The following is a 57,671-nucleotide window of genomic DNA, read 5'->3' as shown; positions in this document are numbered from 1 at the left end:
CGCGCGGCGAGCAATGCGTCGGGCGGCGCCAGGCCGTCGCGGAGATCCAGCACGACGAAGTCGTTACCCGCGCCGTGCATCTTGGTGAAACGCATGGACGTCTCCCGCGTGCGGGCCGGCTCAGCCATTCCCGTCGGTGGCCGGCACCGTGGCGGGATCGATCGGCGGTTCGGCGGGCACGGGCGTCGTCTCGGGGGTCGTCGCCGGCGTCACCGGCGCTTCTTCCGCGGGCTTTTCCGGGAGGAACAGCGGGCCCTTGGCTCCGCAGGCGGACAGGACCGCCATCAGGGCGGCGGCGGCGAAAAGACGGGCGTTCCGGTTCATGCGGCGAGTATAGCCACAGGCCGATGAACGCGGCGGCCGAAGGTCAGCGCGGCGGCTCCGGCCGCAGCCACAGCCATGTGCCGACCACAGCCATGCAGGCGACCGGCAGCGCCGCCATCCACCAGCGGTGCGAACCGGTCCAGCGCATCAACGCGAGCAGGATCACGGCGCTGAAGAGCATCGTCCACGTGGCTGCCCACTTGGCGCGCCGCGACACCGCGCGATGCCGGTGCCAGTCGTGGATCATCGGGCCGAAGCGCGGGTGTGTGACCAGGTAACGATGCAGCCGATCCGACCCGCGCGAGGCCGCATAGGCCGCGATCAGGATGAAGACCGTCGTCGGCAATCCCGGTACGAACACGCCGAGGATGCCCATGCCCAGGCTTGTGTACGCCAGCAACCACCACGCCCAGCGGAACCGGGTGGGCCTGGGATCGGGCAGATCGCGGGGTTTGGGGGGAGACGTATCGTGCACCGCGCCCTTGTACCCCAAATCCGCCGCCGATGGCGCGAACACGACGTGCGCGCAGCGGACGACCGCGCCCCACCTCGCCATGGCCCACCTCTCCGTTCCGCTGCGGCTCTCCCCCTGTTATCGGCGGGAGAGCCGCGAGACTGGAGCGCCGCCGGTCGGCCAGAGCCGGAAACGAAGAAAGCCGGGTCGCCCCGGCTTTCTTCGCGCCTCGCATCGCTGCTTACTTCGACGCGACGCCCAGCTGGTCCAGCATGAAGGCGAACATTTCGGCGCGCTCGCGGTACTGGCGGAAGCGGCCGGACTTGCCGCCGTGGCCGGCTTCCATGTTGGTGCGGAACACCACCGGGCCCTTGCCGGTGTTGAGGTCGCGCAGGCGGGCGACGTACTTGGCCGGCTCCCAGTACTGCACCTGCGAATCCCACAGGCCGGTGCCGACGAACATCGACGGGTAGGCCTTGGCCTGCAGGTTGTCGTAGGGCGAGTAGGTCAGGATGTAGTCGTAGTAGCCCTTCTCTTCCGGATTGCCCCACTCGTCGTACTCATTGGTGGTCAGCGGAATGGTGGGGTCCAGCATCGTGGTGACGACGTCGACGAACGGCACCAGGGTCAGGATGACCTTGTACTTCTCGGGGGCCATGTTCGACACCGCCCCCATCAGCAGGCCACCGGCGCTGCCGCCCATCGCGGCCACGCGGTCCTTGGCGGCATAGCCTTCCTTCACCAGGTAGTCGGTGACGTCGATGAAGTCGGTGAAGGTGTTGACCTTGTTGTAGAGCTTGCCGTCGTCGTACCACGCGCGGCCCATTTCCTGGCCGCCACGGATGTGGGCCAGCGCATACACCACGCCGCGGTCCAGCAGGCTGACGTTGGTGATGCTGAAGTTCGGGTCCATCGACGCGCCGTAGCTGCCGTAGGCGTACTGCAGCATCGGCGCCTTGCCGTCGCGGGCGACGTCCTTGCGGTACACCAGGGTCACCGGGATCTTCGTCTTGCCATCGCGGGCCGGTGCCCACACGCGCTCGGTCACGTACTTCGAGGCGTCGTAGCCCGGCACCGGCTGCTGCTTCAACTGCCGGCGCTCGCCGGTCTTGGTGTTGATCTCGTAGGTCGTGGCCGGGGTGGTCATCGACGTGTAGCTGTAGCGCAGCCAGTCGGTACCGGTTTCCGGATTGGCGGACAGGCCCATCGAGTAAGCCGCTTCGTCGGCCTTGACGTAGTCGCTGCTGCCATCGGCCTTGATCACGCGCAGGCTTTCCAGCGCATTGGCGCGTTCGGCCACCACGCTGAAGCCGTCGAACAGTTCGAAGCCCTCGACGAACACGTCGGCGCGGTGCGCGATCCAGTCCTTCCAGTCCTTGCGCGAGGTCGAATCGGTCGGCGCGGTCACGATCTTGAAGTTGGTCGCGCCATCGGCATTCGTGCGGATCACCCAGCGGTCGCCGAGGTGGTCGGCCTGGTACTCCACATCGCGCTCGCGCGGGGCCAGCACGGTGAACACACCCGGACTCGCGGCCGGCGTGCAGCGCATCTCGGACGACACGGTGCTCTCGACGCTGATGCAGATGAACTTGTCGTCGCGGCTGCGGCCGATGCCCATGTAGAAGCTGTCGTCTTCTTCTTCGTAGACCAGCTTGTCCTGGCCGGCCGGCGTGCCCAGCGCGTGAGACTTCACCCGCTTGCTGAGCAGGGTCTCCGGATCCTTGTCCACGTAGAACAGAGTGCGGCCGTCATCGGACCAGACCAGGTTCGGTTCGGCGTTGGTGACCGTGTCGGGCAGGATCTCGCCGGTCTGCAGGTTCTTGAAGCGGATGGTGTACTGGCGGCGGCCGTTGGTGTCGTCGGCATAGGCCAGCAGCGTGTTGTCCTGGCTGACTTCGTAGTCGCCGACGTTGTAGTAGTCCTTGCCGGCGCCCAGCGCATTGACGTCCAGCAGCACCTGCTCACCGGTGAAATCGCCGGCTGCGTTCGCCGCCTGGATCGACACCGCATCGACGCCCGGGCCGTCCTTGCGACGGGCATGCACCGGGTAGTCCTTGCCGGTCACGAAGCGCGCGTAATACCACCAGCCGCGCTCACGGTACGGCACGCTGGCGTCGTCCTGCTTGATGCGGGCGACGACCTCGTTGTACAGCTTGTCCTCCAGCGGCTTCAACGGCGCCATCACCGAGTCGGTGTAGGCGTTCTCGGCGTTGAGGTACGCCAGCATCTCCTTGTTCTCGCGCTTGTCGTCGCGCAGCCAGTAGTACTCGTCGTTGCGCTCGGCGCCGTGCGGGGCCTTCACGACGTGCGGCTTCTTGGCCACATCGGGCGCGGTGGCGGTGGCGGCAAGGGCGGAGGTGATCGGGGTGCTCATCAGGACGGTCGCGGCAAGCAGGAAGGAGGTCGTCTTCATGGATGGGGTCCGGGAATGCGGGATGCAATGGCAGCGCCCCTCCGCGAGGGAGGGGCGCCGGGGACTTACTTGGCCAACTGTTGCCAGAGGAAGGTGTAGGCCAGCGCGCTCATGTGCGCCGCCTGCGCGTTGTTCGCCGCGCCGCCGTGGCCACCTTCGATGTTCTCGTAGTAGCGCACGTCCTTGCCCGCTTCCAGCATCTTGGCGGCCATCTTGCGGGCGTGGCCCGGATGGACGCGGTCATCGCGGGTGGAGGTCATGAACAGCGAGGGCGGGTAGTCCTTCTTCGCGTCGAACAGGTGGTACGGCGAGAAGGTCTTGATGAATTCCCAGTCGGCGGTGTCGGGGTTGCCGTACTCGGCCATCCACGACGCGCCCGCCAGCAGGTGGTTGTAGCGCTTCATGTCCAGCAGCGGGACCTGCACCACCACCGCACCGAACAGCTCCGGGTACTGGGTCAGCATGTTGCCGGTGAGCAGGCCGCCGTTGCTGCCGCCCTGGATGCCCAGGTGCTTCGGCGAGGTGATCTTGCGGGCGACCAGGTCCTGCGCGACCGCGGCGAAGTCCTCGTACGCCTTGTGGCGATTGGCCTTCAGCGCGGCCTGGTGCCAGCGCGGACCGTACTCGCCGCCGCCACGGGTGTTGGCGACCGCGTACACGCCGCCCTTCTCCAGCCAGCCCTTGCCGACGCCGCCGGAGTAGCCGGGGGTCAGCGAGATCTCGAAGCCGCCGTAGCCGTACAGCAGGGTCGGGGTGCTGCCGTCATACTTCAGGCCTTCCGGGCGGACCAGGAAGTAGGGCACCTTGGTGCCGTCCTTGGACGTGGCGAAGTGCTGTTCGATCTTCTTGCCCGAGGCATCGAAGAACGCCGGCATCGACTTCAGCTGTTCCGGCTGCTTGCCGATCTCGGCGAGCGACAGCGTGGTCGGGGTCAGGTAGTCGGTGACGGTCAGCCACACCGCATCGCTGTCGTCGCTGTCCACGTCGCTGACGCCGATGGTGCCGAACGACGGCGCGCCGACGAAGGCGCTGGTCTTCCAGCCCGAGGCCGACGGCGTGAGCACGCTCAGGCGGTTCTTCACGTCTTCCAGCACGTTGAGGACGAGGTGGTTCTTCGTCCAGGTGAAGCCGGCCAGCGAGGTCTTGTCGGTCGGGGTGAACAGCACGTCGAAGTCGCGCTTGCCTGCCATGAAGTCGTCGAACTTCGTCGCCAGCAGGCTGCCCGCGGCGTAGGTCTTGCCGCCGACGGTCCACGCTTCGCGCAGTTCGAGGGTCAGCCACTCCTTGTGGACGCCCTTGTTGGCCGAATTCTGGACGTCGATCTTGGCCAGCTTGCCGTCGGCACCGCGCAGGTACAGCTCATCGTTGTAGAAGGCGATCGTGCGGCTGACGAAATCGCGCTGGAAGCCCGGCGTGTCGTCGTGGAACGCGGCGATGTACATGTCTTCCGCCGTGCCTTCGTAGACCACCGAGGCCGACGCCAGCGGCGTGCCGCGCTTCCATTCCTTGACGATGCGCGGGTAGCCCGAGCTGGTCAGGCTGCCGGCGCCGAAGTCGCTGTAGACGTAGACGGTGTCGGCGTCCTTCCAGCCCAGCGCGCCCTTGGCTTCGGGACGGTAGAAGCCATCCTTCAGGAACACCTTGTTGGCCAGGTCGAATTCGCGGGTCTCGTCGGCATCGGCGCCACCGCGCGACAGGGCGACCAGGCAGCGCGTGTAGTCGGGCTTGCGGCAGTCGGCGCCGTGCCAGACCCAGTTCTTGCCCTCGGCCTTGTTCAGCGCATCCAGGTCGAGGACGGTCTCCCACTGCGGCTGGGCCTTGCGGTACTCGGCCAGCGTGGTCCGGCGCCAGACGCCGCGCTCGTGCTGCTTGTCCTTCCAGAAGTTGTAGTAGAAGTCGCCGATCTTCTGCACGCCGGGGATCTTGGCGTCGGAATCGAGGATGGCGCGGATGTCCGCTTCCAACTGCTTGAAGGCCGGGGTCGAGGCGATCTCGGCCTCGGCCTTGGCGTTGACGCCCTTCACCCAGTCGAGCTGTTTCTGGCCTTCGACGTCTTCCAGCCAGGCATACGGGTCGTTGGACACGTCAGCCTCCTTGGCGTGGACGGGGGCGGTCATGGCGCCCGCAACGGCAAGGCCGGCGGCCAGGCAGGCATGGGTGAGTCTGGGCATCGGGAGTGGCTCCGGAGGTGCAATTCATGAACCTCTCACGCTAGCACAAGGCCCGGAGGCCACCCCATGCCGAAGGTCAGGCCGCCTTGGCCAAGCCCGGGTGGCGGGCGCGCAGGCGGCGGGCCTGCGGGGTGCGGCGGCGGGCGGCAGAGCGAAACCGATGCGCTGCCGCAGGCAGGCGGAACCGGTGCAGCGCCCACCATGCCGTGGCCGGCATGCCCACCAGCCACAGCGGCAGCCATCCCAGCGCGTCGGTGCTGGCGCGCGCCAGCGGCACCAGGAGCACCAGCGCCAGACCCGTCAGCACCGCCCGACGCAGCACACGGTCCAGCGCGGCGTCAGGGCGATCGGAAGCAGCAGGGCGGGACGACGTGAATGAGGCGATGGACATGGCGAGTAGCTCCCGTGAGTTGATGTCGGCACGACGTCACACTCGCGCACCTGCATCTCACGGGTTGCGACATCCCCGGTTAACATCGCCGTCGCATCCTGATGACTAGCGTGTCCGTATGACAGGGAGAAAGGAGTCCCGCATGCCCATGTCGTTGTTCTCCCGCGTCGCCCGTTGTGCCCTGATCGCCCTGCTGCTGGTGCTCGTCGCCGGCTGCGCCAGCCGCGGCGAGGCGCAAGCGGGTCCGGCACCCGTGGACCTGCCCCGCTTCATGGGCACCTGGCATGTGGTGGCGCACATTCCCTACTTCGCCGAGCGCGGGCACGTCGCGGCACGTTACGAGTACGCCTTCCGCGACCGCGACAAGGTCGGGGTGGCCTACCACTACCGTGAAGGATTCGACCAGCCCGAACAGGTGCGCGAAGCCCGCGCGTCGGTGAAGGAAGCCTCCGGCAACCGCGAGTGGACGTTGTGGTTCGTCGGCGTGGTGCCGGCCAAGTGGCGCATCGTCGACGTGGCCCCCGACTACTCCTGGGCACTGATCGACTACCCGGGCCGCGACATGGGCTGGATCCTGGCGCGCGATCCGGTGATGGATGACGCGCAGTACCAGGACCTGGTGAAGCGCGCGCGCGACCACGGCATCAATGCCCGCCAACTGGTCCGCGTACCGCAGCTGCCCGCACAGGTAGGCAAGCCGGGCTTCGGCGAGTCGAAGGGGCCCTGAGGCTCGGTCGGACCGCTTGGCGGCTTACTTTTTCTCGTAGTTCGACAGCGCGAGTTCCAGCAGCGCCTTCGCCTGTTCGCGCAGCACGGCGGGTTCGACGATCTCGGCGTCGGCACCGTAGTGGAGGATGTCCATCAACAGCTCGCGCGAAACGCTGTAGGGAATCTTGAGCTCGTAACGGCCGTCGGGCAGGTGGCGGCCCTGCTGTTTGGAATGCCATTGCTCGTCGGCGACCCAGCGCGCGGCCTTGGCACTGAACAGGATCGTCGCCCAGCCTTTCGGTTCGCCGGAGAAGATCCCGTAGCTCGATGCCAGGTGCTGGTTGAGTTCCTCGTTGGGCAGGTCGCGTGCGGGTTCTTCAGCCAACCGCGCGTTGCCCACGCGATCGACGGCGAAGCTGCGCAGCGCGTTGCGCTCGTGGTCCCACGCATCCAGGTACCAGTTGTCGCGGTAGTGGGTGATGCGCTGCGGCGACACCGTGCGGCGCGTCCGCTCGTCGGTGGAACGCGCGCGGTACTCGAACTGCAGCTGCTTGCGCTCCAGCACGGCCGAGGCGACGGTGCGGAAACTGGCCTCGTCCAACTTGCGGCCGCGATGCGGGATGACCCGCACGCGGTCTACCGGCCATTGCGACACGCCGGCATGGTCGGCCAGCAGTCCTTCGATGCGCTTCTGCAGCGGTGCCAGCGCGCCCGAGAGTACGCCGCCACCGGTACGGACCAGCAACTGCTGGGCGGCGAGCAAGGCATACAGTTCTTCCGAGCTCAGCCACAGGCCCGGCAGCTCGAAGCGTTCGCTTTCCGTGGCGTGGTAACGGAAGCCCGCTTCGCCATCGCCCTCGATGGGCGCCATCAGCGCATCGCGCAGGTAGGCCAGGTCGCGGTAGACGGTGGCGCGCGAACAGCCAAGCTCCTCCTGCAGGCGCTTCACCGTGACCGGGTAGCGCGCCGCCTTGAGGATGCGGTGCAGGGCGGTAATCCGTTCGATCTTGTCCATGGGGGGCACGGCAGGGGGCGTGGCCGGATTATCGCCGACGGGTGGCCGTTTTCGCCGCCCGCCTGACGTTGAGCGGAATACAGGGGACAAGCGCCGGCGGCGCCTTGGGCCCGTGCGGTGCCAGGCGTCCCGGCGTGTTTGCGCCGCCGGGACACCCTCAACGCACGGACCCAAGGCGCTGCCCCTTCGACGAGGCCGCCGCCATGCCTTTGCGTACCGCCCTGCTGTCCACGGCCACCCTGCTGATCCTGTCCGGACTGGCCGCATGCCAACGCACACCGCCCGCGGCGGGAGACGCGACCGCTTCCACCGTTGCGCCGGTGCCGCCGCATCGTGTCTCTGCGACGGATGCCGTGGCGGAGGTGAAAGCGTCGATGCACCGATTCCTGGATGCCCGCAGTTTCCATGCACGGATGGAGATGGATGGCGCGCACCCGATGACCAGCGAAATGGAGTACGTAGCCCCCGACCGCTATCGGATCACCCTGCCCACCGGCACGCAGACCGTCATCGGAAGCATGCTGTACATGCAGGTGAATGGCCGGTCCACGCGCGTTCCGCTGCCTCCCGAAACCCTGGCCCCCTGGCGCGATCCGCTCAAACTCCAGCAGGCCCAGCAAGGCCTCTCCGCGGACTTCCTCGGTGAGACGGAGATCGATGGCGTGTCGGCCAAGCACTACCGCGTCCGCAACACGGTGCCCGAGCCGGTAGCGTTCGAGTACTGGATCGGAGCCGGGGGCTTGCCGTTGCGGCTGCGCCACGACGGTACCGACAACGACGGCCGCGCCTACACCGTGGTGCAGACGTATTCGCGTTACGACGATCCGGCGATCGCCATCGAGACGCCTCGCTGAACGCTCGCATGCCCGAGGGTCAGGGCCGGCGCCACAACCGTGACTACGGTCGCCGTCCGACGGTTCATCCGTGGCACAATCCATGTCGCAAACCTGAATCGGAACAAGCACTTGGCTTGTGACTCCGTCGGGTGGCGCCTACCATGTAACCGATTACACCCTCCCCCCGAGGCCCCATGTCCCCGTCCGTGCTCCCTTCTCTTCTGACGCTCGCCCTGCTCACCGGCCTGGCCTCGCCTGCCCAGGCTGCCGATGTGCTGCTTCCGCGCAACGAGAAGGTGGATGCGACGAAGGCCACCAAGAGCTTCGGCAAGGAAGCCACCACGCTCGTGCCCGTGGCGGCCATGGCCGTGCGACCGATTCCGGAAGCCCCGCCCGCTCCGCCCCCGCCCACGCCCAAGCTGACCGGTGGCGGCGAGCTGGGCTTCGCGGCCGCCAGTGGCAACAGCAATACCGAAAGCTTCAACGGCCGCTTGGACCTGACCTACACCGACGGCGGTGCCTGGCGGCACAGCGCCAGCCTGTTCGGCCTGCATTCGCGCTCGGAGTACACCCGCACCGGCGACGACGGCAGCATCGTGCGCGACACCCGCACCACGGCGAACCGTTACACGGTCAACGCCAACAGCGCCTACCTGATGGACGATCGCGGCACGCTCAACACCGCGCTGCGCCACGAGGAAGACGACTTCGGCACGTACAGCCGCCAGCAGTCGCTCAGCCTGAGCTACGGCAACCGGGTCATCGAAAACGAGCGCGCGCACCTCGACCTGCAGGTCGGCCCCGGCTATCGCCGTGCCTACGACACCGTCGACGGACGCACCGAGGCCAGCTTCATCGGCCGTGGCCTGATCGACATGCGCTACGCGCTCACCGACAGCACCGAGATCGTCAACAAGCTGCTGGTGGAATCGGGCGAGTACAACACCTTCGCCCAGAACGATCTCGGCGTGTCGGTGACGATGAACTCGCATCTGGCCCTGAAGGCGGGCTGGCAGGCGCGCCACAACAGCGACGTGGCCGAAGACATCAAGAAAACCGACACGCTGACCACGATGAACGTGGTCTACCGCTTCAAGTAAAGACCGGTCAGGCCAGGAACGCGCCCGCGCCCTGGTCCAGCAGCTGCGCAGCCACGCGGCGCCCCAGCGCCTCCGGATCGCTCGCAGCGCCCTCGCCTTCGGCCCGGATCACCTGGCCCTCCGCGGCGGAGCCCACCAGCCCGGCCAATACCAGCGCGTCGCCTTCGCGCTGCGCGAACGCCGCCACCGGCACGTGGCAACTGCCGTGCAGCGCGCGGTTCATCGCGCGCTCCGCCTCCACGCACAGGCGCGTAGCGGCATCGTCCAGCGGTGCGAACAGCGCGTGCACGTCGGGATCTTCCGCGCGGCATTCGACCGCGATCGCCCCCTGCGCCGGCGCAGGCAGCCAGTCCGGCGCCTGCAGTCGCGCGCGGATGCGTGCATCGAAGCCCAGACGCTGCAGGCCCGCGCAGGCAAGCACGATGGCGTCGTAGTCGCCCGCATCCAGCTTGGCCAGGCGCGTGTTGACGTTGCCGCGCAGGTCGAGCAACCGCAGGTCGGGCCGCAGCGCGCGCAATTGCGCCTGCCGGCGCAGCGACGACGTGCCCACGCGCGCACCGTGCGGCAACGTGGCGATATCGTCGTAATGGTTCGACACGAAGGCGTCGGCAGGGTCGGCGCGCGTGAGGATCGCCGGCAGCGCGAACGGGCCCTCGAGTTCCATCGGCACGTCCTTCAGCGAGTGCACGGCGCAGTCGGCTTCGCCGCGCAGCATCGCGAGCTCCAGTTCCTTGAGGAACAGGCCCTTGCCGCCGATGGCCGCGAGCGAGCGGTCCAGCACCTCGTCGCCGCGCGTGCTCATCGGTACCAGTTCCACGGCCAGGTCCGGATGGATGGCGCGCAAACGGTCGGCGACGTGTTCGCTCTGCCAGAGGGCGAGCGGGCTCTTGCGGGTGGCGATGCGCAGCGTGGTCATGCGGGCATTATCCCGCATGCCGCGACGTCCGCGGGCATCACAGCGTCTTGACGGTCTCGCGCAGGCCGGCCACGCAGCGTCGGCTGACTTCCAGCGGCGCCTTGCCGTGACGCAGGATCGCCTGCACGTGGCCGTCGCCGACGCGCTTGATCTCGACCAGTTCGTGGCGCGCCACCAGGCAGTTGCGGTGGATGCGAACGAAGCGCCCACCGAACTCCTCCTCCAGCGATTTCAGCGACTCCTCGATCAGGTCTTCGCCGCGCGCGTGATGCACCACCACGTACTTCTCCTCGGCCTGCAGGTAGTGCACCTCGTCGACCGGGATCAGGCGCAGGCTGCCGCGCAGGCGCGCACACAGGTGGGTGCGCGGCTGGCCACTCGATGCTGCCGCAGGCGCCTGGGTCTCGCGCCCGGCAATGAACGTGCGTGCGCGCTCCAGTGCCGCCGCCAACCGTTCGGCGCGGATGGGCTTCATCAGGTAGTCGATCGCGGCGGCCTCGAAGGCCGACAGCGCATGCTCGTCATAGGCCGTGCAGAACACCACCGCCGGCCGCGGGTCGAAGGCAGCCAGATGCCTGGCTGCTTCCAGCCCGTCCACACCGGGCATCGCGATGTCGAGCAGGACCATGTCCGGGCGGTGCTGCGAACAGGCTTGCAGTGCATCCAGGCCGTTCTCGGCCTCGGCCACCACGTCGATGCCCGCATGCTCGGCCAGCAACGCGCGCAGGCGCTCGCGGGCGAGGGGTTCGTCGTCGGCTATGACCACTTTCACGGCAAAGGCGTCCTCGATGAACGTTGGCGTGATCCCCCGTGGCCTAGGTTACCCATGGCGGCGCCACGCGTCACCCGGGTGGGGACGCATGGGGATTACAACGCAAACCGCCGTTCCATCCAGTCACCCAGGTCACGGATTTCCTCGGCGCAGACCTGGTGCGCCATCGGATAGCGGTGCCACGCCACGTCGAAGCCCATGTCCCCCAGCGCCCGGGCGCTCTGCTCGGCATGGACCAGCGGGATCACCGGGTCGCCCGCGCCATGGGCCATGAAAACCGGCTGCGCGGTCGCCTTCGAAGCCAGCTGCGAGGCCGCCTGCGACGCGCCCGGCAGGTAGGTGGACAGGGCGATCAGGCCGGCGAGCGGCACCTGCCGGCGCAAGCCGGCGGACAGGATGATGGCGCCGCCCTGGGAGAAACCCGCCAGCAGCAGCCGTTCCGGCGCGATGCCGCGCGCATGTTCGCGCTCGATCAGCGCGTCCACCTGCACGAGGGATTCCTCGATGCCCGCACTGTCCGCACGGGTCGGGAAGTCCATGCCGACGATGTCGTACCAGGCGCGCATGCGCACACCGTTGTTGATGGTCACCGCGCGCACTGGCGCATGCGGAAACACGAAACGCAGCGCGGGCCAGCCGGGTCGCACGAGTTCGGGCGCGATCGGCGCGAAGTCATGGCCGTCGGCGCCCAGGCCGTGCAGCCACAGCACGGACCATTGCGGGGAAGGACCGGTGTCCTGTTCGACAGTTTCGAGAAGCGGGTCGGGGGTCGTCATGACGCCATTCTCGCCGCAGTGCCATGTGGAAACCAATCAGTCCGCGCCACCCTTCGCATCCGCGGGCAACCGGAACCGCACCGTACGCTGCGAGGCATGCGCCTGGCCGCTTGGCTCGAAACGCCAGCGCTGCGCGACCGCCAGCGCGGACGCGTCGAACAGGCCGGCAGGTGACGACGACAGCAGGCGCACGTCGCGCACGCTGCCATCGGGCTGGATGGTGAAGGCCACGTCCGCCTGCCCTTCGATGCGCGCACGCAAAGCGGGCAATGGGTAGCGCGGCTGGGCGTCCTGCACCAGGCGAGGCGTACGGATCGTCGGCGCGACACGCGCGACCGCAGCTGAGGGGAGGGGCATTTCGGCCATGACCGGCGCCGGCGGTGGCGGGGGGTTGGTCGCCACGGGTGTGCTCGCGGATGCGGGCGCTGGTTCTTCGGCCACCGTGGGCGGCGGCGCAGTCGTCGGTCGCGGCGCGACCATCACCGACGGCGGCGGTGTTTCCAGGGCCGCGATGGTGGCCTGCGCGGCCTGTTCCCGTTGCAGCGCTGCGATGCCCGTGCGCAGGCGCGGCAGGGCAGGCGCGCGTGCGTCGACGCGTTCGATCAACGCGAGCAACCGTTCGGCCTCGGCCGCATCGCCGCGCACGATGGCCTGCTCGGCGGCGATCACGACGTAGGGTTGCAGTTCGGCCAGCGCGGTTTGCGCACGTGCGGCCTCGGTCGCGTCCTCACGGGCGGCCAGATAGTGTTCTATCGCGTTGTCGCCTCTGGGCGACATCAGCCGTCGCTCGGCCAGCGCGCGGTCGGCGCGCGCGTACGGCGTCACTGCATCGCCACGGCTGTCGGGCGATGCCGCACGGACGGACGCCACGGACGCCGGCTCTCCCGACGCAGGTTCGGGCGCTCGCCCACACGCTGTCAGGCCAACCACCAACGCCAGGCCCATTCCGATCTTCTTCATGCTTGGATCACCCCCGTCATGCGGCCGGCAAGCCTAGGCGGCCTTCATGACGGCGATGCGTCAGGCCGATGCATCGACCGCCCTTGCCCTTTCGGACACTGGACACCGGCCTCGCCAGCGCCGCACCGGCAATGCCTTGTGCATGCGGATGACATGGAACCGTTTGCATGCATCCGACCCCCGTGTGCGGCACGTAAGTTCGGGTAAAGTGCGGTGATCCGGGGCCGATACCGTTTCGTATGGCCCCACCCCGGGGCGGCGTAGCAGGGACTGCCGTGGCGAACCCGGACCATCCGACGGATAACGTTCTTGGGGAAGACGCGACCGTGAGGCCCACTGCCATCGCCATGCCTGCCTTTTCTGCGCCTGCCGTACCCGATGTGTCCTGGGTCATCGACCACAGCGACAACGCCGTCGTGGTCTGCGACGACGACGCCCGCATCACCTACATCAACCAGGGCTTCACTCGGATGCTCGGTTACACCCTGGACGAAGTGGTGGGCCGCCGGCCCAGCGACTTCCTCGCGGGCCCGCATACCGATCCCGAAACCGTCGAATGGGTGCGTGGGCAGTTGAATGCCCAGCAGGGCTATCGCACCGAACTGCTGGTCTACGCCAAGACCGGTGTACCGCTGTGGATCTCGGCCGTGGTGAACCCGGTGTTCGACGGCGATCGGGGCACGCGTTACCTGCTGGGCGTCTACACCGACATCACCCACAGCAAGCTGCACGAAGAGTTGCACCGCAAGGTGCTGGGCGCCATCGTCCGCGAACAGCCGTTGCAGGACGTGCTGACGCTGGTCTGCCGGGAAGTGGAGAAGGTGATGCCGGAGGCGGTGGCGTCGGTGATCGCGCTCGACGATTACGGCCACCTGCGCGTGCTCGCCGCACCCAGCCTGCCCGACCACATCGCTGGCGCCGTCAACGGCGAGCGTGCCGGGCCGATGGTGGGCGCCTGTGGCTCGGCCGCATGGAGCGGGCAACCGGTGGAATGCACCGATATCGACCGCGACCCGCGTTGGCAGGCCTACAAGGCACCCTTCCTCGCGCTCGGCATCCGTGCCTGCTGGTCCAGTCCGATCAAGGGCCACGATGGCCGCGTGCTGGGTACCTTCGCGCTGTACTACTGGGAAAATCGCGCACCGGACGAGTTCCACCAGCGCGTGGTCGACGTCTGCCTGCACCTCTGCGCCCTGGCGATGGACCGCGAACGCGCGCGCGCGCGCATGCACCAGCTTTCCTTCTTCGACACCCTGACAGGGCTGCCCAATCGGGCGCTGTTCAACAACAAGGTCGAGCAGATGCTGCTGGACGCCGCGCGCAGGGACAGCGCCGTGGCGCTTCTGTTCGTCGACATCGACCGCTTCAAGATCGTCAACGACACCCAGGGCCACACCGCCGGCGACGCCTTGTTGCGCGAACTGGCCCGTCGGCTGAGCGGGGAACTGCGCGAGGCCGACGTGGTCGCGCGCCTGGCCGGCGACGAATTCGTGCTCGCCGTACCCGACTACGACGCCGAGAACGCCGCCAACCTCGCCGACCGCCTGATGGCGCGCCTGTCGCAGCCGGTGAATGCCGGCCGCATGATGCTGACGCCTCAAGCCAGCGTGGGCGTGGCGATGTTCCCCAGCGACGGCTGGGACGTGGATTCGCTGGTGCGCCACGCGGATATCGCGATGTACCGCGCCAAGTCCGAAGGCGGCGCCCGCATCGTGTTCTACAGCGTTGAAATGAACCAGGCCATGCAGGAACGCCTGGCGCTGGAGAATGCGCTGCGCGAAGCCGTGCGCAGCGGCCAGTTGCGCCTGCACTACCAGCCGCAGGTCGGCATGGACGACGACACCCGCCTGCACGGCGTGGAAGCCCTGTTGCGCTGGCGGCATCCGGAGATCGGCGAGATCTCGCCCGGGACCTTCGTGCCGATGGCCGAGGAATGCGGACTGATCGACGACCTCGGGCGGTGGACGCTCGAGGAAGCCTGCACGCAGATGGCGGACTGGCGTCGTCGCGGCGTGCCGGTGCCGCGCGTGTCGGTCAACCTGTCGGCGATCAATTTCGAGCAGCAGGACCTGCCCGCCTTCATCGGCAACGTACTGGGCAAGTGCGGCCTATCGCCCGACGAACTGATGGTGGAAGTGACCGAGAGCGTCATGCTGGCGCAGAAGCCGGAGGTGCTGGCCAACATCGATGCGATCCACCGCATGGGCGTGCATCTGTCGATCGACGACTTCGGTACCGGCTATTCCAGCTTGAGCCATTTGCACCGCCTGCCGATCAGCGAACTCAAGCTCGACATGAGCTTCGTCCGCGACCTCGAGCACAGCGAATCGGCGCGGGCGCTGACGACCTCCATCCTGCGCATCGGCGAGAGCCTGTCGTTGAAGGTCGTGGCCGAGGGCGTGGAGAACCAGGCCCAGCGCGCGGTCCTTGCATCGTTGAACTGCGACATCCTGCAGGGCTATTACGTGTCGCGGCCGCTGTCCCCGCATTCGCTGGAGCGCTGGCTCAGCCTGCAATCGCCGGCGGAGTGACGCGGTAGCGTCCGCCGTCCTGCAGGAACGCCAACGCGTCTCCGCAGGGCGCGGCGATCCGGAACTGGAGCAGATCGTCGGCACGCGTACGCCCCAGGTTCACGGCCGCCACGGGCGTGCCCGCGCGTATTGCGGCATGCACGAAGCGCAGACCCGAATACACCATCAACGACGAGCCCACCACGAGCATCGCATCGGCGCGCTCCAGATGCGCCATCGCCGCCTGGACACGCTCGCGCGGCACGTTCTCACCGAAGAAGACGACGTCGGGCTTGAGCATGCCGTCGCACGCATTGCAGGTCGGGATACGAAACACGCTGAAGTCGCGTCCTTCCAGATCCGCATCGCCATCCGGCGCCGCACCGGCGGTCAGGCCTGCCCACTCGGGATTCGCGTCGACGAGCCGGACCTGAAGCGCCGCGCGCGACGATCGTGCCGCGCAACCAAGGCAGACGATATCGTCCAGCCGCCCGTGAAGGTCGATCACCGACCGGCTGCCCGCAGCCTGGTGCAATCCGTCCACGTTCTGGGTCAGCAGGAGCTCGCAAGACCCCTGCGCCTCCAGGGCCGCCAGCGCGCGGTGCGCCGCATTCGGCCTGGCCTCGGCGATACGTGGCCAGCCAACCAGGCTGCGCGCCCAATAGCGCTGGCGTGTCGCAAGGTCGCCGACGAAGGCCTGGTAGGTCACCGGCGGCGTGCGCTTCCATGCCCCCTGCTCGTCCCGGTAGTCGGGAATCCCCGAAGCCGTGCTGCACCCCGCGCCAGTCAGCACGAACAGTCGCCGGTGGGCTGCCACGAAATCCTGGAGTCGCGTATCGCTCATAGCGGCAGCATAGGCGATGCGTCTTGCGGCGGTCAGGGTTTGGGCGCGGGGCAATAACTGCGCAGATAGTCCATGTGGGCCGGCATCCGCTGCGCGTTGCCCTGCACATGGTGGCGGATATCGTCGAGGAAACGCTGCAGCTCGGCCGGTGATATCGCGTCCGCCGTCGGGTGGTAACGCTTTGGCACCACGCCCTGCCCCATCATCACCTGGATCCACGAATTCTCGCCGAACAGCTCGCCGGGCACATGGAAGACGGTACCGGTCTCGCGGAAAAGTTCGATGCGATGGCGCAGCGTGGACGGGATTTCCATCTCCGCGATCTCGCGCCAGTACGGCGAGTCGCGCCGGTTGCTGAGGTGATAGTGCATCACCACGAAGTCGCGCACGTGCTGCAACTCCTCGTCCAGGCGCGCGTTGTATTCATCGATCGCCGGCTGGGCCACCACCTGCGGGAAGTTCTGCAGCAGGTGCACGATGCCGCGCTGGATCAGGTGGATCGTGGTCGACTCCAGCGGCTCGATGAAACTGCCCGCGAGGCCCAGGGCCACGCAGTTCTTTTCCCAGCACTGCTGGCGCTGCCCCGGCTTGAAACGGATCGGCCAGGGCTGCTTGATGACGTCACCCTCGAGGCTTCCCAGGAACTCTTCGCGCGCCTCGTCGTCGCTGACATGACGGCTCGAGTAGACGATGCCATTGCCGACCCGGTGCTGCAGTGGGATCCGCCATTGCCACCCTGCCTTCCCGGCGATGGCGCGCGTATACGGCACGGCGTCGCGCACGGCGGTGGTCTGGGTGGCCAACGCGCTGTCGTTGAACAGCCAGTGCGACCAGTCGGTGAAACCCACGCCCAGTGTCTTGCCGATCAGCAGCGCGCGAAAGCCGGTGCAATCGATGAAGAAATCGCCTTCGATAGCGTCGCCGTTCTCCATCTTCAGCGCCGTGATGAAGCCCGATGCCGCATCCGTCACGACGTCGGCGATCTTTCCCTCGACGCGCTTCGCTCCATGGCGCTCGCTGAATCGCCGCAGGAACTTCGCGTACAGGCTTGCATCCATGTGGTACGCGTAATTGATGCCGCCATGGGGAAGATGCGCGAAGCGGTCCGCCAGGGCCGCCTTCAACTCGAGGCAATAATCCTCGTAGCCGCTGGCGAAACCTTCCTTGCGTCCCCGTAGCCAGAAGTGCTGGAAGCCGGTCGCTCCCCGGTCTTTGCCGCTGAATCCGAAGGAATGGATGTAGCGATGCTCGGTATCGAGCCAGTTCTCGAACGAAATTCCCAGCTTGACGGTGCCCTGCGTGGCCGCCATGTACTCCCGCTCGTCGATATCGATCATCCGGTGGAAACTCATCAGCGTCGGGATGGTGGCTTCGCCAACCCCCACGGTACCGATCTCTTCGGATTCGACCAGCGTGATATCCAACACCTTGCCCAGGACCCTGGAGACCGCGGCGGCCGCCATCCACCCTGCCGTACCGCCCCCGGCGATGACGACGCGCTTCACAGGGCGATGGGAGATATCGTTGGTGTGGTTGCTCACGAATAGGCCCCTGGGCGTTCTTGATCAGCGATTGATCCGCTTGAGCAGGCGCGCGCGAAGGTCGCGGGCACGCACTTCGTCCAGCGGCGAGAGAAGGCGGCGGGCCTCCTCCGGAATATGCGCGACCGTGTCCGCACCGGCTTCGAACACGTAGTGGCGGAACACGTCCTGCCAGATCTCCCGCTCATGGGATGGCAGGTCGCGCATCGTCATCAGCGCGTACATCAGGACGTTCATCGGCGTGTCCATCCAACCCGGCGCCTCGCGCCACCAGTAATTGACCAGCACGTTGAACGGCTCCAGGCCCTCCATGTGGTGCCACCACATGCTGGGGATCAGGACTGCGTCGCCCGGTTCGAGTTCGGCCACCTGCGCGTACCGCATCGCTTCGGCGAAGCGCGGAAACCGCTCCAGATCGGGCGATGCGAAATCGACGAGGCTGACGGCCTGTCCGGCAGGCGTGAAGTCCAGCGGACCGATGTACAGGTTGCGCAACTGGTCCGGCGGGAACAGGGTGACGCGGCGGCGCCCCGCCACGACGCAGGCGATGTTGTCGGGCACGTCCTGATGGGCGGCGATGCGGGTGCGGTTGCCTATCCATATGCTCGCCAGCGGATCGCGACCTTCCAGGGCGAGCGCATTTTCTTCACGGAAGCCTGGCAGCCAGGTGTCGAGCGTGGTCGATGCGACGTAGATCATCGGCGCGGGTTCCCGTGCCGCGTACTTGAGCAACGTGTCGAGCACCGTGCCCAGCGGAATATGCTCCTGGCGGAAGTTGAAGCCGCTCAGGTCGTCGTTGTAGAACACCCGCCCGCCGGCTTCCGGGGCCGCGACCGTCGCGACCACCGGCGGTGCGTCCTGGCGTTCGAAGCCATGCAGATAAGCCACTGCGGCCTGCATCGACTCCCGCGCTGCCGCCACCATCGGCCAATGGGCCACAAGGCCTCGCACCACGGTCGGCCCGGACGCCGATGCCCGCAGCGCCTCGGCCAGCGCGCCGGGCGCTTCGCCGCGAAGCTCGCGGATGGGCTTAGCGTCCGCCGGCACGGCTCCGATTCATCCTGTCGATCAGGGCACGGAAGTTCGAAATCGAAGCCACGGCCATGAAGATCGGCTCCAGGTGCCCGTCCGCATGCAGCTGGCCCAGTGCACCGGCATCGAGGCCGCGGAGACGGTCCTCGTTGATGAGGTAGTACCCGGCCAGCCGGTTGAGCGAGCCATCGTCCAGTTGCACGTCGAGCGCGAACGATTCCAGCAACTCGTGCTTGAGCAGCGCATCGATGAAGGCCGGCAGGCGTTCCAGCCCGTTGTGCAGCGTGAGCAGCACCGATGCGATCCGCTCCAGGTATTCGCTGTTGCCGCCATGCTCGCGGAACAGCGGCTCGCCTTCGGCGCTGCCGACCCGGGGGTTGTCCAGGTCGATATGCACCGTCATTTCGTCGCCGCCACGCCCGATCAGGAAGGGCTGCCGCTCGATCGCCAGCGGCAGGTAGTGCGCATCCCAGCGCTCGCCATCGAGGAACAGGTTCTTTCCCTCCTCGAATCCCAGCAACGCGATCGGCGACAACGCGCCGTGCGCGTCCTTGCGGAACACGATCGGATAGCAGGCCTGCAGGTCGCGGAACTCGGCAGGGAACGTGGCGGCGAAACCGACATCGTCGCCCAGCTGCGCGCCGCGCCGGGTGTCGATGCGCAAGTCCTTGTGGTCGATGTTGTTGACCTGGGCATGTCGGGTCATCGTTGGGTCGTCCTAGATGCGCGGCATTCCGCGCGTCATCACATGATCGAGCATCTCACGATGCCCAGGCAATGCCGGCAGCATCTTCCTCGCGATGTCCGCGGACTGGCGGAAATATCCTTCCGCGGCCTGGACATCATCCATGTGCCGCGTGGTCGGGCGCGTGTCGGGCATGAATCCCATGCCGTAGAGGATGAACTGGTAGCTCGCCGAGGGGAACACTTCTTCGACCCGATTGAGGTCGTACCGGGAGGGCGGCTGGTGGCGCCAGAATTCGAGCAGGTCGCGCAGGCGTTCCGGAATCGTTTCCGGCCTGCGGTTGTCGCGCCAGTAGTCGCTGTCGTCCCGCTTGCTCAGCACGTAGTGCAACTTCAGGAAGTCGACGATGCGGTCCCAGCGGTAGCTGAAGGTGTCGTTGTAGCGCTTGGCAACGATGTCCACGGCGGCGCGCGTGGCGGGCATCTGGTCGGCCAGCATGCCCGCGGCGAGCTCCACCATGACCAACGAAGAGGCTTCGAGCGGCTCCATGAAACCACTGGACAGCCCGATGGCCACGCAGTTCCGGTGCCACGCGCCACGCCGGAAACCGGGGCGGATCACGATCTTCGGCAACGTATCGATGTCCTGCTCACGCCCCCCCGTCGCCACGATGTAGCGTCGCAGGGCGGCCTCTGCAGCCTCGTCGCTCGTGTGGGTGCTGGAGTAGACGTGACCGATGCCGCGGCGGCTCTGGAGGCCGATGTCCCAGATCCAGCCGGCTTCCTGCGCCGTCGAGATGGTCTGGCAGGCGATCTCCACGCTGGGATCCACGTAGGGTACCCGTGTCGCGATCGCCCGATCGTTGAACAACACGTCCTTCTGGGATTCGATTTCGACGCCGTAGTGCTGCCCGATCAGCAGCGCACGCATGCCGCTGCAATCCACGAACAGGTCGCCTTCGATCGCACCATGCTCGCGCGTCCGCAGGGCTGCGATGTCGCCGTTCTCGTGCGTTTCCACCTCGACCATGTGATCGGCCACGTGGCGTACGCCCAGCTTCTCGACGCAGTGCTTCCGCAGGAACATCCCGAGCTTCGCGGCATCGAGGTGGTAGGCGTAATTGGCCACGGAAGCCCACTCCGGCGTGGACATCTGCTTGGGGGATTTCCCGGCCTCGCACAGGTGTGCCTGGAAGCAGGTCAGCATGCTGAAGGGCACGTCGCGGTGCGCCATCCAGCCTGTGGCCAGATGAGTCTCCAGGAATCCCGGGGGCAGCACGAAGGGATGGTGGTAATAGTCGCCGTCGACCTCTTCGCGCCAGCGGACGAACTTGGAGCCCTGCTTGAAGGCCGCATCGCACTCGCGGATGAAGTCCGTCTCGCTGACACCCGTCCTGCGCAAGGTGTCGCGCATGGTCGGCCAGGTTCCTTCGCCCACGCCCACGGTCGCGACATCCGGCGACTCGATCAAGGTGATCCGCAGTCCGCTATCCAAGGCAGTCTGGTGCTCGGCCGCCAGCACCGCTGCGGTGAGCCAGCCCGCGGAACCGCCTCCGAGGATGACCACATGCCTGACAGGAAAATCCACGCTGCCCTCCTCGTCACTACATCCGCGAAACGGGACCCGTGAGGCCCTTCCAAAGCCAAAGCCGCTGGAAACCAGCGGCTTTGGCGATGTTACCCGGACCCGCCTCGGATCCGGGAGAACCATCGAACGTCAGCGGAAGTTGTAACGGAAGCCGACCATGTAGCGCGGACCGGTCTGGGTGCCGTAGAAGAGGATGTTCTTGTGGCGCTCGCTGAGCCGGGCCGTCTCGTCGGTGAGGTTGATGCCCTCGAACTGCACCGTGAAACGGTCGTTGAACTTGTAGCCCACGCTCAGATCCCACTGGCCGTACTCTTCCACATACACCGGGTTGTTCTTCGCGGTGTCGGCGGCATCGCCGTCGTACTGGCTGTTGAGGAACTTGTCGCGCCAGTTGTAGGCCAAGCGCACCTGCCATGGCCCCTTGTCGTAGAAGCCCACCAGGTTGGCCGAATCGCTCAGGCCGATGAGCACCTGCTGAGGTCCCTTGGCGTTGTTGTCGTACGACAGGCTGTCGCTGTCGACAATGGTGTAGTTCGCCGCGATACCGAAGCCACTGTCGCCGAACATGTGCTGCAGGCTGAGTTCGTAACCGTTGAGGGTATGCGAACCCGCGTTGCCCGGGATGGTGATGTTGTACACCGTCAGCGGATCGCCTTCGATGCCGGTGATCTCGCCGTTGGTGCCCGCCGTGCTGTCCACGCCCGGCTGGCCATCGAAGTTGTCGAAGATGTACTGGCGGATGCACCCCACGTCCGCGCTGCCGCAGCCGCCGGCGCCGATGGCGGCGTTCCAGTACGCGCCACCCACGGGCGTGGGCAGGCTGAACAACGTGTCCTGGAACGAGCCCGCGCCGCTGTCGATGTAGTTGGAGATGTTCTTGCGGTAGTAGCCCACCGAGAAGTAGCTCGCTTCGGCGTAGTACCACTCGTACGACAGGTCGATGTTCTTCGACAGCAACGGCTTCAGGTTCGGATTGCCCGAGTTGCCGCTACCGCCATTGACGCGCAGCAACGGACTGACGGTCTGTCCGCCCTGGATGTCCTGCCAGCCGGGACGGCCGAGCGAATGGCCATAGCTGGCGCGCAGCACCATGTCCTCGGTCAGCTCGAAGCTGGCATCGATGTTCGGCAGCCAGTAGTCGTACTCGCCGGTCATGGTGGTGAACGTCTTCTCACCCATGTCGGTGAAGAACTCGTTGTCCGCCACCCAGCGCACCAGGACCGGTGTATCCACCTGGGCCGAGGATTCGATCTCGGTCTTCTCGTAGCGCAAGCCCACGGCCAGGTTGATCGGGATCCGGGTCTCCCAGCTGGTGCTGTATTGCAGATAGGCGCTGCGGGTCTTCTCGGTGGTGCGCAGGTCCGCGCGGTTGTAGTTGTCCGGCGCTCGAGCCAGGTCCGGGCGACCGGTGTAGGCGCCCACGGCGTCGCGCATGGCCTCGTAGTTGAAGACCAGGAACTGGCTGTTGAAGCGCGGATCGTTGAACCCGGGGAACGCGTCGAAGTAGCGCGCCATGTCGTCGATCTGCCAGAGGCTGTCGGCGAAATCGGACGCGTTGCCGATGCCACCCCAGTCCGCATTCTCGTTGATGCCCCAGGCGGTCCGGTTCTTGACCTCGGTGTTGGCCACGCCGAACTTCAGGTCGGAGAAGTCGCCGAACTTGAAGCTGCCGCTCAACTGGCCCTGGTCGACCTCACCACGCGAATAGCCGTTCACGAACTGGCGACCGGTCGGACGCGCCTGCGACGGATCCACGCCGCTGACGCCCGGCGCGAGGTCGTAGCTGAGGATCGGCAGCTTGCCGTCGAAATAGACCGTGGTATCGCCACGGATCCAGGCAGCGGTACCGATGTTGCCCTGCGAACCCCATTCGCTGTCCGGGCTCAGCTCGGCCGTGGAGCGGTGATAGTCGAACGCCAGGTCCAGCGCGTCCGTGACTTCCCACTCGACGTTGAAGCCGACCGATTCGTTCTCGGCCTTGGTTGCGCTGATGCCGCCCGCCATGGCCAGATCGCTGCAGCCCTCATAGGTGCCATTCGGGTTCTGCGTGCCGGTGCAGGCAATGTTCTCGCGATAGAACACCGGACCGGCCGCAGGGCCGTCCGTCCAGGCGCTTTCCTGGCCAACGAAGTTGAACCACACCGACATTTCGTTGCGGCGCTGCTGGATCTTGTTCTCGGAGTACGTGTAGTCCAGGGTCGTGGTGATGCGGTCCGTCGGGGCCCACTGCAGGGTCACCTGCCCGTTAGTCCGCTGGCGCTGGATGCCGTTGACGCTGTAGTTGAGATTCTGCGGCACCGAGTACAGATCGGTCGGGCCCGGCAGATTCTCGTTGCCGGGCGTTCCCGGCGCGATCGCGCCCCAGCCGCCTTCGCCGCCGAAGTGGGTGCGCCAGCCGGCGGTCACGCCGACCTGGCTGAATCCGCTGTCGCGTTCCTGATAGCTGCCGGTGACGGCAACACCGAACTTCCCGTCAGCGAAAGTCTGGCTGAAGATGCCGGACATCTCGGGGGTGTAATCGTCCCCCTGCATGATCTTCGGAAGATTGTCGTTCGATGTGTCGTGAACGGTCTTCACGCCCAGGTTCAGGAGCGGCCCGCTTTCCAACGGGCGAACGGTCTTGATGTTGATCGTCGCGCCGATGCCGCCGGTCGGGTTGGCGGCCAGGCCGGTCTTGAAGACCTCGATGCCCGACACCGCTTCCGATGCGAGATTGGCGAAATCGAACGCGCGCGAGTTCGAAGCAGAGAACCCGTTCAACAGCGCGCCCGGCATCTGGCGGCCATTGAGCAGCACCAGGTTGTGGTCGGGCCCGATGCCGCGCACGGTCACCTTCGAGCCTTCGCCGCTGGGCGTGCGGTCGATCGACACACCGCTGATGCGCTGCAGGGATTCGGCCAGATTGGTGTCCGGGAACTTGCCGATGTCTTCCGCGACGATGCCATCGACGACACCTTGCGCATCGCGCTTGAGGTTCATCGAGGACTCGAGGCTGGCGCGAATGCCCTTCACCACCACCGTGTCCAGCGTGGTCGGATCGGCTTCGGTGGCCGTCGTTGACGGCCTGGCGGTGGTGCTCTGCGGTTCGGCCTGTTGCGCCCAGGCGGGACCCGCCATGGCGATCAGCAACGCGGACGTGAGCACCCGCTTCCTTGGAACGGACTGCACTTGCTTCATGGACTTTCCCCTCTCCGGAAATTCACGAATAGCGATGTTGTAGGTACGTGTGGCGTACGTGCTCGAGGCCCCTTCCCTCTTGCATTGGGCCGCATTGGACGCGCGATTGACAGCGTTGTCAACTTTCTTGAAATTGACCCGGTGTTAGCGGAAAACCCCTTGTTTTAAGCTGTTTCTACGATGCTGCGGCGCAGCTGAAATCGTTTTCCATTCTTCGCGCGCGATGACCGCATGGAAGAAATTTTTCATCCGATCTCGCGGAAGGTTTTCGATTGGTATGGCGTTCCGAGCTCGCCAGATGGGCGCGGCCGGGCCTCGCGAAACACGCGATCGGCGACGCGGACGGAGGGTTGATCAGCGCCGCGTGGGCGCCTGGGTCGATTCCCGGAACACCACTTCATGCTCGACGTGCACCATGCCGCCGGCTTCCGATGTGCGAATGCGGGCCAGCAGTTGGAGCGTGGCCAGCCGGCCCATTTCGGAGGTGGGCTGACGGACCGTGGTGAGCGCGGGATAGATGTGGCGCGCGATCGGCGTGTCGTCGAAGCCGCACACCGAGATGTCGCGCGGCACGGCCAGGCCGCGCTCGCAGGCGGCGCGGATGACGCCGGCCGCCATGTCGTCGTTGGCGGCGAAGATCGCGGTCGGAGGACGCTTGAGGTCGAGCAGGTGGTTGCCGGCTTCGATGCCCGATTCGTACGAGAACGCGCCTTGCACCACGAGGTCCTCGTCGAAATCGAGCCCCGCCTTGCGCAGCGCCTCGCGATAGCCTTTGAAGCGCCACTGGCATGCGCCGTGCGCGGGCGGGCCCTTGATGTGGGCGATGCGTCGATGGCCTTGCGCGACAAGGCCCGCCATCAGTTCGAGCACGGCTGCGGTCTCGTCCATCGATACGCCGATGCGGTCCTGCGGGTGCTTGGGCGCAATGCAGGCAAAAGGCACGTCGTGCCGCTCGAGGAACTCGAGCACCGCGGGATCGTCGGTCAATGGCGGAATCAGCACCACGCCGTCCGGCGCGAAGTGCTCGAACACCACCTTGAGGTCCTCGGCCTTGCGTTGCTTGGGCGAGCCGACCGGCGCGAGCACCAGATTGTAATGGTTGTCGCGACAGGCTTCCAGCATGCCGCTCTGGATTTCCATCAGGTAGTTGCGCGATGGATTGTTGTAGACCAGTGCGATGACGTAGGAACGCTGCCCGGCAAGGCTGCGGGCGGAGAGATTGGGCCGGTACTGCAGTTGTTCGACCGCCTTCATGACGCGCTGGCGCATCTCGTCGCGCACGTTGGGCTCGTTGTTGAGCACGCGCGACACCGTCTTCATGGACACGCCGGCGGCGGCGGCCACGTCCTCGATCCGACTACGCATTCGGCTGCTCCCGCTCCACTCCGCACACCCTCCTGGCAAGACCCCGGATTCTGACAGCGACGCCCGTTCCCTGGATACCGCAGCACGTACCTGCACGCTGCAGAGGCTCCCCACCGCGCAATCCGCGCCGGGAAGGCGCGCGAATCGTTGTTGCAAAGCAGCACATCATTGCGATGGACACGCGACGCGATGTGCCCTGCATCGCGCGTCCCACCACCGAACAGCGCTTACGGTTGACACCAAGATGTACCAACGGTATGACAGCGCTGTCAACTACCGCGCGTCCGGCAAGTCGTTGCCGGCGCTGCATCCACCTTCGAGAGGCACCACGATGCAATCCACCCGTATGTTCGCCGCCGTCGCGCTCGGCGCGACGATGGCCGCCGGCCTGACGCACGCCGATGCCGCGCAACCCCGGGAGACTCCCATGCCGACGTCGGCGACCGTCACCATCTACACCACCGCGCAGGACACCGGGCAGCGCCTGAGCCAGACCGGCACCGCCACCTTGAAGGCCGGCCACAAGCTTACCGAGGTCGAGAATTCGGTCTTCGTCGATCCTGCGAAGCGTTTCCAGTCGATGCTGGGTATCGGCGGCGCGATCACCGATTCCACCGCCGAGGTGTACGCCACGCTGTCGCCGGAGAAGCGTGCCGAGTTCATGAAGGCGTACTACGACAAGGAGGCCGGCATCGGCTATTCGCTGGCGCGCACGACCATCCACAGCTCGGACTTCAGCTCGGCCAGCTACACCTACGTCAATGAAGGCGACAAGGCGCTGGCGTCGTTCTCGATCGACCACGACCGCCGGGCCCGCCTGCCGATGATCAAGCAGGCCATCGCGGCCGCGGGCGGCGACCTGCCGCTGTTCGCCAGTCCGTGGAGCGCGCCGGCCTTCATGAAGACCAACAAGCACATGCTGCGCGGCGGCGCCCTGCTGCCTGAGTACCGCCAGGCGTGGGCGAACTATTTCGTCAAGTTCATCCAGGCGTACGAGAAGGAAGGCATCCCGATCTGGGGCATCACCGTGCAGAACGAACCCATGGCCACGCAGACCTGGGAATCGATGCTCTATACGGCGGAAGAAGAGCGCGACTTCCTCAAGGACTACCTGGGCCCGACGATGCACAAGGCGGGTTTCGCCGACAAGAAGATCATCGTGTGGGACCACAACCGCGACATGATGCTGTACCGCGCACAGGTGATCCTCGGCGATCCCGAGGCGGCGAAGTACGCCTGGGGCCTGGGCTTCCACTGGTACGAGACGTGGGCGGGCTTCGACCCGATGTTCCGCAATGTCGCCGCGGTGACGCAGGCCTTCCCCGACAAGCCCGTGCTGCTGACCGAGGCGGCGGTGGAGAAGTTCGACCCCGCGCGCTACCAGTACTGGCCGAACGCCGAACGCTACGGCACGTCGATGATCAACGACTTCAACAATGGCGCCGTGGGCTGGACCGACTGGAACATGCTGTTGGACGAGAAGGGCGGCCCCAACCATGTGGGCAACTTCTGCTTCGCCCCGCTGCATGCCGATACGCGCACGGGCGAACTGATCTATACGCCCAGCTACTACTACATCGGCCACTTCTCGAAATTCGTCCGTCGCGAGGCGCGACGCGTCAGTACCGCCACCAGCCGCAGCACGCTGCTGGCGACATCCTTCGTGAACCCGGACGGACGCTTGGCCACGGTGGTGATGAATCCGACCGACAAGGAGATCGCCTACAACTTCTACGTCGGCCAGGCTTCGGCCGTGGTCACCATCCCGGCACGTGCGATCCAGACGCTGGTGAACTGACGCCGTGACATTCTCGCTGCGCCCGATGCGCTGCTGGCCGCTGGTCTTGCTGCTGGTGGCGACGCACGCACTCGCCGCGGAACCGTTCGCCTGGCCGGGCGGCAAGCGAGCTGCCGTCAGCCTCGCCTACGACGATGCACTGCCGTCGCAATTGGACCATGCGATCCCGGCGCTGGACCGGCACGGCCTGAAGGGCAGCTTCTACCTGACGTTGGCGTCGGACACGCTGCGCACCCGTCGGCAGGCGTGGGTAGAAGCGGCCCAACGTGGCCATGAGCTCGGCAACCACAGCTTGTTCCACCAGTGTTCTTCTTCGTTGCCGGATCGGGAGTGGGTGCCGCCGCATCGTGATCTCGACACGACCACGGTCGCGCAGATGGCCGACCAGGTGCGCCTGGCCAACGTCATGCTCGCCGCGCTGGATGGCCGCACCGCGCGCACGATGACCGTGCCCTGCGGCGACACGCAGGCGCAGGACGGCAACTACATCGATGCGGTGGCATCCGAGTTCGTCGGCATCAAGCTGGGCCAGGGCGGCGTGGTGATGGACATGGCGACGCTCGATGCCGCGGCCGTGCCGGTGGATGTCCCGGTAGGCGTCACCGGCGAACAGCTGATCGCACGCGTCGAGGAGGCCGCACGGCGCGGCACGATGGTCGGCTTCACCTTCCACGGTATCGGGGGCGACTACCTGTCGGTATCGAACGAAGCACACGACGCGCTGCTGCGGCACCTTGTCGCCCATCCCGATGTGTATTGGGTGGCGCCTTTCGTGGACATCATGCAGTACGTCGTGCGCGTGCGCTCCACCCAGCACGCGACACCCTAGCCCGCGCTCAACGATCGCAGGACACCAGCTTCTTGCGGGCGTGCCACAAGGCGCGCCGCGCCAGGGTGTAGGCCATATCCGCTTCGCGCGGCAACAGGTGTTCGGCGCGCACCGGATCGACACCATGCGCGAACGCGTACTCGATACCCTCCAACTGCGACAGATGCAATCGCACGGGCTTCGCGAACCCGGCGAACAGCGATGCCTGGCAATGCGCGAAGTCCCGGCCAAGCACCGCCAGTTGCCCGCGGATCGCGCGGCTCGCCGCGCCGTCGAGCCCCGGGGCGGGTTCTTCGGCAATCGGTGCTGCCTTGTAAGCATCTCCTGTCGCCTCGCTGCCCAGGTCCGCGGTCCGTTCGTGCAGCCCCGGATTGAAGCGGACGCTCGGCGGCGGCCGTGCGCGCGCGGGCTGGTCGCGCGTTCCGAGCGGAATGGTCACGGATCCCGTCAACGTACCGTGCGTGTCCTCCAGCGCGCTGTCGCCCGCCGTACCCTTGCCTCGCCACGCGCGATCGAAGCGCGTCTGTCGGTAGTCGATGGGATTGACGCGATCGAACGGGCCGCGCGCGTCCGCCTGGCGGGTATCGGGCGCACTGCCCGGCGCACGCTTCGACGCTGGCGACATTGCGCCGATGCCTTCGGGCACGCGCAGCCGACCATCGCGTTCATACAGGGTCGGGGGCGGCGCTGTCTCCAGCGTCGCGCGGCGAGCGGGAGGCGACAGGAGGGGGACGCGCGATCCCCTGTCGCTACGCGCCACGCGCCCGGCCTCCGCCGGCTGCGGCAACTCGGCCATCTCGCCTGCGATACGGGGGATGAAGCGGACGCGCAACGGCTCTGATGTCGCATCGTGCGTCAGCGACGGCTGGATCAACAGGATGCGCAACGCAACCAACACCACGAACAGACTCGTGGCGCCAGCGATCAGTCTGTCGCGCATCGCCGTGGACGCGACCGGCGTCGACACGGCGCGCGTGCGTTGCTCAGATCGCACGCACGCGCATCAACATGCGTCTGGAAGGACGGTACCCATGCACAGGGATCATCGGGCCATCATACCGGCTCTTCCCAACCGTTCGCGGGACCTGCAGGCGGTGGTGGAAAACCAGCCTCTTCGAGGCAGGCGCCGAGCAAGGCGTGCTGTTCATCGCTCAGCTCGGCCCGCTCATCGTCGACGTCGGACGCCGGGGCCGGCAGGTCGAGTTCGTCCGCACATGCCGCGATGGCCTCGTCGACGCCAGGAGGAGGCGGCAAGCGCCGATCGTGCCCGCGCGCATGCGGCGGTGGTGCGTCAGGCCCGAAGTGAGGCGGTGGGCGGTGAGCCCCCAGTGGCCGCGTGCAACAGGCGGCGAGGCCGGCGACGACCACCATGAGGGCGAGGCCTCGGAAGAAGGGAACGAAGAACACGCGATCTCCTGCAGGAAGGGCGGACGATAGGAAAAGGCCGGCACGGGGGGGGCGGAGCGGAACGTGGGAGAGGTGGGCTCCGCGCCGTCCCCGCCATGCCGGGGCGGAACGGGATGCAGCATGGCTCAAGCGTGTGGCGCGCCAATGCCACGATGTGTCGGCAACGTCGCAACGGTGGTCGGCGCGTGCTCTTGCGCGACGATGCGCGAGGCAGCAAGCGTCGCGAGTGCCGACTCCACCCAGCGACGCTGCGACGCATCGAGCACTTCGCCGAATGCATCGCGTGCGCACAGCGGCTCCAGGTTGCGTGCCTTCCAGGGCTCGTCCGCGCGAATCAGTCCGCCCGCGACGGTGCGATAGCGGGACCACAGCGCTACATCGGGTTCGCAGCCAAGGAACGCCAGTACGCGGCCCAACGTGTCGTGTGGCTCGCGCACCAGCGTTTCGTAGCTCACGTGCAGATGACGTGGGTCGCCGCGCCAGCGCTCGCTTTCCCGATGTGCGGTGTCCCAGCGGTCCACGCATTTCTGCAGGGAGAGGAACGGTCGCCAACCGGGATGGTCGCGGGCAGCGCGGTACAGCGAACCGACGACCTGGGTAGCTTCGCGTTGCACATGGATGAAGCGGGCATCCGGCACGCCGGCGCGCAGGTGATCGATGTAGAACAGATGGTCGGGCGTCTTCTCGACCCAGATCGGCTTATGCAGGGCCAAGGCATGGGCGTCCAAGGTACGCACGAACGCTCGCAACTGCGTGGCGAGTCGCCATCGATCCCGGTCCGGCGCATCAACGGGAAGGTTGAGCTGGCGCAGGAACGCCCAGGCGCGGGTGGCGCGACGCGGATCGACCAGCGACCAGCGTGCGAACGCATCGCGACGCCAGTGCCTCAAGCGGGCCACGGGCGCGCGGGGTCGGTCGGCATCGCAACGACGATGCTCCTCACTGCCGAGCATCATCGGCAGGAAGTGGGTTTCCGGTTGCGATCGGATCTGACGGTGCGCATGCAACAGCGACTGCAGCAGCGTGGTGCCGGAACGGGGGCAGCCAACGACGAACACGCGGCGCCGTACATGTCCCGCCTGCGTGCGGCCCGCGGCTTCTCTGAGTGCGTCCGCCAGGCAAGCCTGCTGCTGCGCGCGACGCGCACTCACGAGGCGCACCCGGCGGCCAGGCCTGCGGCCGCTTCGCCAAGCAGCATGGGGATGCTCGCCTGCAGGCGCGCATGGAACGCGCGGCGCCCCGCGAGGAAATGGGTGCGCGCCGCCTCGCCCATCGCGGCGCGCTGCCAACCCGCGAGGCACAAGGCATCGTCGACCGCGCGTTCGATCGCCTCGATGGTGACCTCGTGGGTCGTGTCCAACCCTTGCCGCCGCCCGGGCGATGCCCTGATCAAGATGCCGCGGTCAGGCGTCACATGCTCGTTCATCGGCGCTGCGTCGGTCGCCAGTACCACCGCACCCACGCTCATCGCCTCGACGAGATGATGTCCGTAGCCTTCGACTTCAGACGGGCAGACATGGAACACGTGCCGGTTCTGCATCCACCGCAGCGCACTGTCGTCGAGATAGCCGACGTGATGTTCGATGTTCGGCGCGGCCGGGCCCCGGCGCGCATGGCGCTCGGCCTGGACGACGGTCAGGCGCGGCCACTCCGGATGCTGGCGCCAGGCCGCCAGCAACACCTCGGTGCCCTTCGACGCGCTGCTGCCGGCGAGATGGAAGAAAGCGCGTTCGCGCGCCACCGATACATCGCGCCGGTCATCGCTGGTGAAGCCGAGATACGCCGTGGGGCACCCGCGCGCCTCGAACAGCCGTTGCGCATGCCGGGTCTTGCACAAAACCAGGTCGAATCGCGGCAGCAGGGGCTGCCACTTGTCGAGCAGCCATTCTGGGTTGGGCACCAGCACGTTGCGTTTCGCCAACGGCAGGCAGCGCGGATAAACGCGCTCGAGGAAGACCTGCACATCGATACGGCCGTGCCGCAGTCGGCTCGCCCAGAGATCCAGCTCCATCGCCTTGCCAGAACGGCCGCCAGCGCCGAACGCGACCCGCTCGCAGTCCAGGCCGGCATGAAACAAACCTTCCGCCATCAACCTGAGGTCGCGACTCAGGCCCACCCCATTGTCGCGGGTGAGGAGGCGCAGGGAAGGTGTGGGCATGGCATGCACCGGCGTCGGGGGAGTCGTGAGCCTGCGCGGGCGATGTCGCGTGGATTTGCCCCCGTGTCGCCGTGCGAAATGCCAGACGACACACAGCGTCACACGCCGACACACCGGCGCCATGCGCACCGGGCACGCTGCCTCGGTGTTGGCGTCAGACCAACCGTGTCCTCAATCCCCGGAAATCCTTGCCGCCACGCCGCGTGGCGGCATTTTTTCCAAGGTAGGGCCGGTCCGTGGATGGCGCATACTTCCCATGGACGCCGCCCGCGACGCTACACGATGGACCTGAGCTCCCACATCCTGGTGGTCGACGACGACCCCGAACTGCGCACCCTGATCGGCGACTTCCTCCGCGACCACGGCTATCACGTGGAGGTGGCGGCCGACGTCGCAGGAATGCGCGACGCGATCGCCCGGCGGCGACCCGACCTGGTGGTGCTCGACGTCATGATGCCGGGTGAGGACGGCCTGTCGGCGGCGCGTCGGCTGGCGAACGAGGGTGGCCCGCCCGTCATCATGCTCAGCGCGCTCGGTACCGACACCGACCGCATCATCGGCCTGGAGGTCGGCGCCGACGACTATCTCGCCAAACCCTGCAACCCGCGCGAGTTGCTCGCGCGCGTGCGGGCGCTGCTGCGGCGCAATCCGCCCGCAGCGGATGGAGAGCATGCGCCATCGGGCGGCTTGCAGTACCGCTTCGATGGCTGGAGCCTGGACGTGGCACGCCGCGAATTGCGCGATCCGACGGGGATGCACATCACGCTGTCCGATGGCGAGTTCACCCTGCTGCGCACCTTCGTCGAGCACCCGCAACGGGTCCTGAGCCGCGACCAGTTGCTGGACTATGCGCGCGGCCACAACGTCGACGTCTACGACCGCGCCATCGACAGCCAGGTAAGCCGCTTGCGTCGCAAGCTCAGCGAACGTGGCGGTCCGGACATGATCCGGACGATCCGCAACGAGGGTTACATGCTGCTGCCGTCGGTCGTGCGCCGATGAGCGCACGCCTGCGCCGCATGCCGCTGTTCGCGCGGACGTTCCTCCTGCTGCTGGCCGCGCTTGCGGTGGCGTATGCGATCGGCATGGCGGTGCTGCTGTATCGCCCGCCGGTCGACGGCATCGCCTTCAGCGAACTGACGGCGCTGCTGTCTTCGCGCATGCCCGCCACCGGCCCGGACCTGAAGGTCTACGACGCCGAACAACCGCCCACCCCGGATCCGGCACGCTACCGCGCGTCGCCCTTCATACGCGACCTGCTTGCGCAATGGCTCGGCAGCGACGCGCAGCATGTGCACTTCTACCACCTGCAGGGGCCGCAGCCGTTCTCGCCGGCACCGCGTGCGCCGGGCGGACCGCCGCCCATGACCGGCGCCGGGATGCAGGCACCCCCCCTGGGCGGCCCCGCCCGTCCGCCGGAAGACGCAGGCAATCCGGCGGCGCAACGCTTCCCACTGGCATGGCGACCGGATGCCCCGCTGCGGGGCGATTTCGTCGCCGCGTTCCGACAGACAGACGGACGTTGGCGGATCGTCGAGAACACGCGCAATCGCACGAGCTTCATGACCCGGCTTGCCACGCTGTTCCTCGCCGGCATGCTTGCGCTGCTGCCGTTGGCGTGGTGGTTCTCGCGCGCGCTCGCGTCACCGATCCGCCAGTTCACCCGCGCGGCTGATCGCATGGGGCGCGAAAGTGGTGCGCCGGCACTGCCATTGACCGGCCCGAGCGAGTTCGCCAGCGCGGCGGCGGCGTTCAACGCCATGCAGGCGCGCCTGGACCGCCTGCTGCAGGAACGCAGCGAGATGGCCGGTGCCATCGCGCACGATCTGCGCACGCCGCTCGCGCGGCTAGCGTTCCGGCTGAACGCGCTGCCGGACGAAAGCCGCGCCAAGGCGAGCGCCGATATCGCCGAGATGTCGCAGATGATCGATGCCACCCTCGCCTTCATCCACGACCAGAACCGCCGTCCGCTGCGCGAGCCTCTCGACCTCCGGTTGCTGGTCGAAGGCGTGGCCGACAGCCTGCGCGACATGGGCCACGATGTGCGTGCCGAGGCAGGATCTTCGGCGCCGATGACAGGCGATCCGGTGTCGCTGCGGCGCATGGTGGGCAACCTGGTCGACAACGCGCTGAAGTACGGGCATCGCGCACGCATCACGCTGTCGCCCGAAGGACAGGGCTACCGTCTTTGCGTGGACGACGAGGGTCCCGGCATCGATCCAGCGCAAGCGGAACAACTGTTCATGGCCTTCGTGCGCGGCGAGGCGTCGCGCAATCGCAGTACCGGCGGGATCGGACTCGGCCTGGCGTCGGTGAAGCACACCGTGCTCGCGCACGGCGGCGAGGTACAGCTGTCCAATCGCACTGAAGGCGGCCTGCGCGCCAGTGTCTACCTGCCGCGCGGCGTCGACTGACCTATCACTGGGCCGCCCAGTGCCAACGGGCACCCAACGTGAAGGTGCGTCCGGCGCCGGGTTCGTAGAAGCGCCCGTTGCCTTCGTTGACGATCACCGAGCCGATGTGGAACCGGTCCATCGCGTTGTCGATGCGGCCGAATACCTGCAGGCGTCCGCTCGCCCACGACCACGCGCGACCCGCTTCCAGGTGGAGCACGCCATAGCCCGGCGCACGTTCGCTGCCGGTGTCGTTGACGGTGACATCGTCCATGCCGACCAGCTGCGCTGCGGCGTGCCAACGTTCACCCTGCCAGCGCAACCGCAGCGATGCCTGCTGGCGCGCGATGCCGGGGATCCGCGTCCCCGCGGCGACCTGCACGCCGGGCGTGGTGCAACCGGCGGCAGTGCAGATCGGAAAGCTGTCGCGGAATGTCGCGTCCAGCCAGGTGTAGGCGAACTGCACCCGCCACGCATCGCTCAGCGGCACGTCCGACTGAAGTTCGAATCCCTGCCGGCGTGCAGCGCCCACGTTGCGGTAACTGCTGCGTCCACCGACATTGCGCGCCACGGCGAGCTCGTCGTCGGTATCGGCGCGGAACACTGCCGCCTCCAGCGTCGTTCCGCCTGCCGCGCGCCACTTCGTGCCCAGCTCGAGGTTGCGGCTGGCCGCCGGTCGCAGGTCGAAGGCCAGGCCGGCGGCGCCATCGGCGCGATAGCCCAGTTCGTTGAAGGTCGGCGTCTCGAAACCTCGTCCGATCGACGCATACACGCGCAGCGCGTCGTGCGGCGCGAACACCAGGCCTGCCACCGGCATGACGCGGTCGTACGTGACCCGTCCGCTGTCGTCGGGATTGGTCGCGGTGACGTAGGCATCATCGGACGTGAAGGTGATGCGGCTGCGGCGCGCGCCCGCCAGCAATGACCAGCGCGGTGCGAACTTCCACCACGCCTGCAGGTACTGGTCCGCGTTCTCCACCTCGTTGCGTTCATCCCGCCGCAAGGCGCCGCGCACACCCAGCACGGAGCCGACGAAGTTCTCGTAACCGCGGCGCCGCTGGCGTTGCCGGTCCGCATTGAGGCCGGCTGTGAGTTCCACCGGTTGCCCCGCGAGCTGCCCTTGCCAGGACCAGCGCAGGTCGGCGCCACCGTAGGTGTTGTCCAGGTCGATCACGCCACCGGAATTCAGCGGATTCCCTTGCGCTGCAACCGGCAGGGCGAGGAACTGCTCGACGTCGCGCTGACCACCATAACCCATCACCCGCACCTGGTGTCCATCGCCGAACGGGAGCGCATAGACCGCACCCATCTGGTCCTGGGAAACCGACTTGCGCGTGTTGAACACGATGGCCACCGGCGACGCCTGCCGTGGCGCCTGCCATGCCTGCGCCCGCGTCAGTCCCAGCGGGTCCTGCGCATCGGGCGCATCGAAATGATTGGCGACCAGGTCCAGCGTGCCTGCGTCGGGACGGAGGCGCAGCAAGACATTCACTGACTCGCGTCGTGCAGCCGCATGCTCGCGGTAGCCCTGCGTATCCAGCACCGAGGCGGCCACGTTGTAGCCCACCACATCGCGCGCACCTCGCACGCGTGCGCCCAGCAGATAGGTGTCGTGGCTCGCGACGCTGGCCTGCAGCCGTGCATCGCGTCCATCTTCGGGAATGTCGCTCCATGCCTGGATCACGCCACCGGACGAGTTGCCGTGCAGCGCGGAGAAAGGCCCGCGCAGGACTTCGACACGGTCCGCGCCCAGCATGCTGAAGTGCGACACCTGGCCTTGGCCATCCGGCATCGTCGCCGGCACACCGTCGGCATACAGGCGCACCCCGCGCACGCCGAAAGTGGAACGCGCACCGAAGCCGCGGATCGAGAGCTGCGTGTCCTGCGCGAGGTTCTGGCGCTCGCGCGCCTGCAGCCCGGGGATGCCGTCCAGCACTTCGGACAGCGCGGCCTGCGTGCGCGTGCCACCGTCGCCCAGCGACACCACGTCGATGGACGCCGGCGTGTCGAAGGCGGTGACGCTTTCGAGCCGCGTCGCAGTCACCACCACGCGGTCCAGTGTCTCTGCGGGTAGAACGGGCTCACCCGCGGGTGCGGCGAGGGCGCATGGCGCGAGTACCGCGCTTCCGAACAAGGGCCAGCAGGTCGACCACCGTTTCATCCGAACACCAGTTTGCCTTTCATCATGGTCCAGTTCCCGGGCACCGAGCAGAAGAACGAGTAATCGCCGCCCTTGCGCAGCACCGACGTGGAGAAGGTGAAGGTGGTCGACTGTCCGCCGCCTACCACCTTGCTGGCCGCCAGCACGCGCGCATCGCCCTTCGGCACATGGTCGCTGCTGGCGGGAAGCTTGCCGGCGGCGGTGGCGAGCGCTTCAAGATTGGCGGTGGTCGTCAGCACCCAGTTGTGGCCCATCACTTCGGCGGGAAGGGCGCCAGTATGCCGCAGCGTCAGTTTCACCTGCGTGCAGTCGGCGGCGATGCGGATCTCCTGCTTGTCGAACTGCATCGCATCGTTGCTGCCGATGGCGACGTTGCAGGTCTTCGCAAAGGCCTGCGGGGGGCTCAGCGCCAGCAACGCGACGATGAGCAGGGTGACCATATGCTTCGATGACATCGAACGATTCCTGTAATCGGGAAAACCTTGCGCGATCCCGCTACGGGATCGCGCAAGCCGGACGGTGAATCCCGTGCGGATCAGTCGCCCAGGGCGAACACCCACACCGAACCGCCTTCGGGCACGGCTTTCTCCCAGCCCGCCAGGTCGTGCATCTTGCCCTGGATCCACTGGGCATCCACGCCCCAGCCGGACACCACCGCAATGTATTGCTTGCCATCGACGGTGAAGGTGCTGGGCGGCGCGATGATGCCGGACGGCGTGGGGAACTCCCACAGCAGCTTGCCCGTCTTGGCGTCGTACGCGCGGAACATGCGGTCGTTGGTGCCGCCGGCGAACAGCACGCCACCGGCCGTGGTCATGATCGAACCCCAGTTCCACGAGTGCGGGTACTTCTCGCGCCACACTTCCTTGCCGCCATCCACGCTCCATGCCTGGATGCCGCCGATGTGGTCGAAGCCCTTCTTCACCGACAGATCGAGGCGGTTGATGTCCACGCCGGCCGACCACTGGCCTGGGATGCGCGGCTGGATCAGGCCGGTCAGGGTCAGGCAGTGGTTGTCGTTGTACGGGATGTACAACATGCCGGTCTTCGGGTTGTACGCCTCGTACGGCCAATCCTTGCCGCCCCACAGGCTCGGGCAGTAGGTGCGCGTCTTGCCGGTGGCCGGCTTGGCGTTCTCGTTATAGGTCGGCCGGCCGGTCTTCGGATCGATGCTCGCGAACACCGTGTTGTGCACGTACGGCTCGGACTTGTTGTAGGTGATCTGGCCCTTGTCGTCGCGGTCCAGCCAGTACAGGCGGCCGTTGCGCTGCGCACTGATCAGTCCCGACACCTTCTTGCCGTTGCGGTTGAACTCCACCAGCGTCGGCGCGTTCATGCCGGCCCAGTCCCACGAATCGTTCCAGTGGTACTGGAAGTGGCTGACGATGTCGCCCGTCTCCGGATCCAGCGCCAGCACCGACGCGAGGTACAGGTTGTCGCCGGGACGCTGGTCGCCGAGCCACGGCGCGCCGTTGCCGACGCCCCAGTAGATGACGTTGTTGGTGGCGTCGTAATTGCCCGGCATCCACATCGTGCCGCCGCCATTCTTCCAGGCGTCCTTCCACTCGCCGTCCTGCGGCCACGTTTCGAAGCCCTTCTCGCCCGGCCCCGGCACGCTGTAGCGCGTCCAGGCCAGCTTGCCGGTTTCCGCATCGAAGGCCTTCAGGAAGCCGCGCACGCCGAACTCACCGCCGGACGGGCCGATCAACACCTTGCCCTTGACCACCAGCGGCGCGGACGTGATGTAGGCGCTGTCCTGTTCCCAGTCGCACACCTGCGCTTCCCATACCAGCTTGCCGGTGGTGGCGTCGAGCGCGCTGAGCATGCAGTCGATGCTGCCGACATACACCTTGTCGCCGTACAGCGACACGCCGCGGTTGGTGCGATGGAGCGCGCCGAGACCTTCGGGCACTTCGCGAACGAACTTCCAGCGGACCTTGCCGGTCCGCGTGTCGTAGGCGATCACCTGGTTGTGCGGCGTCGCCACGAACATGTAGTCGCCGTTGACGATCGCCGGCGCCTCGTGGCCCGAGTTGACGCCGGTGGCCGCCGACCACACCGGTCGCAGCTTTGCGACGTTGGCGGTGGTCACCTGGTCCAGCTCGCTGTAGCTCCAGCCTGCGTAGTTGCCCTTGGTCAGCAGCCAGTTCGCAGGCTCCTGGTTGGCGAGGCGGGCGTCGGTGACGGGTTTGTAGTCGGCCGCGGCGAGCGGGGCCGAGGCAAAGGTCGCGACGAGCGCGGCCGTGATCAGTTTCAGGTGCATGGGTCTCCTCCCGGGTGAAGCGTTGGTGTAGGTCATGGACGTTGGAACGGAATGGCGATCAGGTCGTCGGCGGACCGAGCGGGCCGTCGAACTTCCCGCTGACGACCAGGGCGCCGTCCTTGAGGGTCAGCGGCAGCATGGCCAGCCGCCGTGTCGCGGGTCCCTGGGTGACGGCGCCGCGGTTGCCCGCGTCGAACACCGAGCCGTGGCAGTTGCAGACGATCTGCGTCTGGCTGGGGTGCAGCGTGGTGATGGGACAGCCGTAGTGCGTGCACAGCGACGAGAACGCGACGATGCCGTCGGCGGCATTGCGCGCGCTGGTCGGCTTCAGGTCGGCCGGCTTCAGCCGCACCACGGTCAGCAGGTTGGCTTTCGAGATCAGCACCTTGCCGGTCGCCGGATCCATCGGGTACGCGAGCACGGGTGGCTTGCCGACTTCGATGTCCGCGGGCTTCACTTCCTTGCCCGCCTTCGGTCCGATCATGAAGGCCAGCTTGTCGCCGGGCTCGGGTTTCGGACTGCGCGTGGGCGCAGGCGCAGCGGACTGCGCGCCCGCCGCGCCGCTGACCATCGCCATCGGCGCCAGCGCGGCGAGGGCGAGCGCGCCGGTCAGCATGCTGCGGCGGCCGGTGTCGTCGGGATGTCCGGCGCACGCGCACGCACAGCCGCCGTGTTCTTTCGTTTCGCTCATCGTGTCGTTCTCTTCTTCAAGGCGTCTGCAGGTAGACCACGTGGGTCTCGGTGAACTCGAGCAGGCCGTGCTTGCCGTCGGCGCCGCCGATGCCCGACTTGCGCCGCCCCGCATGGAAGCCCTGCATCGCCTCGAAGTGCTCGCGGTTGATGTAGGTCTCGCCGAAGCGCAGTTCGCGCGCAGCCTTGATCGCCGCGTTGATGTCGCGGGTGAAGATCGAAGACGTGAGGCCGTACTCGGAGTCGTTGGCCAGTGCGATGGCTTCGTCGAGGCTGTCCACCACCTGGATGGGCAGCACGGGGCCGAAGGTCTCTTCGCGCATGATCGCCATGTCCGCGCGCGCATCCACGATCAAGGTGGGCTCGTAGTGGAAGCCCTTGCCCAGATCGGCCGGCTTGCCGCCGGTGACGATGGTGGCGCCGTCGCGCTTGGCCTGCTCTACCGCGGCCGACACCTTGTCCAGGCCCGCCTGGTTCACCAGCGGCCCCATCTGCAGGTCGTCGCGCTCCGACGGGTCGCCGTACTTCGTGTCGCGGAACAGCTTCACCAGTCGCTCCACCAGCGCTTCATGTGCGCCGCGCTCGACATAGACGCGCTCGGCGCAGTTGCAGACCTGCCCGGTGTTGATCACGCGCGAGTCGTAGATCGCCTTGGCCGCAAGGTCCAGGTCGGCATCGGCGAGGACGATCGCCGGCGCCTTGCCGCCGAGTTCCAGGTTCACGCGCGTCAGGTTGCGGCCGGCCGTCTGCATGATGCGGCTGCCGGTACCGACGCTGCCGGTGAAGGTGATCAGATCGACTTCCGGATGTTCGACCAGCGCCTGCCCGGTACTGCGTCCCAGGCCACCGACGAGGTTGAACACCCCCTTCGGCAGATCGGTCTCGGCCACGAGCTTGGCGAACTCGTAGGCATTGATCGGCGTTTCTTCGCTCGGTTTGATCACGATGGTGTTGCCGGTGATCAGCGCCGGCGCGAGCTTGCGTGCGATCAGGAAGAAGGGGAAGTTCCACGGCAGGATGCCGGCGACCACGCCGATCGGCTTGCGGAACAGGAAGATGTTCTCGTTGGCACGGTCGCTGGTGAGGATCTCGCCTTCGAGGCGACGCGCCCACTCGGCCATGTAGTCGATGTAGTCGGCGGTGAAGTCGACTTCGACCTGCGCCAGCTGCTGGATCTTGCCCTGTTCGCGGACGATGACCGACGCGAGGTCCTTGCGGTGTTCGCGCAACTTGGCGGAGATCTGGCGGAGATAGCCCGCACGCTCGATGGGCGCGCGCTTCTCCCACGCCGGTTGGGCGCGGCGCGCGGCGGACACGGCCGCATCGACGGTGGCCGCGTCGCTGTCGGGAATGCGGGCGAGCAGCTTTCCGTCCGCGGGGTTGGTCACGTCGATGGTCGCGCTGCCACCGGCGACGAAGGCGCCATCGATGTAGTTCTGGTAGGTCTGTGTCATGGGATTTCCTAGGCGTGCGTTGTCCTTGCCGGCCTGCCGCCCATGGGGAGCGGCAGGCCTCCTGCGTCCTTCACCAGACGTAGGCGTACTTCAGGTTGAGGCTGTCGTTGACGCTGTGGTTCTTGCCGTCCAGCGAAGTGGAATAGCGCAACGTGATCGACTGGTTGTCGAAGGTGTGGATCATCAGGCCGGCGCCACCATCGAGCGCCCAGCCCGACGGCAAGCCGTCGTTGGCTTCGGTGTGCTCGGCGTCCAGCGCGACGAAGGGCTCCAGGCGCTGCGTGGCCCGGTAAGCGAAGCGGTTGTTGGTATGAAGCGACAGGCCGGGCTGGATGCCGTTGTCGCGGCGGCTCTGCCAGACGAAGCCCGCATCGCCGGTCCAGCCGAACTTCTCGCCCATCCGCCAATCCCAGAAGAAGCTCGAGAGGTTCTTCCAGTTGGTGTCGCTGACGCGTTCGGTGCCGGTGGGGATCTGCACGAACGACTGGAAGCCCAGGGTCGCGCGCTCGCTGGGCTTGTACCAGATGGCGAAACCGGTGAGCGGATCGCCGATGCCGCTGATGTGGCGGTCACCCGCCGCGGCGGAGGTATTGCGGATCGCCACTTCCGGCACGATCACTTCCCAGGCCACGCCGATGTTCTTGTTCGACTCCGGCGTCCAGAAGCGCACGTACTTCGACAAGCCGGTCAGCGCCTTGCTGCCCGAGCCGTCGACGCGATCGCCATCGGCATCGAACATCCGCGCGTTGTCCTGGTACGTGGCGTACTGCACGAATACGTTGAACGGCTCGAAGCCGACGGGCAATTCGTACTCGCGCGGCCCGATCACGTCGAACGTGGTCTGCGCGCTGGCCGTTCCCGCGACCGCGAGCAGCGACAGCGCGAGCAGCGGCTGCAGGCGCGACACCGACCGCATCGTCTCTTTCTTCATGGTGATGCTTCCCTCCCGTGTGAATGGACCGGTCGCCGCGGGTCCTTGCCCGCGTCGCGACGGTGGTTCCGGGACGTTGGCGCGCGTGCGCACCAGGTCCGCAGGAGAGGTAGCGCAAGGCGCGTGCCACGTTGCAGCGCAGCGAGAAATGCGTACGTCAACGCGATGAATCAATCACTTGGCGCGATCAGGCAATGCGGAAGACGCGCGTTTCATGCGGCAGCGCAGCGCAGTTGCAACACCTGCCTGCGACCATCTGTCGCAGGCCCCTGCGACAGGTGTCGCAGGCACGCATCGTCGGAAAAGCAAACGGCCCGTCACCAGGACGGGCCGTTGGGCGAGGCACGCGGTCGAGCGAGGTCAGCCGGACTGTGTGGGCGAGACAATCTCCAGCCGCTTCATCCGTCGATAGACCGTCGCGCGACACGAGCCCAGGTCGCGCGCTGCCTCGCTGATGTTCCATCGATTGCGGCGCAACACCTCCAGCAACTCGCCACGTTCGTCATCGCCGGCCGCAGTCTCGCGCGGGAACGGAATGACGGTCGCCATCGCTGGCACAGCGGATGCCTCGTCCTCGAAGACTTCCTGGGGCAAGTGGTCGATGCCGACGGTGGCGCCATCGGCGATCGACAATGCATAGCACAGGGCATTGCGCAGTTCGCGGATGTTGCCAGGCCAGTCGTGGCGCAGCAGCACCGCCACGGCGGCCGGATCGATCGCGGCCCGCACGCCCATCGCTTCCGCTTCCATTTCCAGGATGCGTTCGATCAGGAACGTCTTGTCGCCGCGTTCGCGCAGCGCCGGCAGGGCCAGCGTCGCGCCGCATAGGCGGTAGTAGAGATCTTCGCGGAAGGTGCCCGCCACGATTTGCCGGCGCAGGTCGCGGTGCGAGGCCGCCACCACGTTGAGGTCCACGCGCACCGGTTCGTCCGCACCGAGCGGCAGCACTTCGCGCTCGGCCAGCACGCGCAGCAACCGCGTCTGCAGCGGCAGGGGCATGTCGCCGATCTCGTCGAGGAACAGCGTGCCGCCGTCGGATCGCTGGATCAGGCCCTTCATGCCCTTGCTGCGCGCGCCCGTGAACGTGCCCGGCGCATAACCGAACAGTTCGCTTTCGATCAGCGACTCCGGGATCGCGGCGCAGTTCACCGCCACGAACGGCTGGTCCGCGCGACGGCTGGCGTCGTGCAGCGCACGCGCCAGCACTTCCTTGCCGGTGCCGGTTTCGCCCTGCAGGAAGATGCTCACCGGCTTGTCGACCAGGCGCGCGGCGCGCTCGAGCAGCTGGTCCATGCGCGCATCGCCGCCGGACAGCCGCGACAGCACGCTGTTCTGCACGGGGTCGCGCGGCGGTTCGCCGGCGTCTGCCGCCTGCACGCGCGGTGCCGTCTTGGGCGCGATCATCGAGGCGTGGTAGCCCTGTCCGTCCCAGGTCGTGACCACGCCGCGCGAATCGTGCGAGGTACCCTTCGTCAGCCGCCAGATATCATCGATGCGCGTGCCGAACACGCCGGTCAGGTGGTTCCCGACCAGTTGCGCGCGCGCGTCGTCGCGGATGTGGATCGACTCCAGCAGGCGCAGCTGCTGGCGGGCCCCGCTGTTGGCGCCGACGATGCGGCCATCGCGATCCACCGCCAGCATCAGCTCGCCGCACACGTCCACCAGCGGACCGACCGTGCCGAGGCGCAGGATCCAGTGCGCGCGGAACTGGCGGATGAAATTGGCGTCTTCGATCATCCGCGCATGCAGCACGGTCAGGTGACGCGCCAGGTGCAGGCTCTCGCGCCGGTCCGGCGACGAGAGCGCGGACACGTCCAGCGCGCCCATGAACGCGCCATCGGGATCGTAGAGCGGCGTGCTGGTGCAGCTCAGGCCGATGTGGCCGATGTAGAAATGGTCCTCGCGATCGCAGATCACGGTGGACTGCTCGGCGATGCAGGTGCCGATGCCGTTGGTACCGGCGTGGATCTCGTTCCAGTTCGCGCCCAGCGCCAGGCCGGCGCGCCGCAGCGGTGCGTCCCAGGTGTCGTTGCCGATGAAATCGAGCGTGACGCCCTCCGCATCGGTCAGCAACAGGACGTAACCGAGATCGGACACGTGCTTGTAGAGCTGCTCCATGCCGGCGCGCGCCACGTGCAGGTGTTCCTCCACCTGCTGGCGGCATTCGCGCAACCGCGACCGGGTTTCGATGCGCACGTCCGGACGCATGGCGGGATCGAGCGCGTGTTCGTTGGCGCACCGGCGCCACGAACGGTGGATCAGATCGGTATTGGCGTTGCTTCCGGTATGCGGCGATCCCGAATGGACCACGCGCAACACCGTTTCGACGTGTTGCTGGACAGTTGCCATGCCACCCCTCCCAGGCCGGCCGAAGACGTTCCTGCTTGCGTGCCGTTGATGTGTATGGACGCGCGGATGCTCCCGGTCCGGCGCCTGCTGCTTCGTGTTCCCCTACTCCTCCCGTGCGTCCGGCGTGATGGCGCGCACCACCCGCAGGCGCTCGCGCAGCGAGCGCGGCGCGGGCGTCAGCGGTGTGCGCGAGCGTGTCCAGCCCCCCTGGCGCGCCGGCGTGAGGCCACGCAACCGGGAGGCGATCCATGCAAACAGGCGATACCGCACCGGACTCGAATACAGCACGCGCCATGCCTTCCAGGCGATGACCTCCGGGATGCTACGCACTGCTCCCTGCCCCTTCAACGCTTGGCGTTGCTGCATTGCGGGAGCGCGATGCCGCCCCGCTTCGCGCAAGCGCACCAGCAACTCGGGGATCGGAATGCCGACCGGGCAGACATCGCCGCATGCGCCGCACAGGCTGGAGGCCGTCGGCAGATCGCGCGTCGACTCGAGCCCCAGCAGGTGCGGCGAAATGATCGCGCCGATGGGCCCGGGGTACGTGGTGCCGTAGGAGAGACCGCCGATGCGGGCATACACCGGGCAATGGTTCATGCACGCGCCGCACCGGATGCATTGCAGCGTGGCGCGGAAATTCTCTTCCGCGAATGCCTGGCTGCGTCCGTTGTCGAGCAGGACCAGGTGGACCTCGCGCGGGCCGTCCTTCTCGCCCTCGCGGCGCGGCCCGCTGATGATGTTGAGGTAGGTGGTGACGGCCTGGCCCGTGGCCGATCGCGTCAGCAAAGTGAATAGTGGCGGCACGTGCTCCAGTTTCTCGACGACCTTCTCGATGCCGGTGATCGCGATGTGCACGTCGGGCACCGTCGTCGACAGCCGTCCGTTCCCTTCGTTCTCCACCAGCACCAGCGAGCCGGTCTCCGCCACCATGAAGTTGACGCCCGAGACGCCGATGCGCGCCTGCCGGAATTTGTCCCGCAGCGCGACGCGCCCGATCGCGATGAGCTGGTCCACGTCTTCGGTGTAGCCCGCGTCCGGGATGTGCTCGGCGAAGATCGCCGCCACGTCCTCCTTGGTCTTGTGGATCGCCGGCATGATGATGTGGCTGGGGCGGTCGCCGTCGAGCTGCAGGATGTACTCGCCCATGTCGGTTTCGACGCAGGCGACGCCGTGGTCCTGCATACGATGGTTCAGCTCGATCTCCTCGCTGACCATCGATTTTCCCTTCACCATCATCGTCGCGTCGTGGCGGCGGGCGATGTCCAGGAAGATGCGGTTGGCGTCGGCGGCGTCTTCGGCCCAATGGACCTGTACGCCGCGCGCGCACAGCGCCTGTTCCAGCTGCTCCAGCAACTCAGGAAGCCGCGACAGCGCGCGCTTGCGGATATGTTCGCCCAGCCCGCGCAACCGTTCGAACGCGTCGTGGTCGGGAAACTGCGCGGCGCGCTTGTCGGCCAGGTAGTCCATGGCGCCCCGGAATCCCCGACGCAACACAGGGTCGGCGAGCACCAGGGTCGCGTTGTCCTTGAACGCGACGGGATCGGCGACGGGGCGCTGGGCGCTCATGCCGCGGACTCCGGACGAAGCAACAGGATGACCAGCTCGCGCGGGCCGTGCGCGCCGTAGACCAGCAGGCGCTGGATGTCGGCGGTCTTGGAAGGGCCCGTCACCAGCAGCGCATTGGTCGGGAGCCCCGCCGCCCAGTCCTGTTGGCGCATGGCGGCGTGCAGCGTCGGCTGCAGCGTTTCCTCGCGCAGGACCGCGATATGCAGCGGCGGCAGCAGCGAGAGCGTGCGCGGTTCGCGCGCATCCGGCCAAAGTATCAGGCTGCCGGTTTCGGCGATGCCACCGAGTGTCGTGGTGATGCCTGCATCGATCGTGTCGAACAGCACCGGCTTGAGCGTTTCGATGGGCGCGTCGTACCAGTCCAGCGCGACCCCGAGGTCGTTCGCCTGCAAGGCGTCCGCGATCGATGTATCGCGACCGGCCATCAGGCGGCGCACCCCTTTGGCGGCCAGGATGCCGGCCAATGCCGCGGGCCATCCGTGCGCATCGGTCTCCACCACCTCGGCACGCCAACCGCGCGCCTGCGCGATGAAACGCGTGCGCCATGCGTCCCGTGGGAACGCCTCCGCTTCCGCGTAGTGGCCGGCGACATCGGGCGCGGCAAGCGCGACCGGTTCGGCAGCGCGCAAGCGCGAGAGGATCGCGCTGCGCGCGCGCGATGGCGCCGCGGATGCGCTCATGCGCCACCCTCCGGTCCCGGCAAGCCCCAGCGCTCGCGCAGGAAGCTGGCGATATGCCGGCCCTGCAACACGGCTTTGCGGCGTGCCAGCGTGCCGTTGAGGTTGAGCAGGCAACCGCAATCGCCGCTGACGAACGCATCGCAGCCGCTGTCGCTCAGCGCATCGGCCTTGTCGCCCGCCATGGCGGCGGAAATCTCGGGCTGCTTCACGGCGAACGTTCCGCCGAACCCGCAGCACTCGGATTCGTACGCCTGGATCTTCAGCTCGACGCCCGGCAGCGCTTCCAGCAAGCGGCGCCCGCTGGCCAGCGCACCGGTTTCGCGACGCGCGCTGCACGACGTGTGCAGGCACACCGACACCGGATCGTTCGTGGCGGCGACGGGCAAGGGCAGATCGGTGGCGGCCAGGAAATCGCTGAACTCCACCACGCGCGCACCGATGTCGCGTGCCTGCGCCTGCAATGCGGGATCGCTTTCGAACAGGCGCGGCCAGTGGTGGCGCATCATGCCGGCGCACGATCCCGAAGGCACCACGATAGGCCACGGCTGCGGGAACAGATCGAGCTGCGCTGCCGCGACCCGGCGCGATTCCTCGGGGAATCCACTGGTGTAGGCAGGCTGGCCGCAACAGGTCTGCGCATCGGGCACATGCACGCGGCAGCCCAGGCGCTCCAGCACCGCGATCGCATCAAGGCCGGCGTCGGGCATGAACAGGTCCACCACGCACGTGGCGAACACATACACATCCCGAGAGGGGGAGGAGCCGGCAGGATCTGGCGAGCGCATGGCGGGCGGGTCTGTCTTGTCCGGACCGGAGTCTGTGCCGGCCCACCAAGGGCGGTATATTGGTCAGACCAATCCAGTGCGCAGGTCACCATGTCGTCCCAGGTCGCCGAGGTCACCCGCCATCTCGAACAAGGCATCGCGGACGGGCGCTACGTCGCCGGCCGACGGCTGCCCGCCGAGCGCATGCTGGCAGAGCGCCTGCAGGTGTCGCGCGCCACCGCGCGCGAAGCGATCGGCCGATTGGTCGCACGCGGCGTGCTGGAGCGCCGGCAAGGGGACGGCACGTACGTCATCGCCGCGACCGAGCGCCGGATGGCGGAGATCTGGCAGGACATGGCGCGCAACCACCCGATGCTGCAGGCGGACCTGGTGGAATTCCGCGCCATGCTGGAAGGCCGCACCGCCGAACTGGCGGCGCTGCGGCACGACGACGGCGACCGCGCGCGCCTGCAGGCGGCGCACGCCGCCGTGGACGCGGCCTACAGCGGCAGCGACCGGCTGGCGCAGATCCGCAGCGATGTCGCATTCCATCGCGCAATCGCCGACGCGACGCACAACCCGGTCTTCTCCTACCTGATCGCTTCCCTGCTCGCGCTGCTGCACGACCACGTGCAGGTCAGCCTCGCCGGGCTGTCGCCACAGTCACCGGTCTCGCAGCAACTGCGCACGCAGCACGACGCTCTGCTGGCGGCGATCCTGCAGCGCGATGCCGAGCGTGCGCGGGCGGTCGCCGGCGGCCACATGGACTATGTCGCCGTGCAGCTCAACGCGTTGCCGCGGGTGACGCGGGCCGCGCGCACCTCGGGCTGAGCAGGACGAGACGCACCGCGGGCGCTGGTTTGACGCGGCGCACAAGAATCTGGCTAACTCGGGGTTGCCCCATGATCCGGCGACAGGGACCGAGCCGTTTCACTTTCCCTGGTCTTGTTCGTCTAGCTGCATATGGAACCCGCCCGCCACCCCGCTGCCGAGAGCGCCGAGCCTGCCATGCAGGCCGGTCCGGGCGAACGTTCGAGCGACACGCAGCCGGGCATGGTCGCGGGCCAGGCCGCCGAGCTCGTCAGGAACCTCAACACGACCCTCATCCGATCGCTGCAATTGCGATTGGGGTCCTACGAGGACGCACGCGAAGTCGCGCAGGAGGCCTACGCCCGCCTGCTGAACCTCGGCAACGACCAGGTCGTCAGCTTCCAACGCGCCCTGCTGTTCAAGATCGCCCAGAACCTGGCCACCGACCTGCTGCGCCGGCGCGCGTATACCGAACTGCCGGAACCCGACGGGCTGGATCTCTGGCCGGATCCGGGCGCCGATCCCGAGCGGTCCGCCAGGGCGCGATGGGTGGTCGAACGGTTGCCCGCCGTGCTGGCCGAATTGCCGCCCAAGTGCGCCGAAGCCTTCCGGCTCGTGCGCATGGAGCAATGCAGTTTCAAGGAAGCGGCAGAGCGGCTCGATCTCACGGACAGGATGGTGCGGATCCATGTCGCACGGGCACTGGCCCTCTGCCAGATGCGTTTCGATGAACTCAGGGACGACCGGGAAGGCGCCGATCATGAGTGACCACACCCAGACGGCACGCGAGCAGGCGCTGCAGGAAGCCGCCGAATGGCTGCTGCGCCTCAGCGAGCACGACCTGCAAGATGCCGACATCGATGCGTGGAACGCGTGGATGGAGGCATCGCCGCTGCACGCGCAAGCCTTCGAAGATGTGCACCTGCTGTGGGATGCGGCGGCCGACGTCCGCGCCGAAGACGTGGTGGAAGCACGGCAGTCGCTTGCTCCCGCAGGCGCGGAGACACCGCGAGAAGCCGCGCCCTCGCGGCCCGCCATCACCGACGCGACCTTCCGGCCGCGCTCGACGACGGTCGCTGCGCGCCGGCCGGTGCGCTCCCCTGCGCGTCGATGGGGCGCGCTGGCGGCGAGCGTCGCGGCATTGGCTGTCATGGTTGGCCTGTGGAAGCACGAAGCGCCGCGCACGCCGTCCGAACTCCATCTCGTCGCCGACATCGGCGCGCCGCGGAAGACGACGCTGCCGGATGGTTCGCGCCTCGACCTGGATGCCGGCAGCGCCGTCGTCGTGCAGTACAGCAGCCAGCGCAGGCAGGTGGAACTGGTACGCGGGCAAGCCTATTTCTCCGTCGCCAAGGATCCGGGCAAGCCGTTCGAAGTACGTGCCGGCGGCGCGATGGCGCAGGCGTTGGGCACCCACTTCAGCGTCGCGCGCCGGAACGAAGGCGTGCGGGTGGTGGTGACGGAGGGGCGCGTGCAGGTGAGCGACCTGCGCGCGAATCGCGGCGGCATCGCCAACCATGTTGTGCAACTGGTGGCCAACCAGAGCGCGACGCTGGTGGAAGGCGGACCGCTCGAGGGCCCCGTCGACCTCGATGCGGCGTCGACGCTCGCGTGGCTGCAGGGCAAGGTCACCTACCGCAGCGAGACGCTGGGGAATGTCGTGGCCGACCTCAACCGGTACTCGCGGCTGCCGATCGTCCTCGAAGACAAGCAGTTGGCGCAGCTGCGGGTGACCGGTCGCTGGAGCACGACCGACCTGGATGTGTGGCTGGACAGCGTGGCCCAGGCTCTCTCGCTGTCGGTGGTACGCAAGCAGGATGAGATCCTGCTGGTGCCGAACGTACCGAGTTCCCGCCTGCCCGCTGGCAAGGGCGCGGCGGCGCCGAGTCCACCCACGGTTCGACGCTAGGGAGACGACCGGGGATCTTGAGCGCACGTGCAGTCCGACCAGCAGCGAGCGTTCCCCGCGCGAAGCGACCGGGGTCGGTCCTGTGCTGGCTGCGCGTCGTGCTGCTGCTCGCCCTCGCGTCCTTCGGCGCGGCGACGCATGCACAGGATCGGTCGCGGCAGTCCTCCACTTTCTCCATCCGCGCGCAGTCCCTCGAGGACGCGCTGATCGCGTTCTCCGAACAGTCGGGTATCCAGTTCGTCGCGATCGGCGACCTGAAGACAGCGCCACGCACACCGTCCGTGCGCGGTCGGCTGGCCAATGAAGACGCGCTTCGCCTGCTGCTCGCCCGCAGCGGCTTCGGCTACGCATTCCGCGCCAATGGCGTCGTCACGATCTCGCCCGAGGCCGCGGCGCCCCGCCCCGCGCCGTCGCCACCACCGATCGCGCACGTCCCCACCGAACTGGCGACCGTGCAGGTGACCGCGCGGCGTCGGGTGGAACGCAGCATCGATGTACCGTTGGCGGTGACCGCCCTCGATGGCGACCAACTCGACGCCATGGGCATCGACAATGCCGCGCAGGCGATCGATTCGGTACCCGGCGCATCGTCGGTGGACGTCGGCGGCGGCTTCACGCAGGTCCAGATCCGCGGCGTGTCCAGCTCGTTGGGCGGCAACGACAACGGCTACTACCTCGACGAGATTCCTTTCACCGGCGTGACCGTGCCCTGGCATCCCGACGCGCGCGCCTTCGACCTGGATCGGGTCGAAGTGCTCAGGGGACCGCAGGGCACGCTGTTCGGCGAAGGGTCGATGGGCGGCACGGTGCGCATCCTCACCCACAAGCCGGAACTGGACCGCGTCGCCTTGCGGGCCCAGGCCGGATGGTCGACCGCGAGCGGAGGCGGCACCGGCTGGACGGCGAAGCTGATGCTCAATCTTCCGCTGCTGGAAGATCGCTTCGCGATCCGCGCCGTCGCCACCGATGAGTCGCTCCCGGGCTGGGTCGACCATGCGACGGACGGCCGCCGCGACATCAACACGCAACATGTGCGGACCCGACGGGTGCGCGCGACACTCCTTCCCACGGCGCGCTGGCAACTGGACGCGGCGCACTGGTCCTACGACTCGAGCGCACCCGGTGGCGGCTATGCGGCCAACGACGACATGCAGGTGTCCTACTACTACGGACGCAACGCCGATTGGACCACGTCCAATCTGGTGAGCACGTACGAAGCCGAGGGCTCCACCCTCACCTATACCTATGCGGAAGCCGACCTCACGCAGCACCAGCAAGGCGAGATCCTGCCGCAGACCGCCTACGACAGCATGATCGACATCGACGTGCGCACCCATGAGCTGCGCTGGAGTTCGACGGGCCCGCGCACGGTCTCGTGGACCTGGGGCGCCTACCATCGCCAGGCGCGCCGTTTCGATGCGAGCGCGATCGGCGATGTCACGCCGAGCCGGTCACGCCAGGAGAACGAGGGTGGCGCGCTGTTCGGCGACCTCACCGTGCAATTGCCGCACCCTGCGTGGAGCGTCAACTTCGGATTGCGCTACTTCCAGGACCAGGTGTCCGGCGTGTCCCTGACCCGCAATGCGCAGACCTCGCTGGACGAACGCTTCCACAGCTGGAACCCCCGCTTGGGCGTGTCATGGAAGCCGGCGGACGACACGACGGTCTACGCCAGCCTCGCGAAGGGCTTCCGCTCTGGCCAATTGCAGCCGATCACCTCGCTGCTGCTTGCGGAACAGGCCGGGATCACGCTGCCGACCCGCATCGATTCCGACCGCATCGTCACCGCCGAACTCGGCGCGAAAGCGCTGGCGTACGGCAGCCGACTGCTGCTGGAAGGCGCGGTCTTCCAAAGCCGCTGGCGCGATGTGCCGGTGCGGGTACCGGTGACGGACGTCTTCAACGGCCTGGTCAACTCCGATGGCGCCGAGATCCGCGGCGCGGAGATGGGCCTCACCTACCAACCCAGCGACCGCCTCTCGTTCCAGCTGGAATCCGCATGGATCGATGCGACGTACACCGCCGATGTCGAGGGCACGGCGATCACCCGCGGCACGCCGGTATACAACGCGCCTCGCCTGACCTGGAGTGCATCCGGCGAATATCACCGGACACTTGCTCGCGGCATGCAGGGCGTGGCGCGCGCGGGCTTGCGCTACCACAGCGCGCGGCAGGTCTCGCTCACGCAAGGATCTCCCGGCGACGACATCCTGTCGGCCAATGTGCGGGTCTCGCTGGAAACGACGGCAGGCTGGAGCATCACGATGTACGGCGACAACCTCACCAACGAGCAGGGCTCCGACGATGCACGCACGACACGCGGCCTCGCGACGCGGCTGCGTCCACGCACGCTGGGCGTGGAGCTGGAAGTCCGTTACTGATGCAACGAAAAAAGATGTCTCGAATATTTCACTTCTGATTCACCTGATCGTCACGGCTTTCTGAGAGGCCAGACATCAGACGCCTGGTCCTCGATCGCGCACACGCGCCCCCATCGAGCCTCCAGGAGAATTCCGTGAATCGCATCGCCCGTTCTTCGTCATTTCCCTCCACGTTGCTCCCCGCGCGCAAAGCCCTGTGCCTGGGTGTCGCCACCGCCCTGCTGTTCGCGGGCAACGTCCATGCGCAGGACAGCGACGCCACTGCGCAGGCCACGGCGGAAGCGCAGCCGAAGGCCGAAGGCGTGAAGGACCTCGGTTCCGTGACCGTCACCGCGCGCAAGCGCAACGAGCGCCAGATCGACGTGCCGATCGCGATGACAGCGGTGACCGGCGAACAGATCGATGCGTTCGGCATCGCCAACGTGTCCGAGATCATCACGATGACGCCGGGCGCCGGCTCCGTCGACAACGGCGGCGGCTTCACCCAGGTGCAGATCCGCGGCGTTTCCAGCTCGCTCGGCGGCAATGACAATGGCTACTACCTCGACGAGATCCCCTTCACCGGCGTCAGCGTGCCGTGGTATCCGGAAGCGCGCTCGTGGGACATCGATCGCGTCGAGATCCTGAAGGGCCCGCAGGGCACGCTGTTCGGCGAAGGTTCGATGGGCGGCACCGTCCGCATCCTGACGCGCAAGCCGGACTTCAACGTGTTCGAAGGCGCGATCGAAGCCTCGGCTTCCACCACGCAGGGCGGCAGCAACGGCTGGGGCGGCAAGGCGGTGATCAACATCCCGCTGATCGACGACCGGCTGGCCGCGCGTGTCGCGGTGACCGACGAGAAGCTGTCGGGCTGGACCGACGACAACAACACCGGCAACAAGGACATCAACGAACAGCGGGTCAAGACCGGCCGCGTGAAGGTGCGCTTCGCGCCCGTCGACCAGTGGACCATGGACCTGGCCTACTGGAAGTACAAATCCGAAGCGCCCGGCGGCGGCAACGGTGCGCTGGACGACCTGACCACCAATTCGTTCTACAGCAACAACGACGAGTGGCACACCGCCAGCTTCGTGAGCACCTACGATTTCGGCGGCTCGGAATTGTTCTACTCCTTCGCCGACGCGGAGCTGGACTACGCCAACGACGGCATGCTCAACCCGACGACGACCTACGTCAGCAACATCAACCTGCAGGTGCGTACGCAGGAACTGCGCTGGTCCTCCACCGGCGAGCGCAATGTGGACTGGACCGTGGGCTACTACCTGCGCGAAGCAGAGCGCAACGACGCTTCCCAGGTGGGCACGGCCGCACCCAGCAGCTCCAGCCAGACCAACGATGCTTATGCGGTCTTTGGCGAAGTCACCGTCAAGCTGCCCGACCCGCGCTGGGCGGTCACCGGCGGTATCCGCTACTTCAGCGATGACGTGGACGCCATTTCCGTCTCCACCACGCGCGTGTCGACCCTCAACGCGACCTTCGACAGCTGGAACCCGCGCGTGTCGCTGTCCTTCAAGCCCGCCAAGGACACCACCCTCTACGCAAGCGCCGCGCGCGGCTTCCGTTCCGGCCAGTTGCAGCCCATCTCGTCCATCCTGCTGGCCGAGGCCAACGGCATCGAACTGCCGTCGACGATCGATCCGGATTCGATCACGACCTATGAACTCGGCGCCAAGTCGCTGTTCCTGGACGGCAGCCTGCTGGTCGAGGGTGCGGTGTTCTACAGCGACTGGGAAGGCGTGGCGGTCCGCGTGCCGATCACCTCGACCATCAACGGCCTGACCAACTCGAAGGGCACCGAGAACAAGGGCGTGGAAGTCAACGTGGTCTACACGCCCAGCGCCTCACTGATGCTGCAGATCGGCGGATCGATCATCGATGCGACCTACGTGGCCGACGTGCCGGGCACGCCACTGAACAAAGGCACCGACGTCTATAACGTGCCGCGCAACAGCCTGAGCGCATCCGCCGCCTACAGCTGGGACATCGGCAGCGAGCTGCGCGGCGTCGTGCGCTCGGGCGTGGTTTACGACTCGGCACGCGAAACGGCGCTCACCGCCGGTTCCCCCGGCGACGAGATCACGATGCTCGACGCGCGCATCGGCGTGGAATCCGACGCGGGCTGGTCGGCCTTCCTCTACGGCGACAACCTGACCAACGAGGACGGCGCGCTCAACGCACGCACCACGCTCGGCGTGGCCAACCGCCTCCGTCCGCGCACCTACGGCGTGGTCTTCCGTTACAGCTTCTAATCCGACCGGCCGGCCGCCTCGCAACGGCGGCCGGCCCTTTGACAGGAAAGAACCCATGCACATCGATATCAAGACGCCGCGCCTGCACGCGCTGGCGCTGGTCGCGTTGGCCGCAGCATCCCCCGCGATGTCGCAGACGCCCGACGATCCCCAGTGGTTGGAAGCGCCACACGACACACAGGCCTTGGCGTGGGCGCGCGCGAAGACAGCGGCATCGCAAGCGAAGCTCCGTGCCCTGCCGGCCTACGCGACGGTCAAGGCCGAACTGGCGACGGCGCTGGCTACCGGCGCGGCCGAACCGGACATCACGTTGATGGGACCGCGCGCCGTGCGCTTCCTGCGCGACGCCGAGCACCCCTATGGCTTGCTCCAGCTTGCAGCGCGGGATGCCAAAGGCCTGCCGGGACCATGGCGCACGGTCCTGGACGTAGGCCAGTTGCGCAAGGCGGAAAGTGCACCCTTGGAACTGCAGGCCTACGATCTCTCCAGCGCCTGCCTGGCGCCCGCCTTCAGTCGATGCCTGCTGCGCCTGTCGCCGGCGGGCGGCGACGAAGTCGAAATCCGCGAGTTCGACCTCGACAAGGGCGCGTTCGTCGACCGCGGCTTCCGGACGCCGAAGGCGCGCGCCTTCGCCGAATGGATGGGGCCCGATCAGATCATCGTCGAGCACACGGCCAACGGCGCCGCGAAGACGCTGGCCGGGTGGCCCGCGTCGGTGCGGCTGTGGAAGCGCGGCGAGCCGCTCGCGAACGCACGCGAGGTCTACGCCGCCGAACCCTCGGATGCGATCGTCCAGTTGTTCGCGGTCGGGGAAGGTGCGCAGCGGCGCGGCATCATCGTGCGCGCGATCAACTACTCCACCTTCGATGTGTTCGCCGTCACCCAGCAGGGCAAGATCGAGCAGGCCGCGCTGCCGCGCTCGCTGAAGCCGATGGCGGTGCAGGCGTTGGTCGGCGACCAGGTGATCGTCCAGCTCGGTAGCGACGAGGTGGTCGAAGGCAAGGCGTATCCGGCCGAAACCCTGTTGGCCTGGAACAGCGATCCGACCGTTCCTGCCGGCAGCAAGATCACGCAGGTGTACACGCCGTCGGGCGGCGACTACCTGGGAGGGCGCAGCGACATCGCCAGTGCACAAGGCAAGCTCGCGTTCGTGGTCAACCGGCAGCTCGTGCCCCGGGTGTTGCTGGCCGCGCCGGCGACCGGTGGCTGGAAGGTCGAAGAAGCGCTCGCCGGACGTCCTGGCGACAACATCTCGGTACGCGGTGGCGGCAGTTCGGACGACGACTTGATCGTCGCAACGAACGGTTTCGTCGCGCCACGCCGGCAGGAGTTGTTCCGACCGGGCCAGCCGCTCACGCTGCTGGCGAAGGACCGCGTCCTGTTCGATGAGGATCGCTACGTGACCGAGATCCGCACGGCGACCTCACGCGACGGCACGCGGGTGGACTACTACCTGCTGCGGCCGAAGACGCCGGCCAATGGCCCGCAGCCGTTGTTCATGACCGGCTACGGCGCGTTCGGCATCTCCTACCGCCCGGGTTACTTCGACTACACGGTCGGCGGACCGGCGTTCAAGTTGTGGCTCGACCGGGGCGGCTCGCTCGCGATCCCGGCCATCCGCGGCGGTGGTGAACGCGGCGAAGCCTGGCACCAGGCAGCCATCCGCAAGGATCGCCAACGCTCCTACGACGACTTCATCGCCGTGGCGGAACAACTGGTGTCGACGGGCTACACCACGCCGGAACACATCGGCGTGTTCGGCATGTCCAACGGCGGCCTGCTGTCGGCGACGTTGGGCACGCAGCGGCCGGACCTGTTCGGCGCGGTCGTCAGCGACGTGCCGCTCACCGACCTCATCCGCATGCGCCACATGGGCATGGGAGCAGCGTGGATCAATGAGTACGGCAACCCGGACAAGCCCGACGAGGCCGCCGCGATGCTCGCCTACTCGCCGATGCAGAACGTCAGCGCGGGCACGACGTACCCGTCGTTCCTGGTCACCATCTCGACCGAGGACAACCGCGTGGGCCCCGGGCACGCGCGCAAGTTGGCCGCACGCCTGTCCGATGCGGGTGCACCGGTCTACTTCCTGGAGGACGAGGAAGGCGGACATGGCGTCAGCGACGCGTTCCGGAATCCGGAGCTCATGGCATTGCGCATGACGTTCCTGATCGATGCGCTGATCCCGGCAAAGACTCGTCCGCGCTGAGTCGATCCACCAGAGCGTAGCGCCGCATCGCCGCGCTACGCTCGCGGAACGCCTCCCGATCGCGTCGACCACCCGCTTCCGATCGGAAGCGGGCGTCGATCAGCGTGCCACGCTCAGCCGGACCTCGACGCGACGGTTCGGAATCAGGCATTCGCGCAAGGCGGCCTGCGGCTTCACGCCATCGCACTGCTGCACCTGCTCACTGTCGCCCTTGAAGCGGTAGGTCACCTTGGCGGCGTCGATGCCCCGTTCGACCAGCAGCGCCCGCACGGTCTGTGCGCGGCGCTCGGACAGCGCCTGGTTGTAGTCGTGGCCGCGGCCCTGCAGGCGGTCGGCGTGGCCGACCAGCTCGACGCCGGTGAGCGTCAGGCCCTCTTCGCGCAGGCGGCCGAGTTCGCGGTCCAGGCTCTGCAGCGAGTAGCTGCGGATGTCGTTGCGACCGGAACGGTCGAACTCGAACAGCACGTTCGCGGTCAACACCGTGTCCACCGGCAACACCGCCGGCGTGTTCGGCGCGGTACCGCACTGTCGCGACAGCGCTTCGGCATCGCTCACCCAGTCTTCGGCGATCTGGATGTACGGCTTGGCATGGCGCCACTGCTGCTGGTTGAACTCATTGCCGGCGTGTACCAGCTCCACTTCGCCGCACGCGACCGCCTGCTGCGCGCACGCGAAGCCGGGCGTGCCGTGGATCGCGCCCAGGCGCTTCCACAGGTCCTCGCGCACGCGTGCGGCATTGTTCACCAGCGGCGTGTCGGTCGGCAGCGGCGTGACGCCCTGCTCCATGCCGACGATCAGCTTCTCCGACTCGGTCAGTGCTTCCTGCGGGAAGGCGCTGCGGTCGTTGCGCGAATACTCGTGGAACGAGACGTCCAGCCAGCATTGCGCTTTCGACAGGTGGTAGTCGCGGACCGGACGGCCCCCATCGTTCAGCGCCTGGATGCGCCCCTGGGTGTGCTCGTAGCCCGTCAGGTCGGCGTGGATCGCCTCGTCGGTGATCCGCTCGCGCGCCGGCGTCAGTTGCGTCTGCTGGGCATGCGCAGTGGAGACGAGGCCGGCCAGCACGGCGGCGCACAGGAGGGAGGTTTTCGTA

At 67.3% G+C, this 57,671-nt stretch carries 47 protein-coding genes (1 of these 47 running past the window's edge); 14 read left to right on the top strand and 33 right to left on the bottom strand.

Going from position 1 to position 57,671, the window contains the following annotated elements; translation table 11 throughout:
* From dapF to ACSION_RS17290, 6 genes are all read right to left on the bottom strand, one after another.
* Positions 1-128: the 5' end (the start) of a diaminopimelate epimerase gene (dapF, locus tag ACSION_RS17315; protein ID WP_435307030.1), read on the bottom strand. The gene continues 736 nt to the left of window position 1, outside the view; the window shows 128 of its 864 coding nt (coding positions 1-128); the start codon lies at positions 126-128; the stop codon falls past the left edge of the window.
* Positions 121-324 carry an LPS translocon maturation chaperone LptM gene (gene lptM / locus ACSION_RS17310; RefSeq protein WP_435307029.1) on the bottom strand — a complete coding sequence of 68 codons (204 nt, stop codon included), beginning with the start codon at positions 322-324 and terminating at the stop codon, positions 121-123. The genes dapF and lptM overlap by 8 nt, the downstream gene beginning before the upstream one ends.
* 43 nt (positions 325-367) lie before the next feature.
* On the bottom strand, positions 368-700 hold the full coding sequence (locus ACSION_RS17305; protein WP_435307177.1) for a YbaN family protein: 333 nt from the start codon (positions 698-700) through the stop codon (positions 368-370).
* A 319-nt stretch (positions 701-1,019) separates the two neighbouring features.
* Positions 1,020-3,191, bottom strand: coding sequence for a S9 family peptidase (locus tag ACSION_RS17300; RefSeq protein ID WP_435307028.1), 2,172 nt, complete (start codon positions 3,189-3,191; stop codon positions 1,020-1,022).
* A gap of 65 nt (positions 3,192-3,256) precedes the next feature.
* The gene (locus tag ACSION_RS17295; protein WP_435307027.1) at positions 3,257-5,362 is read right to left on the bottom strand and encodes a prolyl oligopeptidase family serine peptidase; all 2,106 of its coding nucleotides are present in this window, start codon (positions 5,360-5,362) and stop codon (positions 3,257-3,259) included.
* A gap of 76 nt (positions 5,363-5,438) precedes the next feature.
* A complete protein-coding gene (locus tag ACSION_RS17290; RefSeq protein ID WP_435307026.1) occupies positions 5,439-5,753 on the bottom strand; it encodes a hypothetical protein in 315 nt (104 codons plus the stop codon).
* A 142-nt stretch (positions 5,754-5,895) separates the two neighbouring features.
* Here ACSION_RS17290 and ACSION_RS17285 point away from each other — a divergent pair, with 142 nt between their 5' ends.
* Positions 5,896-6,480 carry a lipocalin family protein gene (locus ACSION_RS17285; RefSeq protein WP_435307025.1) on the top strand — a complete coding sequence of 195 codons (585 nt, stop codon included), beginning with the start codon at positions 5,896-5,898 and terminating at the stop codon, positions 6,478-6,480.
* Positions 6,481-6,504: 24 nt separating this feature from the next.
* On the opposite strand, the gene ACSION_RS17280 is transcribed toward ACSION_RS17285, so the two are convergent.
* Complete coding sequence (locus ACSION_RS17280; RefSeq protein WP_435307024.1) at positions 6,505-7,476, bottom strand: helix-turn-helix transcriptional regulator; 972 nt, start codon at positions 7,474-7,476, stop codon at positions 6,505-6,507.
* A 203-nt stretch (positions 7,477-7,679) separates the two neighbouring features.
* Here ACSION_RS17280 and ACSION_RS17275 point away from each other — a divergent pair, with 203 nt between their 5' ends.
* Both ACSION_RS17275 and ACSION_RS17270 read left to right on the top strand, forming a co-directional pair.
* Complete coding sequence (locus ACSION_RS17275) at positions 7,680-8,330, top strand: hypothetical protein (RefSeq protein WP_435307023.1); 651 nt, start codon at positions 7,680-7,682, stop codon at positions 8,328-8,330.
* Between the two features lie 344 nt (positions 8,331-8,674).
* The gene (locus tag ACSION_RS17270) at positions 8,675-9,412 is read left to right on the top strand and encodes a DUF481 domain-containing protein (RefSeq protein ID WP_435307176.1); all 738 of its coding nucleotides are present in this window, start codon (positions 8,675-8,677) and stop codon (positions 9,410-9,412) included.
* Positions 9,413-9,419: 7 nt separating this feature from the next.
* On the opposite strand, the gene hemC is transcribed toward ACSION_RS17270, so the two are convergent.
* From hemC to ACSION_RS17250, 4 genes are all read right to left on the bottom strand, one after another.
* Complete coding sequence (gene hemC / locus ACSION_RS17265) at positions 9,420-10,328, bottom strand: hydroxymethylbilane synthase (protein WP_435307022.1); 909 nt, start codon at positions 10,326-10,328, stop codon at positions 9,420-9,422.
* Between the two features lie 37 nt (positions 10,329-10,365).
* Positions 10,366-11,100 carry a LytR/AlgR family response regulator transcription factor gene (locus ACSION_RS17260; RefSeq protein ID WP_093488248.1) on the bottom strand — a complete coding sequence of 245 codons (735 nt, stop codon included), beginning with the start codon at positions 11,098-11,100 and terminating at the stop codon, positions 10,366-10,368.
* Between the two features lie 95 nt (positions 11,101-11,195).
* Positions 11,196-11,876 (bottom strand): alpha/beta hydrolase, encoded by a 681-nt coding sequence (locus tag ACSION_RS17255; protein WP_435307021.1) that lies wholly within the window; start codon positions 11,874-11,876, stop codon positions 11,196-11,198.
* Positions 11,877-11,912: 36 nt separating this feature from the next.
* Positions 11,913-12,836, bottom strand: a complete 924-nt coding sequence (locus tag ACSION_RS17250) for an energy transducer TonB (protein WP_435307020.1) — start codon at positions 12,834-12,836, stop codon at positions 11,913-11,915.
* A 347-nt stretch (positions 12,837-13,183) separates the two neighbouring features.
* On the opposite strand from ACSION_RS17250, the gene ACSION_RS17245 reads away from it, so the two are divergent.
* Positions 13,184-15,367, top strand: coding sequence for a sensor domain-containing protein (locus ACSION_RS17245; RefSeq protein WP_435307019.1), 2,184 nt, complete (start codon positions 13,184-13,186; stop codon positions 15,365-15,367).
* On the opposite strand, the gene ACSION_RS17240 is transcribed toward ACSION_RS17245, so the two are convergent.
* The 7 genes from ACSION_RS17240 to ACSION_RS17210 form a co-directional block, all read right to left on the bottom strand.
* Entirely contained in the window at positions 15,342-16,208 is an 867-nt protein-coding gene (locus tag ACSION_RS17240) for an NAD-dependent protein deacetylase (protein WP_435307175.1), read from the bottom strand. The genes ACSION_RS17245 and ACSION_RS17240 overlap by 26 nt on opposite strands.
* Before the next feature lie 14 nt (positions 16,209-16,222).
* Positions 16,223-17,731 (bottom strand): tryptophan halogenase family protein, encoded by a 1,509-nt coding sequence (locus ACSION_RS17235; RefSeq protein ID WP_435307018.1) that lies wholly within the window; start codon positions 17,729-17,731, stop codon positions 16,223-16,225.
* 24 nt (positions 17,732-17,755) lie between these two features.
* Positions 17,756-18,778, bottom strand: coding sequence for a cupin-like domain-containing protein (locus ACSION_RS17230; protein ID WP_435307017.1), 1,023 nt, complete (start codon positions 18,776-18,778; stop codon positions 17,756-17,758).
* Complete coding sequence (locus tag ACSION_RS17225; protein WP_435307016.1) at positions 18,762-19,469, bottom strand: SapC family protein; 708 nt, start codon at positions 19,467-19,469, stop codon at positions 18,762-18,764. The genes ACSION_RS17230 and ACSION_RS17225 overlap by 17 nt, the downstream gene beginning before the upstream one ends.
* 12 nt (positions 19,470-19,481) lie before the next feature.
* Positions 19,482-21,035, bottom strand: a complete 1,554-nt coding sequence (locus ACSION_RS17220; RefSeq protein ID WP_435307015.1) for a tryptophan halogenase family protein — start codon at positions 21,033-21,035, stop codon at positions 19,482-19,484.
* A 129-nt stretch (positions 21,036-21,164) separates the two neighbouring features.
* On the bottom strand, positions 21,165-24,212 hold the full coding sequence (locus ACSION_RS17215; protein WP_435307014.1) for a TonB-dependent receptor: 3,048 nt from the start codon (positions 24,210-24,212) through the stop codon (positions 21,165-21,167).
* A gap of 354 nt (positions 24,213-24,566) precedes the next feature.
* Positions 24,567-25,577, bottom strand: a complete 1,011-nt coding sequence (locus ACSION_RS17210; protein ID WP_435307013.1) for a LacI family DNA-binding transcriptional regulator — start codon at positions 25,575-25,577, stop codon at positions 24,567-24,569.
* Between the two features lie 331 nt (positions 25,578-25,908).
* Here ACSION_RS17210 and ACSION_RS17205 point away from each other — a divergent pair, with 331 nt between their 5' ends.
* Positions 25,909-27,375 (top strand): glycoside hydrolase family 30 protein, encoded by a 1,467-nt coding sequence (locus ACSION_RS17205; protein ID WP_435307012.1) that lies wholly within the window; start codon positions 25,909-25,911, stop codon positions 27,373-27,375.
* A 4-nt stretch (positions 27,376-27,379) separates the two neighbouring features.
* Complete coding sequence (locus ACSION_RS17200; RefSeq protein WP_435307011.1) at positions 27,380-28,204, top strand: polysaccharide deacetylase family protein; 825 nt, start codon at positions 27,380-27,382, stop codon at positions 28,202-28,204.
* A 7-nt stretch (positions 28,205-28,211) separates the two neighbouring features.
* Here ACSION_RS17200 and ACSION_RS17195 read toward each other — a convergent pair whose 3' ends face one another.
* The 4 genes from ACSION_RS17195 to ACSION_RS17180 all read right to left on the bottom strand — a co-directional run bounded on the left by ACSION_RS17195 (position 28,212) and on the right by ACSION_RS17180 (position 31,769).
* Positions 28,212-29,198, bottom strand: coding sequence for a hypothetical protein (locus ACSION_RS17195; protein ID WP_435307010.1), 987 nt, complete (start codon positions 29,196-29,198; stop codon positions 28,212-28,214).
* Between the two features lie 59 nt (positions 29,199-29,257).
* The gene (locus ACSION_RS17190; RefSeq protein WP_435307009.1) at positions 29,258-29,458 is read right to left on the bottom strand and encodes a hypothetical protein; all 201 of its coding nucleotides are present in this window, start codon (positions 29,456-29,458) and stop codon (positions 29,258-29,260) included.
* Between the two features lie 278 nt (positions 29,459-29,736).
* Positions 29,737-30,762, bottom strand: a complete 1,026-nt coding sequence (locus ACSION_RS17185) for a sulfotransferase family protein (protein ID WP_435307008.1) — start codon at positions 30,760-30,762, stop codon at positions 29,737-29,739.
* The gene (locus ACSION_RS17180; protein ID WP_435307174.1) at positions 30,759-31,769 is read right to left on the bottom strand and encodes a glycosyltransferase; all 1,011 of its coding nucleotides are present in this window, start codon (positions 31,767-31,769) and stop codon (positions 30,759-30,761) included. The genes ACSION_RS17185 and ACSION_RS17180 overlap by 4 nt, the downstream gene beginning before the upstream one ends.
* Positions 31,770-32,051: 282 nt before the next feature.
* Here ACSION_RS17180 and ACSION_RS17175 point away from each other — a divergent pair, with 282 nt between their 5' ends.
* Both ACSION_RS17175 and ACSION_RS17170 read left to right on the top strand, forming a co-directional pair.
* On the top strand, positions 32,052-32,771 hold the full coding sequence (locus ACSION_RS17175; RefSeq protein ID WP_435307007.1) for a response regulator: 720 nt from the start codon (positions 32,052-32,054) through the stop codon (positions 32,769-32,771).
* Positions 32,768-34,183, top strand: a complete 1,416-nt coding sequence (locus ACSION_RS17170; RefSeq protein ID WP_435307006.1) for a sensor histidine kinase — start codon at positions 32,768-32,770, stop codon at positions 34,181-34,183. Before ACSION_RS17175 ends, ACSION_RS17170 begins: the two co-directional genes overlap by 4 nt.
* Before the next feature lie 4 nt (positions 34,184-34,187).
* Here ACSION_RS17170 and ACSION_RS17165 read toward each other — a convergent pair whose 3' ends face one another.
* The 10 genes from ACSION_RS17165 to ACSION_RS17120 form a co-directional block, all read right to left on the bottom strand.
* The gene (locus ACSION_RS17165; RefSeq protein WP_435307005.1) at positions 34,188-36,323 is read right to left on the bottom strand and encodes a TonB-dependent receptor family protein; all 2,136 of its coding nucleotides are present in this window, start codon (positions 36,321-36,323) and stop codon (positions 34,188-34,190) included.
* On the bottom strand, positions 36,320-36,778 hold the full coding sequence (gene azu / locus ACSION_RS17160) for an azurin (protein ID WP_435307004.1): 459 nt from the start codon (positions 36,776-36,778) through the stop codon (positions 36,320-36,322). The genes ACSION_RS17165 and azu overlap by 4 nt, the downstream gene beginning before the upstream one ends.
* 80 nt (positions 36,779-36,858) lie before the next feature.
* Positions 36,859-38,586: a PQQ-dependent dehydrogenase, methanol/ethanol family gene (locus tag ACSION_RS17155; RefSeq protein WP_435307003.1), complete on the bottom strand. Its 1,728-nt coding sequence runs from the start codon at positions 38,584-38,586 to the stop codon at positions 36,859-36,861.
* A 58-nt stretch (positions 38,587-38,644) separates the two neighbouring features.
* Entirely contained in the window at positions 38,645-39,277 is a 633-nt protein-coding gene (locus ACSION_RS17150; RefSeq protein ID WP_435307002.1) for a ubiquinol-cytochrome c reductase iron-sulfur subunit, read from the bottom strand.
* 16 nt (positions 39,278-39,293) lie between these two features.
* Positions 39,294-40,730, bottom strand: a complete 1,437-nt coding sequence (gene aldA / locus ACSION_RS17145; RefSeq protein ID WP_435307001.1) for an aldehyde dehydrogenase — start codon at positions 40,728-40,730, stop codon at positions 39,294-39,296.
* A gap of 70 nt (positions 40,731-40,800) precedes the next feature.
* Complete coding sequence (locus ACSION_RS17140) at positions 40,801-41,661, bottom strand: transporter (protein ID WP_435307000.1); 861 nt, start codon at positions 41,659-41,661, stop codon at positions 40,801-40,803.
* 360 nt (positions 41,662-42,021) lie between these two features.
* Entirely contained in the window at positions 42,022-44,010 is a 1,989-nt protein-coding gene (locus ACSION_RS17135) for a sigma-54-dependent Fis family transcriptional regulator (protein ID WP_435306999.1), read from the bottom strand.
* A 102-nt stretch (positions 44,011-44,112) separates the two neighbouring features.
* Positions 44,113-45,576 (bottom strand): LutB/LldF family L-lactate oxidation iron-sulfur protein, encoded by a 1,464-nt coding sequence (locus tag ACSION_RS17130; protein WP_435306998.1) that lies wholly within the window; start codon positions 45,574-45,576, stop codon positions 44,113-44,115.
* Positions 45,573-46,256, bottom strand: coding sequence for a LutC/YkgG family protein (locus ACSION_RS17125; protein WP_435306997.1), 684 nt, complete (start codon positions 46,254-46,256; stop codon positions 45,573-45,575). The genes ACSION_RS17130 and ACSION_RS17125 overlap by 4 nt, the downstream gene beginning before the upstream one ends.
* The gene (locus ACSION_RS17120; RefSeq protein ID WP_435306996.1) at positions 46,253-46,993 is read right to left on the bottom strand and encodes a (Fe-S)-binding protein; all 741 of its coding nucleotides are present in this window, start codon (positions 46,991-46,993) and stop codon (positions 46,253-46,255) included. The genes ACSION_RS17125 and ACSION_RS17120 overlap by 4 nt, the downstream gene beginning before the upstream one ends.
* Positions 46,994-47,131: 138 nt before the next feature.
* On the opposite strand from ACSION_RS17120, the gene ACSION_RS17115 reads away from it, so the two are divergent.
* From ACSION_RS17115 to ACSION_RS17090, 6 genes are all read left to right on the top strand, one after another.
* A complete protein-coding gene (locus ACSION_RS17115; RefSeq protein ID WP_435306995.1) occupies positions 47,132-47,851 on the top strand; it encodes a FadR/GntR family transcriptional regulator in 720 nt (239 codons plus the stop codon).
* Between the two features lie 177 nt (positions 47,852-48,028).
* Positions 48,029-48,598 (top strand): RNA polymerase sigma factor, encoded by a 570-nt coding sequence (locus ACSION_RS17110; protein WP_435306994.1) that lies wholly within the window; start codon positions 48,029-48,031, stop codon positions 48,596-48,598.
* Positions 48,591-49,739, top strand: coding sequence for a FecR family protein (locus tag ACSION_RS17105; protein ID WP_435306993.1), 1,149 nt, complete (start codon positions 48,591-48,593; stop codon positions 49,737-49,739). Before ACSION_RS17110 ends, ACSION_RS17105 begins: the two co-directional genes overlap by 8 nt.
* A gap of 98 nt (positions 49,740-49,837) precedes the next feature.
* The gene (locus ACSION_RS17100) at positions 49,838-52,120 is read left to right on the top strand and encodes a TonB-dependent receptor domain-containing protein (RefSeq protein ID WP_435306992.1); all 2,283 of its coding nucleotides are present in this window, start codon (positions 49,838-49,840) and stop codon (positions 52,118-52,120) included.
* Between the two features lie 134 nt (positions 52,121-52,254).
* The gene (locus ACSION_RS17095; protein ID WP_435306991.1) at positions 52,255-54,369 is read left to right on the top strand and encodes a TonB-dependent receptor; all 2,115 of its coding nucleotides are present in this window, start codon (positions 52,255-52,257) and stop codon (positions 54,367-54,369) included.
* A 55-nt stretch (positions 54,370-54,424) separates the two neighbouring features.
* Entirely contained in the window at positions 54,425-56,578 is a 2,154-nt protein-coding gene (locus ACSION_RS17090) for a prolyl oligopeptidase family serine peptidase (RefSeq protein WP_435306990.1), read from the top strand.
* 99 nt (positions 56,579-56,677) lie between these two features.
* On the opposite strand, the gene ACSION_RS17085 is transcribed toward ACSION_RS17090, so the two are convergent.
* The coding region (locus ACSION_RS17085) for an OmpA family protein (protein WP_435306989.1) at positions 56,678-57,671 on the bottom strand (994 nt) is incomplete at its 5' end.

This window comes from Pseudoxanthomonas sp. LjRoot125, from assembly GCF_964252705.1.
Taxonomy (GTDB): domain Bacteria; phylum Pseudomonadota; class Gammaproteobacteria; order Xanthomonadales; family Xanthomonadaceae; genus Pseudoxanthomonas_A.
Note: the sequence above shows the minus strand (reverse complement) of the source record. Positions and strands in the feature narration are given on the sequence as shown.

What these genes read in the sequence shown, in the direction of transcription:
- ACSION_RS17280 (WP_435307024.1), bottom strand. Translation starts at nt 7,476, where the DNA reads ATGGACAAGATCGAACGGATTACCGCCCTGCACCGCATCCTCAAGGCG.
- ACSION_RS17140 (WP_435307000.1), bottom strand. Translation starts at nt 41,661, where the DNA reads ATGAAGAAAGAGACGATGCGGTCGGTGTCGCGCCTGCAGCCGCTGCTC.
- lptM (WP_435307029.1), bottom strand. Translation starts at nt 324, where the DNA reads ATGAACCGGAACGCCCGTCTTTTCGCCGCCGCCGCCCTGATGGCGGTC.
- hemC (WP_435307022.1), bottom strand. Translation starts at nt 10,328, where the DNA reads ATGACCACGCTGCGCATCGCCACCCGCAAGAGCCCGCTCGCCCTCTGG.
- ACSION_RS17125 (WP_435306997.1), bottom strand. Translation starts at nt 46,256, where the DNA reads ATGAGCGCATCCGCGGCGCCATCGCGCGCGCGCAGCGCGATCCTCTCG.
- ACSION_RS17300 (WP_435307028.1), bottom strand. Translation starts at nt 3,191, where the DNA reads ATGAAGACGACCTCCTTCCTGCTTGCCGCGACCGTCCTGATGAGCACC.
- ACSION_RS17110 (WP_435306994.1), top strand. Translation starts at nt 48,029, where the DNA reads ATGCAGGCCGGTCCGGGCGAACGTTCGAGCGACACGCAGCCGGGCATG.
- ACSION_RS17105 (WP_435306993.1), top strand. Translation starts at nt 48,591, where the DNA reads ATGAGTGACCACACCCAGACGGCACGCGAGCAGGCGCTGCAGGAAGCC.
- ACSION_RS17165 (WP_435307005.1), bottom strand. Translation starts at nt 36,323, where the DNA reads ATGAAACGGTGGTCGACCTGCTGGCCCTTGTTCGGAAGCGCGGTACTC.
- ACSION_RS17255 (WP_435307021.1), bottom strand. Translation starts at nt 11,876, where the DNA reads ATGACGACCCCCGACCCGCTTCTCGAAACTGTCGAACAGGACACCGGT.
- ACSION_RS17180 (WP_435307174.1), bottom strand. Translation starts at nt 31,769, where the DNA reads ATGCCCACACCTTCCCTGCGCCTCCTCACCCGCGACAATGGGGTGGGC.
- ACSION_RS17245 (WP_435307019.1), top strand. Translation starts at nt 13,184, where the DNA reads ATGCCTGCCTTTTCTGCGCCTGCCGTACCCGATGTGTCCTGGGTCATC.
- ACSION_RS17210 (WP_435307013.1), bottom strand. Translation starts at nt 25,577, where the DNA reads ATGCGTAGTCGGATCGAGGACGTGGCCGCCGCCGCCGGCGTGTCCATG.
- ACSION_RS17305 (WP_435307177.1), bottom strand. Translation starts at nt 700, where the DNA reads ATGGGCATCCTCGGCGTGTTCGTACCGGGATTGCCGACGACGGTCTTC.
- azu (WP_435307004.1), bottom strand. Translation starts at nt 36,778, where the DNA reads ATGTCATCGAAGCATATGGTCACCCTGCTCATCGTCGCGTTGCTGGCG.
- ACSION_RS17205 (WP_435307012.1), top strand. Translation starts at nt 25,909, where the DNA reads ATGCAATCCACCCGTATGTTCGCCGCCGTCGCGCTCGGCGCGACGATG.
- ACSION_RS17130 (WP_435306998.1), bottom strand. Translation starts at nt 45,576, where the DNA reads ATGAGCGCCCAGCGCCCCGTCGCCGATCCCGTCGCGTTCAAGGACAAC.
- ACSION_RS17290 (WP_435307026.1), bottom strand. Translation starts at nt 5,753, where the DNA reads ATGTCCATCGCCTCATTCACGTCGTCCCGCCCTGCTGCTTCCGATCGC.
- aldA (WP_435307001.1), bottom strand. Translation starts at nt 40,730, where the DNA reads ATGACACAGACCTACCAGAACTACATCGATGGCGCCTTCGTCGCCGGT.
- ACSION_RS17090 (WP_435306990.1), top strand. Translation starts at nt 54,425, where the DNA reads ATGCACATCGATATCAAGACGCCGCGCCTGCACGCGCTGGCGCTGGTC.
- ACSION_RS17215 (WP_435307014.1), bottom strand. Translation starts at nt 24,212, where the DNA reads ATGAAGCAAGTGCAGTCCGTTCCAAGGAAGCGGGTGCTCACGTCCGCG.
- ACSION_RS17225 (WP_435307016.1), bottom strand. Translation starts at nt 19,469, where the DNA reads ATGACCCGACATGCCCAGGTCAACAACATCGACCACAAGGACTTGCGC.
- ACSION_RS17115 (WP_435306995.1), top strand. Translation starts at nt 47,132, where the DNA reads ATGTCGTCCCAGGTCGCCGAGGTCACCCGCCATCTCGAACAAGGCATC.
- ACSION_RS17150 (WP_435307002.1), bottom strand. Translation starts at nt 39,277, where the DNA reads ATGAGCGAAACGAAAGAACACGGCGGCTGTGCGTGCGCGTGCGCCGGA.
- ACSION_RS17155 (WP_435307003.1), bottom strand. Translation starts at nt 38,586, where the DNA reads ATGCACCTGAAACTGATCACGGCCGCGCTCGTCGCGACCTTTGCCTCG.
- ACSION_RS17285 (WP_435307025.1), top strand. Translation starts at nt 5,896, where the DNA reads ATGCCCATGTCGTTGTTCTCCCGCGTCGCCCGTTGTGCCCTGATCGCC.
- ACSION_RS17175 (WP_435307007.1), top strand. Translation starts at nt 32,052, where the DNA reads ATGGACCTGAGCTCCCACATCCTGGTGGTCGACGACGACCCCGAACTG.
- ACSION_RS17275 (WP_435307023.1), top strand. Translation starts at nt 7,680, where the DNA reads ATGCCTTTGCGTACCGCCCTGCTGTCCACGGCCACCCTGCTGATCCTG.
- ACSION_RS17295 (WP_435307027.1), bottom strand. Translation starts at nt 5,362, where the DNA reads ATGCCCAGACTCACCCATGCCTGCCTGGCCGCCGGCCTTGCCGTTGCG.
- ACSION_RS17170 (WP_435307006.1), top strand. Translation starts at nt 32,768, where the DNA reads ATGAGCGCACGCCTGCGCCGCATGCCGCTGTTCGCGCGGACGTTCCTC.
- ACSION_RS17250 (WP_435307020.1), bottom strand. Translation starts at nt 12,836, where the DNA reads ATGAAGAAGATCGGAATGGGCCTGGCGTTGGTGGTTGGCCTGACAGCG.
- ACSION_RS17135 (WP_435306999.1), bottom strand. Translation starts at nt 44,010, where the DNA reads ATGGCAACTGTCCAGCAACACGTCGAAACGGTGTTGCGCGTGGTCCAT.
- ACSION_RS17270 (WP_435307176.1), top strand. Translation starts at nt 8,675, where the DNA reads ATGGCCGTGCGACCGATTCCGGAAGCCCCGCCCGCTCCGCCCCCGCCC.